44 protein-coding genes (2 of these 44 running past the window's edge) are annotated in these 57,671 nt (G+C 45.6%); 13 read left to right on the top strand and 31 right to left on the bottom strand.

The window, feature by feature from the left end; genetic code table 11:
- The 3 genes from flhF to sixA all read right to left on the bottom strand — a co-directional run.
- Positions 1-948, bottom strand: partial view of a flagellar biosynthesis GTPase FlhF gene (gene flhF / locus AC6R16_RS11040; RefSeq protein ID WP_500674385.1) — the 5' portion only. Its footprint begins 531 nt before the window's first position; only the first 948 of its 1,479 coding nucleotides appear in the window; the start codon lies at positions 946-948; its stop codon lies off the left edge, out of view.
- Between the two features lie 29 nt (positions 949-977).
- The gene (flhA, locus tag AC6R16_RS11035) at positions 978-3,071 is read right to left on the bottom strand and encodes a flagellar biosynthesis protein FlhA (protein WP_500640887.1); all 2,094 of its coding nucleotides are present in this window, start codon (positions 3,069-3,071) and stop codon (positions 978-980) included.
- A gap of 156 nt (positions 3,072-3,227) precedes the next feature.
- Complete coding sequence (gene sixA, locus AC6R16_RS11030; protein ID WP_500640888.1) at positions 3,228-3,692, bottom strand: phosphohistidine phosphatase SixA; 465 nt, start codon at positions 3,690-3,692, stop codon at positions 3,228-3,230.
- A gap of 305 nt (positions 3,693-3,997) precedes the next feature.
- Between sixA and AC6R16_RS11025 the strand changes: the two genes are divergently transcribed.
- The gene (locus tag AC6R16_RS11025) at positions 3,998-6,772 is read left to right on the top strand and encodes an insulinase family protein (RefSeq protein WP_500674384.1); all 2,775 of its coding nucleotides are present in this window, start codon (positions 3,998-4,000) and stop codon (positions 6,770-6,772) included.
- A 21-nt stretch (positions 6,773-6,793) separates the two neighbouring features.
- On the opposite strand, the gene AC6R16_RS11020 is transcribed toward AC6R16_RS11025, so the two are convergent.
- Positions 6,794-7,393: a VOC family protein gene (locus AC6R16_RS11020; RefSeq protein ID WP_500674383.1), complete on the bottom strand. Its 600-nt coding sequence runs from the start codon at positions 7,391-7,393 to the stop codon at positions 6,794-6,796.
- Between the two features lie 227 nt (positions 7,394-7,620).
- Here AC6R16_RS11020 and AC6R16_RS11015 point away from each other — a divergent pair, with 227 nt between their 5' ends.
- From AC6R16_RS11015 to AC6R16_RS11005, 3 genes are all read left to right on the top strand, one after another.
- Entirely contained in the window at positions 7,621-8,259 is a 639-nt protein-coding gene (locus AC6R16_RS11015; protein WP_500674382.1) for a TIGR04219 family outer membrane beta-barrel protein, read from the top strand.
- A 445-nt stretch (positions 8,260-8,704) separates the two neighbouring features.
- Positions 8,705-10,438 carry an arginine--tRNA ligase gene (argS, locus tag AC6R16_RS11010; RefSeq protein WP_500674381.1) on the top strand — a complete coding sequence of 578 codons (1,734 nt, stop codon included), beginning with the start codon at positions 8,705-8,707 and terminating at the stop codon, positions 10,436-10,438.
- A gap of 121 nt (positions 10,439-10,559) precedes the next feature.
- Positions 10,560-10,988, top strand: a complete 429-nt coding sequence (locus tag AC6R16_RS11005) for an HIT family protein (protein WP_500674380.1) — start codon at positions 10,560-10,562, stop codon at positions 10,986-10,988.
- A 67-nt stretch (positions 10,989-11,055) separates the two neighbouring features.
- On the opposite strand, the gene AC6R16_RS11000 is transcribed toward AC6R16_RS11005, so the two are convergent.
- From AC6R16_RS11000 to znuA, 5 genes are all read right to left on the bottom strand, one after another.
- Positions 11,056-11,286: a FeoC-like transcriptional regulator gene (locus AC6R16_RS11000; RefSeq protein WP_500640894.1), complete on the bottom strand. Its 231-nt coding sequence runs from the start codon at positions 11,284-11,286 to the stop codon at positions 11,056-11,058.
- The gene (gene feoB, locus AC6R16_RS10995; protein ID WP_500674379.1) at positions 11,283-13,559 is read right to left on the bottom strand and encodes a Fe(2+) transporter permease subunit FeoB; all 2,277 of its coding nucleotides are present in this window, start codon (positions 13,557-13,559) and stop codon (positions 11,283-11,285) included. Before feoB ends, AC6R16_RS11000 begins: the two co-directional genes overlap by 4 nt.
- The gene (locus AC6R16_RS10990; RefSeq protein ID WP_500640896.1) at positions 13,559-13,786 is read right to left on the bottom strand and encodes a FeoA family protein; all 228 of its coding nucleotides are present in this window, start codon (positions 13,784-13,786) and stop codon (positions 13,559-13,561) included. The genes feoB and AC6R16_RS10990 overlap by 1 nt, the downstream gene beginning before the upstream one ends.
- Positions 13,787-14,778: 992 nt before the next feature.
- Positions 14,779-18,036, bottom strand: coding sequence for a helix-turn-helix domain-containing protein (locus AC6R16_RS10985; protein WP_500674655.1), 3,258 nt, complete (start codon positions 18,034-18,036; stop codon positions 14,779-14,781).
- A gap of 254 nt (positions 18,037-18,290) precedes the next feature.
- Positions 18,291-19,178 carry a zinc ABC transporter substrate-binding protein ZnuA gene (znuA, locus tag AC6R16_RS10980; protein WP_500674378.1) on the bottom strand — a complete coding sequence of 296 codons (888 nt, stop codon included), beginning with the start codon at positions 19,176-19,178 and terminating at the stop codon, positions 18,291-18,293.
- Positions 19,179-19,258: 80 nt separating this feature from the next.
- On the opposite strand from znuA, the gene znuC reads away from it, so the two are divergent.
- The gene (znuC, locus tag AC6R16_RS10975) at positions 19,259-20,044 is read left to right on the top strand and encodes a zinc ABC transporter ATP-binding protein ZnuC (RefSeq protein WP_500640898.1); all 786 of its coding nucleotides are present in this window, start codon (positions 19,259-19,261) and stop codon (positions 20,042-20,044) included.
- Positions 20,037-20,822, top strand: coding sequence for a zinc ABC transporter permease subunit ZnuB (gene znuB, locus AC6R16_RS10970; RefSeq protein WP_171322485.1), 786 nt, complete (start codon positions 20,037-20,039; stop codon positions 20,820-20,822). The genes znuC and znuB overlap by 8 nt, the downstream gene beginning before the upstream one ends.
- A 492-nt stretch (positions 20,823-21,314) precedes the next feature.
- Here znuB and purF read toward each other — a convergent pair whose 3' ends face one another.
- From purF to fabB, 10 genes are all read right to left on the bottom strand, one after another.
- Positions 21,315-22,829, bottom strand: coding sequence for an amidophosphoribosyltransferase (gene purF / locus AC6R16_RS10965; protein ID WP_500640899.1), 1,515 nt, complete (start codon positions 22,827-22,829; stop codon positions 21,315-21,317).
- A 34-nt stretch (positions 22,830-22,863) separates the two neighbouring features.
- Positions 22,864-23,355 carry a CvpA family protein gene (locus tag AC6R16_RS10960; protein ID WP_004747653.1) on the bottom strand — a complete coding sequence of 164 codons (492 nt, stop codon included), beginning with the start codon at positions 23,353-23,355 and terminating at the stop codon, positions 22,864-22,866.
- Positions 23,356-23,418: 63 nt separating this feature from the next.
- Entirely contained in the window at positions 23,419-23,955 is a 537-nt protein-coding gene (locus AC6R16_RS10955) for an SPOR domain-containing protein (RefSeq protein WP_500674377.1), read from the bottom strand.
- The gene (folC, locus tag AC6R16_RS10950; RefSeq protein WP_500674376.1) at positions 23,956-25,221 is read right to left on the bottom strand and encodes a bifunctional tetrahydrofolate synthase/dihydrofolate synthase; all 1,266 of its coding nucleotides are present in this window, start codon (positions 25,219-25,221) and stop codon (positions 23,956-23,958) included.
- A gap of 44 nt (positions 25,222-25,265) precedes the next feature.
- Positions 25,266-26,192 carry an acetyl-CoA carboxylase, carboxyltransferase subunit beta gene (gene accD / locus AC6R16_RS10945; protein ID WP_004747649.1) on the bottom strand — a complete coding sequence of 309 codons (927 nt, stop codon included), beginning with the start codon at positions 26,190-26,192 and terminating at the stop codon, positions 25,266-25,268.
- 175 nt (positions 26,193-26,367) lie between these two features.
- Positions 26,368-27,162, bottom strand: a complete 795-nt coding sequence (gene truA / locus AC6R16_RS10940) for a tRNA pseudouridine(38-40) synthase TruA (RefSeq protein ID WP_171801279.1) — start codon at positions 27,160-27,162, stop codon at positions 26,368-26,370.
- A 123-nt stretch (positions 27,163-27,285) separates the two neighbouring features.
- Positions 27,286-32,940, bottom strand: a complete 5,655-nt coding sequence (locus AC6R16_RS10935; RefSeq protein ID WP_500674375.1) for a FimV/HubP family polar landmark protein — start codon at positions 32,938-32,940, stop codon at positions 27,286-27,288.
- A 218-nt stretch (positions 32,941-33,158) separates the two neighbouring features.
- The gene (locus tag AC6R16_RS10930) at positions 33,159-34,172 is read right to left on the bottom strand and encodes an aspartate-semialdehyde dehydrogenase (RefSeq protein ID WP_049846685.1); all 1,014 of its coding nucleotides are present in this window, start codon (positions 34,170-34,172) and stop codon (positions 33,159-33,161) included.
- A complete protein-coding gene (locus AC6R16_RS10925; RefSeq protein ID WP_500674374.1) occupies positions 34,169-35,302 on the bottom strand; it encodes a 4-phosphoerythronate dehydrogenase in 1,134 nt (377 codons plus the stop codon). The genes AC6R16_RS10930 and AC6R16_RS10925 overlap by 4 nt, the downstream gene beginning before the upstream one ends.
- Positions 35,303-35,557: 255 nt before the next feature.
- Positions 35,558-36,769 carry a beta-ketoacyl-ACP synthase I gene (gene fabB / locus AC6R16_RS10920; RefSeq protein ID WP_004744485.1) on the bottom strand — a complete coding sequence of 404 codons (1,212 nt, stop codon included), beginning with the start codon at positions 36,767-36,769 and terminating at the stop codon, positions 35,558-35,560.
- Between the two features lie 128 nt (positions 36,770-36,897).
- Here fabB and mnmC point away from each other — a divergent pair, with 128 nt between their 5' ends.
- Positions 36,898-38,919: a bifunctional tRNA (5-methylaminomethyl-2-thiouridine)(34)-methyltransferase MnmC2/FAD-dependent 5-carboxymethylaminomethyl-2-thiouridine(34) oxidoreductase MnmC1 gene (gene mnmC, locus AC6R16_RS10915; RefSeq protein ID WP_500674373.1), complete on the top strand. Its 2,022-nt coding sequence runs from the start codon at positions 36,898-36,900 to the stop codon at positions 38,917-38,919.
- A 68-nt stretch (positions 38,920-38,987) separates the two neighbouring features.
- On the opposite strand, the gene AC6R16_RS10910 is transcribed toward mnmC, so the two are convergent.
- Positions 38,988-39,512 (bottom strand): NADPH-dependent FMN reductase, encoded by a 525-nt coding sequence (locus AC6R16_RS10910; RefSeq protein ID WP_500674372.1) that lies wholly within the window; start codon positions 39,510-39,512, stop codon positions 38,988-38,990.
- A 139-nt stretch (positions 39,513-39,651) separates the two neighbouring features.
- Positions 39,652-39,915 carry a YfcL family protein gene (locus AC6R16_RS10905; RefSeq protein WP_049846680.1) on the bottom strand — a complete coding sequence of 88 codons (264 nt, stop codon included), beginning with the start codon at positions 39,913-39,915 and terminating at the stop codon, positions 39,652-39,654.
- A gap of 157 nt (positions 39,916-40,072) precedes the next feature.
- On the opposite strand from AC6R16_RS10905, the gene AC6R16_RS10900 reads away from it, so the two are divergent.
- Together AC6R16_RS10900 and AC6R16_RS10895 are read left to right on the top strand one after the other, a co-directional pair.
- The gene (locus AC6R16_RS10900; RefSeq protein ID WP_500639569.1) at positions 40,073-42,208 is read left to right on the top strand and encodes an LruC domain-containing protein; all 2,136 of its coding nucleotides are present in this window, start codon (positions 40,073-40,075) and stop codon (positions 42,206-42,208) included.
- A 13-nt stretch (positions 42,209-42,221) separates the two neighbouring features.
- Positions 42,222-42,689: a hypothetical protein gene (locus AC6R16_RS10895; RefSeq protein WP_500674371.1), complete on the top strand. Its 468-nt coding sequence runs from the start codon at positions 42,222-42,224 to the stop codon at positions 42,687-42,689.
- A gap of 63 nt (positions 42,690-42,752) precedes the next feature.
- Here the strand turns inward: AC6R16_RS10895 and AC6R16_RS10890 are convergent, their stop codons facing one another.
- Positions 42,753-43,793, bottom strand: a complete 1,041-nt coding sequence (locus AC6R16_RS10890; RefSeq protein WP_500674370.1) for an AraC family transcriptional regulator — start codon at positions 43,791-43,793, stop codon at positions 42,753-42,755.
- A gap of 151 nt (positions 43,794-43,944) precedes the next feature.
- Between AC6R16_RS10890 and AC6R16_RS10885 the strand changes: the two genes are divergently transcribed.
- Positions 43,945-45,522 carry an aminotransferase class III-fold pyridoxal phosphate-dependent enzyme gene (locus AC6R16_RS10885; RefSeq protein ID WP_500674369.1) on the top strand — a complete coding sequence of 526 codons (1,578 nt, stop codon included), beginning with the start codon at positions 43,945-43,947 and terminating at the stop codon, positions 45,520-45,522.
- A gap of 53 nt (positions 45,523-45,575) precedes the next feature.
- Here AC6R16_RS10885 and AC6R16_RS10880 read toward each other — a convergent pair whose 3' ends face one another.
- Positions 45,576-46,106 carry an elongation factor P hydroxylase gene (locus tag AC6R16_RS10880; protein WP_500674368.1) on the bottom strand — a complete coding sequence of 177 codons (531 nt, stop codon included), beginning with the start codon at positions 46,104-46,106 and terminating at the stop codon, positions 45,576-45,578.
- A 218-nt stretch (positions 46,107-46,324) separates the two neighbouring features.
- Between AC6R16_RS10880 and AC6R16_RS10875 the strand changes: the two genes are divergently transcribed.
- Both AC6R16_RS10875 and AC6R16_RS10870 read left to right on the top strand, forming a co-directional pair.
- Positions 46,325-46,948, top strand: coding sequence for a trimeric intracellular cation channel family protein (locus AC6R16_RS10875; RefSeq protein WP_004744478.1), 624 nt, complete (start codon positions 46,325-46,327; stop codon positions 46,946-46,948).
- A gap of 253 nt (positions 46,949-47,201) precedes the next feature.
- Positions 47,202-49,202 carry a DUF885 domain-containing protein gene (locus AC6R16_RS10870; protein ID WP_500674367.1) on the top strand — a complete coding sequence of 667 codons (2,001 nt, stop codon included), beginning with the start codon at positions 47,202-47,204 and terminating at the stop codon, positions 49,200-49,202.
- A 39-nt stretch (positions 49,203-49,241) separates the two neighbouring features.
- On the opposite strand, the gene AC6R16_RS10865 is transcribed toward AC6R16_RS10870, so the two are convergent.
- The 3 genes from AC6R16_RS10865 to prmB form a co-directional block, all read right to left on the bottom strand.
- The gene (locus tag AC6R16_RS10865; protein WP_500674366.1) at positions 49,242-51,146 is read right to left on the bottom strand and encodes a bifunctional metallophosphatase/5'-nucleotidase; all 1,905 of its coding nucleotides are present in this window, start codon (positions 51,144-51,146) and stop codon (positions 49,242-49,244) included.
- A 234-nt stretch (positions 51,147-51,380) separates the two neighbouring features.
- On the bottom strand, positions 51,381-52,466 hold the full coding sequence (gene aroC, locus AC6R16_RS10860) for a chorismate synthase (protein WP_500639563.1): 1,086 nt from the start codon (positions 52,464-52,466) through the stop codon (positions 51,381-51,383).
- Between the two features lie 183 nt (positions 52,467-52,649).
- On the bottom strand, positions 52,650-53,582 hold the full coding sequence (prmB, locus tag AC6R16_RS10855) for a 50S ribosomal protein L3 N(5)-glutamine methyltransferase (protein ID WP_054961311.1): 933 nt from the start codon (positions 53,580-53,582) through the stop codon (positions 52,650-52,652).
- Between the two features lie 62 nt (positions 53,583-53,644).
- On the opposite strand from prmB, the gene smrB reads away from it, so the two are divergent.
- Positions 53,645-54,175 carry an endonuclease SmrB gene (gene smrB, locus AC6R16_RS10850; protein ID WP_038197586.1) on the top strand — a complete coding sequence of 177 codons (531 nt, stop codon included), beginning with the start codon at positions 53,645-53,647 and terminating at the stop codon, positions 54,173-54,175.
- 180 nt (positions 54,176-54,355) lie between these two features.
- Here the strand turns inward: smrB and flhB are convergent, their stop codons facing one another.
- The 5 genes in view from flhB to fliO are tightly spaced (at most 13 nt apart) and all read right to left on the bottom strand, a layout consistent with a single transcriptional unit that may run on beyond the window.
- Positions 54,356-55,486: a flagellar biosynthesis protein FlhB gene (flhB, locus tag AC6R16_RS10845; RefSeq protein ID WP_500639562.1), complete on the bottom strand. Its 1,131-nt coding sequence runs from the start codon at positions 55,484-55,486 to the stop codon at positions 54,356-54,358.
- 8 nt (positions 55,487-55,494) lie between these two features.
- Positions 55,495-56,277 carry a flagellar biosynthetic protein FliR gene (gene fliR / locus AC6R16_RS10840; protein ID WP_500639561.1) on the bottom strand — a complete coding sequence of 261 codons (783 nt, stop codon included), beginning with the start codon at positions 56,275-56,277 and terminating at the stop codon, positions 55,495-55,497.
- A gap of 8 nt (positions 56,278-56,285) precedes the next feature.
- Complete coding sequence (gene fliQ / locus AC6R16_RS10835; RefSeq protein WP_004744470.1) at positions 56,286-56,555, bottom strand: flagellar biosynthesis protein FliQ; 270 nt, start codon at positions 56,553-56,555, stop codon at positions 56,286-56,288.
- 13 nt (positions 56,556-56,568) lie between these two features.
- Positions 56,569-57,438, bottom strand: a complete 870-nt coding sequence (gene fliP, locus AC6R16_RS10830; RefSeq protein WP_500639560.1) for a flagellar type III secretion system pore protein FliP — start codon at positions 57,436-57,438, stop codon at positions 56,569-56,571.
- Positions 57,431-57,671, bottom strand: the 3' portion of a protein-coding gene (gene fliO, locus AC6R16_RS10825; RefSeq protein WP_500674365.1) for a flagellar biosynthetic protein FliO. The gene runs 161 nt beyond the window's last position; 241 of the gene's 402 nt are visible here — the last part of the coding sequence; its start codon lies off the right edge, out of view; it ends in the stop codon at positions 57,431-57,433. Before fliO ends, fliP begins: the two co-directional genes overlap by 8 nt.

Below are 57,671 nucleotides of genomic sequence, written 5' to 3'. Positions count from 1 at the left end.
CGAAACCAGTGCCACATTGTCTGATCCGTACTCCATTGCAGCGCGCGCCGCCAGCTTTGCAACTGTTGTAGTTTTACCCACGCCAGTTGGACCTAACAGTGCAACCACACCACCACGTTTTAAGATGTCTTGACGGGAAATAGGAATCTGGTCAGAAACTAAACCAAGCAGCGCTTTCCACGCTTTAGTTGGTGGCGTATCCTCAGGAATATAGCACGCGAGCTGATCAGCAAGGTCTGAAGAGACACCCATACGTTCAAGGCGTTTAATCAACATGGCACGTAAAGGCTCACGGCGCTCTACCTCTTGCCACATTAAGCCCGACACTTGATGTTCTAGAAGCTGACGAATAGACGTCATCTCTTCTTTCATCTCTTCTAGGTCTTCATTCGATACTGAAGGGTCTTCGCGGCGTTGACGCTCATAACGAGTCGGATCAAGTTTGGCTGCTGGCCTTTCTACTCGTCGATCTTCTGCGATCAAACGCGCTAACGGTGAATCTTCTTTAATCTGGACGTTTTCACGAGATTGGTCTCGCGTTGCCGATTGCCTTTTGAGTAAGGCTGATAATGAATCAGGATTGTCATCGCGTTCCTGCTGTGAGCCGTCTGCGCCATTGCTATACTGCTTAAGCATGTTGGCAAAACGCTTGGTCATAGAACGACCAGAATCCGCTTGGGACTGCAAGCTTACACGGTCATCATCCAATGCACGTTGGTTTGGTGTAGGAATACTTGCAGGTGCCTGTCGAGTGTTATTATGGCGAGGGCTGGAGTTATAACCGTTGCTTTGACGCTGCGCTCCTTCAGCCCCATCAACAGCAGCGACAATTTCTACACCACCTGCGACTTTTTTATTTGACATGATCACCGCGTCATCGCCCAACTCCCCTTTCACTTGGAGTAAGGCGGTACGCATATCCTTGGCAAAAAATCGTTTAATCTTCAAATTAAGTACCGTATATCAACGCATTAGACCTAGTTTCCGACAGCCTGAACAATGCGAATTTGTTTCTCGTCAGGGACTTCTTGATAAGAGAGAACTCTTAGTGAAGGAATCGTGTTCTTAACAAATTTAGCGAGTGTAGAACGCAGCACGCCAGATGTCAGAAGCACCGCAGGTTCACCTTTTAGCTCTTGCTCTTGAGTTGCTTGGCTCAATGATGATTGTAGTCGCTCAGCTAAGCCTGGCTCAATTCCCGCAGATTCCCCGCCAGAAGCCTGCATTGTCTGATGCAATATTTGTTCCAGCTCAGGAATGAGAGTTATCACTGGCAATTCAGGCTCTATCCCATTGATTTCTTGAACAATTAATCGTTTAAGCGAAATGCGAACCGCAGCGGTGAGAATGTCGGGTTCTTGACTCTTACTTGAGTACTCTGACAAGGTTTGTACAATAGTTCGGATATCTCGGATCGGAACGGCTTCATTAAGCAGGTTTTGCAGCACTTTCACCACTACACCTAATTGAAGCTGATCTGGCACAAAGCTTTCCACTAACTTAGGCGTGCTTCGACCCAGCATTTCAAGCAGATTTTGAACTTCTTCATGGCCGATAAGCTGAGAAGCATTGTTGGTCAACAATTGGCTTAAATGAGTAGCCAGTACCGTCGATGAATCCACTACGGTATAGCCAAGCGCCTGTGCATGCTCTCGTTGCTCTTCGCGAATCCAAACCGCTTCTAGGCCGAACGCAGGGTCGATTGTCGGTTCGCCTTCAATCATCCCATAGACCTGTCCCGGGTTAATGGCTAGTTCCATATCAGGTCGAATTTCTGCTTCACCAACCGCAACGCCCATTAAGGTAATACGATAGCTATTAGGGGTAAGCTCTAGATTATCGCGAATATGGACTGCTGGAATTAAGAATCCGAAATCTTGCGATAGTTTTTTACGTACCCCTTTGACACGCTCCAACAACTCGCCACCTTGGTCTTTATCAACCAGAGGAATAAGTCGATAGCCCACTTCTAAACCAATGATATCGACCGGCTGAACGTCGTCCCAAGAAAGCTCTTTGGGTGTCGCCGTTTCTTGTTCGGTTGTTGCAGGAGTACTCGGTTGCTCTGCTGCTTTCTTCTGTTTGCGGTAGATCCAGTAAGCCCCGCCACCAGCGATAATCGCAAGCAGCAAGAACGCAAAATGTGGCATTCCAGGTACTAACCCCATTACACCGAGGATGCCAGCAGTGATCATCAAGGCTTTAGGATTGTCGAACATTTGGAAGACAACCTGCTGCCCCATATCTTCATCAGTATTTTGGCGAGTCACCATGATCGCCGCACCGATTGAAAGTAGTAACGACGGAATTTGAGCAACTAAGCCATCACCAATCGTCAACAAGGTGTAGATTTGAAGCGCTTCTTGAAAACCTAGGTCATACTGCGCCATACCGATGGATAGGCCGCCGATAATGTTGATAAATAGGATCAAGATACCGGCGATCGCATCACCTTTTACGAATTTTGACGCACCATCCATTGAACCGTAGAAGTCAGCTTCTTTGGTGACTTCTTGGCGGCGAGTTCTTGCTTGGTCTTGGTCAATCAACCCAGCATTTAAATCGGCATCAATCGCCATCTGTTTGCCCGGTAAGGCGTCTAAGGTAAAACGCGCGCTTACTTCAGAAATACGACCTGCACCTTTGGTCACAACCATGAAGTTAATGATCATCAAGATCATAAAGACCACGAGACCAACCGCGTAGTTTCCACCAATCACGACGCTACCAAACGCTTCGATTACTTTACCAGCCGCGCCTGAACCTTCATGACCATAAAGTAGTACAACACGCGTTGACGCTACGTTTAACGCCAATCGCAAAAGTGTCGAAATCAGGAGTACAGTAGGAAACGCTGCAAAATCGAGTGGTCTGCGGGTATATACCGTCACCAATAGGACAACCATCGCCAAAGCGATATTGAAGGTAAAGAATAAGTCGAGCAAAAATGCTGGAATTGGCAAGATGACCATTGCCAATGTAGCCAGTACCATGACTGGCGCACCAATAGCTGGCATCGCTCTTTGAGGAATTGATGGTAACTTGTCCGCAAACGGCAAAGAAAACTTCATAGTTGAGTAGCTACAATAGTCGGAAAAAAGAAGAACTTGGACTAGTTATGCAATATCTAGTCCAGCTACTCTGTCAAATTAATGGCTGAGCGACGATTAAGCGTAGGAACATAGGATTAGCAGGAATGTCGTCTTGATCCCTGCCAAACGCTGCAGTTACGGTTGAATATTGAAGGCGATCTCACCAGACCTTTTTTCCGGCGAATATTCAATGCATGTTAAACCAGAAGTTGGAAACATAGGTGGGTGGATGTCAGTGACAAACTCAGCAGTCAGATAGCCGACTAATGGAAGATGCGACACTAATAAGATAGTTTCGTATTGATGAACATCGATAAGCGCGGATACATAATCCGCAACCTGCTCGGATTCACCGTAGGGTGTAATGTCTTCACATGTTTCGACTTGCTCAGATTGAAAACAGCTCGATATTTCTCGCCAAGTTTGCTGAGCACGAACATAAGGGCTAACTAACACTTTATCGAACTGTGAAAAACCTCTATCTGCACAAGCGCGGGCTACGGCAACAGAGGCACTTCTACCATTTTGAGTGAGCTCTCTTTCAGCATCTGATTGGGCAAAATGCTCGGCTTCTCCATGACGCATGATGAAAATTTTCATGGCATATTCCTAATACTATCCACTGTGGTTTTATGCGGATTATTGTTGTCTCACTGTTTATTCACAGCGTAATTATTATTGAGCGGAAAATTCTGAAACCGCTAAATTTCGTTGAACTGTAAATAATTATATCAATTCTTTGAACAAAGACGCTGACTTTCTTAACACTATTTAAAGTCAAAATGTTAACTATCATTAATCCATTTTGCTCATATTTCTCAAACAGATAGTTTGCAGTCGCTCATATCCGAGTCATAATTACTCTATTGTCTATAAGGCCACTTCATAAGTTCGGAGAGTGTATTGTGCACATTAGTCCAAATGATACGAACCAGTACCGTTACCTCACCTTAGCTAACGGTGTACAGGTTTTACTAATTCACGATCACAGTGCGCAAAAGTCCGCAGCTGCATTGGCAGTGAATGTTGGTCACTTCGACGACCCCTCCGATAGAGAAGGTCTCGCCCACTACTTAGAGCACATGTTATTTTTGGGCACAGAAAAGTACCCTAAAGTTGGCGAGTTTCAAAACTATATTAACCAACACGGCGGTAGCAATAACGCATGGACTGGCACAGAACACACATGTTTCTTTTTTGATGTCTCTCCTAGCGCCTTTGAACAAAGCCTCGATCGTTTTAGTCAGTTTTTTACCGCGCCTCTTTTTAACCCAGAGGCGCTAGATAAAGAACGTCAAGCGGTTGAATCTGAATACAAGCTAAAACTTAATGATGACTCTAGAAGGCTGTACCAAGTCCATAAAGAGTTGGTTAACCCTGCCCATCCTTTTAGCAAGTTTTCGGTCGGTAATTTAGAGACTTTGGCTGATAGAAATGGGCAATCGATTCGAGATGAGATCGTCAACTTCCATTATGAACAGTACTCCGCCGACTTAATGACGCTCACAATGATTGGTCCTCAAGAGCTAGATGAGTTAGAAGCGTGGTGCCACGAAAAATTCTCGGCGATTCCTAATCATGAGCTATCAGGAAAATGTATCACTGCGCCGTACACCGACAATCAATCGACTTCTATCTTGGTCAATGTCGAACCTGTAAAAGAGATACGTAAACTCATACTAACCTTCCCAATGCCAAGTATGGATGAACACTATCAGTCTAAACCTTTGTCCTACTTTGCCCATCTACTCGGTTACGAAGGTGCAGGAAGTTTGATGCTGGTACTAAAAGATAAAGGCTGGATTACCTCTTTATCTGCTGGAGGCGGGACAAGTGGCAGTAATTATCGCGAGTTTACAATCAGTTGTGCGCTCACCCCTCTAGGCCTTGACTACATAGACGATATTACTCAAGCGGTGTTTAGTTATATCTCTTTAATCGCACACAGCGGATTAGATGAGTGGCGTTACCTAGAAAAGCAAGCCGTTCTAGAATCTGCATTTCGCTTCCAAGAACCCACTCGCCCTCTCGATCTGGTAAGCCACTTGGTTGTCAACATGCAGCACTATCAAGAGCAAGACATCGTTTACGGTGATTTCATGATGGAGCGCTACGATGAGGTGCTGCTTAAATCACTACTTGAATATTTTTCACCGACGAATTTGCGTACGACGCTGGTCGCGCATGGCTATGAATACGATAAAACGGCCAATTGGTACTTCACACCCTACTCAGTGACAGAGTTTACTCAGCAACAAATTGAACACTATCTTCAGCCAAGTCCACTAGTGTTTAAACTACCAGAGAAAAATCCTTTCATTTGCTACGACCTTGACCCTAAAGAGCTAGAGATTTCGCACGCGACCCCTCAAGTGTTGGAAGAGTTACCAGGTTTTAAACTGTGGCATTTACAAGATGATGAGTTTCGCGTACCAAAAGGCGTCGTTTACATCGCGATAGATAGCCCACATGCCGTCGAAAACCCTCGAAACATCGTCAAGACGCGCCTTTGCGTAGAGATGTTTTTGGATAGCTTAGCTGCTGATACCTATCAAGCAGAAATCGCAGGGATGGGCTACAACATGTACGCCCATCAAGGTGGAGTGACGCTCACTATTTCAGGGTTTAGCCAAAAACAACCCGAGTTAATGAAACAGATCCTTGAGAGGTTTGCCAAGCGTGAATTCAGTAGCCAGCGATTTAGCACTATCAAACAGCAGCTGCTAAGGAACTGGCGTAACTCCGCCCAAGATCGTCCAATTTCACAGCTTTTCAATGCACTTACGGGCATTTTACAGCCAAACAACCCTCCTTACTCAGTCTTAGTTGAAGCCTTAGAGTCAATAGAAGTGGACGAGTTAGCCAGTTTTGTCGACGCAATTCTGGCCGAGTTACACGTCGAAATGTTTGTCTATGGTGATTGGACGAGAGCTGATGCACTGTCACTTGGCAACACGCTCAAAGATGCATTGAGAGTCCAAAACCAGCAATATGAAGAAGCTTTGCGTCCCCTTATCATGCTTGGCAAAAATGGTTCATTCCAGAGAGAGGTCTTCTGCGATCAAGAAGATTCGGCCACCGTGCTGTACTACCAATGTGATGACACCAGCCCAAAGAGCATCGCTTTGTACTCTTTAGCTAACCACTTGATGTCTGCAACTTTCTTCCATGAGATCCGGACCAAGCAGCAACTTGGTTATATGGTCGGTACGGGGAACCTACCGTTGAATAGACACCCAGGGATTGCGCTTTATGTTCAATCGCCTAATGCGGCACCAATCGACCTTATCAGTTCCATTGACGAGTTCCTCAACGCCTTCTATATGGTGCTACTCGAGCTGAATGAGTACCAGTGGCATAGTAGTAAACGAGGGCTGTGGAACCAAATCTCTACCCCAGATACTACCTTACGCGGACGCGCTCAACGCTTATGGGTGGCTATTGGCAATAAGGATACAGAATTCAACCAGAGAGAAGTGGTGCTAGAAGAGCTTAAGGCGTTAACCCGCACAGACATGATTCGTTTTGTGGTTAACGAACTTAAACCGCGAACAGCAAATCGCCTCATTATGCATACTCAAGGTAATGCGCATCATGAGTCGGAGAAGCTAAATCTTGGTTTGGAGATAGGCTCAATTGAAGAGTTTCAATTGAGACCTAAAGATATCGAACTCGGTTAACTGCTGTCTAACCTTGTAGTCTTAAGCGGCCTGCTCAGACTCAACAATCTTTTTCAATGAATGGGGGTGAAGCTTAATGCACACCCCTTGCCATTTGAATGCCACCGTTGGGTTGTTCAAACGCTCACCTTCTCCTTTCGGGCTTGAGAGCTTGGTTTTGATACCAAGTTCTGGCAGCCTCTCCCACTGAGCCGCAAATTCAGGGAATTGGTTCTGTAGATCAGCTAGGTAATCATCTGCGGTTTGCGCCATTGAAGGCACCACAAACTCTACGTGCTCCCAGCCCTGTTTCGGGTAAATTTTCCCTTCTGCTGGATAAGGTAATTCTAAACACTCAAAACTCCAGCCATGGCTCTCAAGAGGCTTATCGAACGCGATAACCACGATAGGTCGGCCATTAATCTGCGCTTGTGAGATAACTTGCCCATACTCTTGCCACTCCTGATGAGCTTGTTTAGCTAGATCCTGCTCATTAATGCGCATTGCAATATGATCGGCTTGATAGTTAGACAAGTCTAATCCGAGCTTGTCAGCGAGAGTTTTGATTTGAGAAATGAACTCAGGCAGGGTTTGCTGCATTTGCGATGGCAAAAGAGTAGCTTGCTGTAATTGGCTAGTCATCGAACTTTCCTTTATGTACTAATGCGCGAATGTTACCGTCGAATTTTGCCTAGTACCAGCGAAGACATCATTCAAACGCCCAGCCACTTATATTCCTTACATGATGGTTGATAGCAAAACCATTAGTTCGACGTAAAACAATGACATTATCCGGACTTTAAAAGCCGCGAATACTGCTATATTGCGCGCCGTTTATTTTAATCATCTATCAGTAAGGGATCATTATCATGTCTTTTAAGAAAACTCTTCTGGGCGCTAGCCTAGTCCTTTCTGCTTTAACTCCATTTGCGGCCTTATCTGCACCTGGTGATACGTTTGAAATTAAAGGCGGCTACGATTACTGGTCAGGTAAATCCAAAGTAAATGACGTTAACGCAGATAAGCGCCGTACTCAGAACTCTTACTACGTCGGCTTTGAACACTTCGTTCCGTTAATTCCTAATGCAAAAATCCGCTCAACAAACGTAAAGTCTGACAACTCTGACCTATCTTATCGACAAGTAGACTACATCGCTTACTATCGTTTAATTGATACCAATATGCTCGGTCTCGATTTCGGCCTAAACATGCAGCATTTTTCTGGCGTGAAAGACAACGATTGGCAACCTGCCCTTTACGGTGACGTAGAGTTTACTATCCCGGCAACACCGATCACCCTGTACTCTACTGCTTCCGCGGGTAAATATGATGGTACACGAACGTTTGACGGTGAGGCTGGTGCGAAATGGACCATAGGAATGGGCCCACTTGATTTAGGCCTAAAAGCAGGTTACCGAATTATGGACAACGAGTTTAAACATAAAGCGACGAAGGACACTAGCTTCCGTATGGACGGCTACTACCTTGGTGCAGAGCTAAAGTTTTAGTCACTGAACTAAACTAAAAAACCGCTAAAGACGGCACTTTTGTAGCCGTCTTTTTCGTTCATGTGCTCCAACGAATCAAAACATGGGCAATTAATATGCAGAAACTCGCTTAAACCATGAATTTTATGCATAAAATCAAACCGTTCGCGTTTGGTTCGTAACCCAGTTCTTTACGATTTGAACAGTCATTCCTCTTGAATGATTTAGTCAAAACGTTATTTTTTTCCTAATAGTAACAAGATCATCAGGAAAAGTAGTAAATTTCCCAGTTCACTCCCTATAAGAGAAGCAATAAAGTTGCTATTATGTGCGCCAAATTTATGAACTAGATCGAGATATGCATTCACTCCACTTGGTGGATATTATTCATGGTTCTTCTCGATGAATCACCCGAATGGTAAAGAATGCATAGCTAACCAATTCCCAAGAATTGAAGGAAGCGCGTGTGAATATCCAAGCACTTATTAATGACAAAGTTTCTCAGGCTTTAGAAGCCGCTGGCGCACCTGCAGGCAGCCCTGCAGCTGTTCGCCAATCTGCAAAACCTCAGTTTGGTGACTACCAAGCCAATGGTGTGATGGGCGTTGCAAAAAAACTAGGGACTAACCCACGCGAGTTCGCGCAAAAAGTATTGGATGTTCTAGACCTAGATGGTATCGCGAGCAAAACAGAAATCGCAGGCCCTGGCTTCATCAACATTTTCTTAAGCGAAGAGTTCCTTGCTAAGCAAGCTGACGTAGCTCTAGCAGATGCTCGTTTAGGCGTTGCAGCAGAAGAACAGAAAACGATTGTTGCTGACTACTCTGCACCAAACGTTGCTAAAGAAATGCACGTAGGCCACCTACGTTCAACTATCATCGGTGATGCTGTTGTTCGTACGCTAGAGTTCCTTGGCCACAAAGTTGTTCGTGCTAACCACATCGGTGACTGGGGTACTCAGTTCGGTATGCTTATCGCTAACCTAGAACGCGTACAAAAAGAGTCTGGTGAAGTTTCAATGGAGCTTTCAGACCTTGAAGCTTTCTACCGCGAGTCTAAGAAGCTATACGACGAAGACGAAGAGTTCGCCGTAAGAGCGCGTAACTACGTTGTAAAACTTCAGAGCGGTGACGAATACTGCGCTGAAATGTGGAAAAAGCTTGTCGACGTTACTATGGTTCAAAACCAACGTAACTACGATCGTCTAAACGTCTCTCTAACTCGCGATGACGTGATGGGCGAAAGCATGTACAACGACATGTTACCTGGCATTGTTGCTGACCTTAAACAGCAAGGTCTAGCGCAAGAAGATGACGGCGCTCAAGTTGTGTTCCTAGATGAATACAAAAACAAAGACGGCGAAGCGATGGGTGTTATCATCCAGAAGCGTGATGGCGGTTTCCTATACACAACCACAGATATCGCTTGTGCTAAGTACCGTTATGAAACACTAGGCGCAGATCGCGTACTTTACTTTATTGACTCTCGTCAGCACCAACACCTAATGCAAGCTTGGACTATCGTTCGTAAAGCGGGCTATGTGCCAGAAGAAGTTTCTTTAGAGCACCACGCTTTCGGTATGATGCTAGGCAAAGATGGTCGTCCATTTAAGACTCGTGCAGGTGGTACAGTTCGTCTTGCTGATCTTCTTGATGAAGCAGAAGAGCGCGCAATTAAGCTGATCGAATCGAAGAACGCTGACCTTGAGTCTGAAGAGAAAGCAAACATCGCGAAAACGGTCGCTATGGCAGCGGTTAAGTATGCTGACCTATCTAAGCACCGTACCACAGACTACGTGTTTGACTGGGACAACATGCTAGCATTCGAAGGTAACACTGCACCGTACATGCAATACGCCTTTACTCGTGTTTCTTCTATCTTCGCTAAAGCAGGTATCTCTATGGATGAGTTGTCTGGTGAGATCAAAGTTACTGAAGAGAAAGAGAAAGCGCTGATTGCTAAACTTCTTCAATTCGAAGAGGCGGTTCAATCTGTTGCTCGTGAAGGTCAACCACACATTATGTGTAGCTACCTATTCGAGCTAGCGGGTCAGTTCTCTAGCTTCTATGAAGCTTGCCCGATCCTAAGCAGTGAAGATGAGTCTGTGAAGCAAAGCCGCTTGAAGCTAGCCGCTTTAACAGCGAAAACTATCAAGCAAGGTCTATCTCTACTTGGTATCGATACGCTAGAGCGTATGTAAGAGAATCGAGAATCGAGAATCGAGAATCGAGAGAAATTGGAAGGTTGGCGTGAGAGCGTCAACCTTTTGTTTTATTTGGCGTATACTAAGCCAATCAGTTAATTACCTACCGGATTATGACATGAGTTTTGAACTGCACCCTCAACTCGCTAAAGATACCACTGTGATTGGTCAATTCCCTTTATGCCTTGCTCTACTGCATAAAGACAACGCTGTACCTTGGGTTATCCTGGTACCTAAGCGAAGCAACTTAAAAGAGTTACATCACTTGCCGATGAAAGAGCAGCAACAGTTCTTGTTAGAATCACAAGCGGTAAGCCAAGCGTTAGAAGCCACACTCCAGCCTGACAAGTTGAATCTTGGTGCACTTGGCAACATGGTACCTCAACTGCACATTCACCACATTGCTCGCTTTAAAGATGACATCGCTTGGCCGGGCCCAGTTTGGGGTAATACAGATGGTCAATTCCGCAGTGATGAGGAGCAAGAGCAGCTTTTGAGTCGAATTAAAAATGTTCTCTCATTGAGCTCTATTTTCACTCCCGCGTAGCTGATTTTCCCTAAGCGCGTATTAAAAAGCCGTTCTATCAAGAACGGCTTTTGCTATCACAAATCACCTACATGGTGACATTCAGAGCTAAGGCATCAGCCTTGACTTTCACGTACCTGATACGAGTGACATTGTGTGACGCATTAGTGTCGACAAATCGTGAGATCTTTCCCTTTTTTATCCACACTGAGAGCATCGCATCAACACCGTCTTCACTCATAGCAAACTTCTTCGCTAACTCGCGACGAGAGATGCTCCCGCTTTGTTCAATACATTGCTTTAGCTCAGAAAGAATCATGCGGTTTGTACCTCTAAAGTTTGGCTTTGCTTGCTACCTACTGACTTAAGAACACGATAGGTCGCAAAGCTCACTAACAAGATACCTGCGATCCACGCTGAACTGGTAACAGGGTGATCAACGAAGTGAGTAACTTGGTAATAAAGCGCCGCACTACCGTAAGCTAAGCCCATCGTCCATACCGCAATAAAGCGGGCATATTTCTGACCAAACTCACGCACGTAAGCACCCATTGCCGCAACACATGGTGTGTAAAGCAAGATAAAGATCAGATATGCAAATGCCGCATTGCTTGAAGCAAAATAGCCTTTCAAGTTACCAAAGATAGACGTGTCTACTTCTTGCTCCTCTGCAACCGCTTGGCTGTCAGTCAAGTCACCGACTTCGATACCTAGTGGATCTGAGTAGCTAAGCCCTGCTAGATTATCTGGAATTGACATCACCGCTTCTTCAAGGCTCACCATCAAGTCGTATTCACCACCTTCTTCTTCGCTTGGTGCATAAAGACTATTTAATGTACCGACTACCGCTTCTTTGGCAAAGATACCCGTGATGATACCAACCGTCGCAGGCCAATTATCCTCTTGAATGCCAATAGGAGCGAACACTGGCGTAACAATTTGCGATGCTTTAGAAAGCACGGAGTTTTCGCTGTCTTGGTTGCCAAATGAACCATCTGTACCTACCGAGTTTAGGAAGCTCAGAATCGTTACAACCACAACGATGGTTTTACCCGCGCCCAAAACAAAGCGCTTCAACTTTTGCCACGTCTTAATCACGACATTGCGCATCGTCGGCAGTTCGTAGTCTGGCATCTCCATTACTAGGCTATCACTTGAGCCTGGGTAAAGTGTCTTCTTCAGAACCAGCCCCGTAAACACAGCTGCAACGATACCCAATAGATACAGTGCGAAAACAATGTTTTGACCACTTTGCGGAAAGAATGCCGCGGCGAATAATGCATAAACAGGCAGTCGCGCACCACATGACATAAAGGGTGCCATAGAAGCCGCGAGTTTTCTTTCACGCTCTTGATCGAGCGTACGCGTTGCCATAATGGAAGGCACGTTACATCCAAAGCCTAAAACCAGTGGAACAAAGGCTTTGCCCGGTAGGCCAATTTTCTGCATCACTTTATCAAGCACAAATGCCGCGCGAGACATATAGCCAGAACTTTCGAGCACCGCCAGGAAAAGATACAGACAAGCAATCACTGGAATAAATGTAGCCACTGTTTGGATACCACCACCAACGCCGTCGGCTAATAAGGTCACTAGCCATACAGGCAGGTGGTCATCGAGTAAGTAGTGTCCACCATCAACAAGTAAAGCGCCAACACCGATGTCAAAGAAGTCGATAAAGGCACTACCGATGTTGATCGAGAACATAAACATCAGGTACATGACAATGAAGAAGAATGGCACACCTACCCATTTGTTGAGAATGACGGCATCGACTTTCTCGGTAAAACTATGGCTTAACTTGCCCTCGCTACGACGGACTTTCTGGCACTGCTGATGAAGGAAAGTGTATTTCACATCTGCAACCAATAGATCGATATCGAGAGCGACTTTTTGCTGCTCCGCTTTAACAATTACTCGGTCAGATTCCGCCAAAGAGTTAATCACCAGAAGATCGTTTTCTAGTGCACGAATCGCCAATGCTCGCTCTGAAACTTCAGATTGCGATTTAAAGATTGGTGCAATAGTTTCAATTGCTTGCTCAAATTCTGCCCCGTAGTCTAGGCGTATTTCATTTAATGCAACCCCTTGTACCAAAGCCTTATGTAGGCGGTCCTTAAAGGCATGAACTTGAGATTTGTTGTTAGCGGAGATTGCCATCACAGGACAACCAAGGACTTTTTCGAGTGCTTTAATGTCGATAGTCTGACGTTCACGCTTTAGTGCATCCATCTTGTTAAGCACAACAACCATAGGGCGGCCAAGCTCACGCAACTGCAAAGTCATATATAAGCTGCGTTCGAGACAGGTGGCGTCTACGACATTGATAATTAAGTCAGCCGGGTGAGTTAACACCGCTCTTGACGCAATGGACTCATCAATACTGTTACCATCATTCCCACTGTCTAATGCATAGATGCCTGGAAGGTCGGTAAGCAAGAAGTCGTCGCTAGAATGTGAGTACTTACCGGTTTTCTTCTCAACAGTCACCCCTGCCCAGTTACCAACTTGTTGTTTAGCACCTGTTAGGCCATTGAAAAGTGTCGTTTTACCACTGTTAGGGTTACCAACAGTTAGAATCTTGTATTCCATTAGTTAGTCTCCACTGTGATTGCATCGGCAATGTTAACGCGAACAGCAAGCGAAACTCCGCGAACTTCGACCTGTAGCGGGTCACCCATTGGTGCTTTTCGAATCAGAGTGACAGGTGTTTGTGGCAAAAGCCCCATCACCATCAGTTTTTTACGAACGTCGTTAGAGAGCTCCGAGAAACCAGTAATAGTGGCCACTTGCCCTTGTTGTAGCTGTGAGAGTTTCATTGCGAGACCAGTTATTTATAATGAGAAGGATTGTTATTTATGCTTACAATTTTATCTTCATCTCTTTTAGCAGATCTTGCCTGAAATCAATGTTTCCAAGTTTCGATAGATGCGTTGAGAATATCTGGCTCAATTTATCGATTAAGAAGTTATAGATAGGGATTACGCTCGCCGTTATCTATGAGGGCCTGGAACGAGTATTAGGTAAATTACATGCTCTCTTATAAGACTCTCTTTAATTAGTAATTGAATGTCGTTAACTTGGCTCATTCCAGATAAAAACGTTAAAACCACACTCGTCAATTACGTCAAAAGATAGATTTTCCTTACGATTCAGTCAGAACAATTACTGATACAAATAAGCAGAATTTTCCATTTACTCTTAAATTACAACAAGTTAGACACCTGTCGCTTTTCTTATGTCATCTTGGCGTTAATTTTATAAGTAAAAAAAGTCCCACTCGTTATAGTTAATCACGTCAAGAGGGAATCCCTTAAGACAACATTGAATTCCAGAGGTGGCGCACCAGCGTCACTCCGGCAGCAAGCGAAGGTGTCGTTGGCACCCGTGGTATAGTCCCCCCGGCTATACCACGATATTTTTTTCTTCCTATCCCTCCACATTCACGCAATCCACGCAATCCACGCAATCCACGCAATCCACGCAATCCACGCAATCCACGCAATCCACGCAATCCACGCAATCCACGCAAAGCGATTATATCCTTTAGCCGTATCTGCAATAGCTTTTTGAGGATTTAAATCGTAGTTTCAAAACAGAGCTATACTACTAGAGGTAAATAGGTGGTCAGTTAATCGCGCAAGAATAGTAACCCGATATTTAGCTTGCTTGGTATCAGAGTGGCATTCCTAAAAACTATCAGCTTTTACCTGTTCGGATTGGATTATTCGAGCTAAAGAAGCGAATGCCTGACAGCGTATTATTAACTCGCTATCAGTACACTGTGGCACGCGCTGATTGCTTATTGCGGTTAATAGCGGCTTTGTTGCTCGACAAACTGAGTAGGTGACATGCCGAAACGGTGTTTGAACCTATGACTAAAGTAAGAAGGATCGTTAAAGCCACACTCGAAGGCAACATCCGACACCTTTTCTCCGGCGAGCAATCGGCGGCATGCGTTGTCTAAACGCACTTCGGTCAAATACTCAGTGAAGGTTTTTTCTATTGATGATTTAAGCCTACGCTGGAGGCTTCGTTCCGATACGTACAACATCTTTGCCGCCGATGAAGTACTAAACTCTGGATCGGTAAAGTGCTCGTCAACTAATTGAATCACTTTTGATAACCATGGATCATCTTGAACAAGTTCAGCGCACTCTTCATCTGCTGGCATCACAATAGGGCTGCTTTCGAACGAGACGCTCTCTTGCCAACTGATTTCCAATAGGTTTCGATCCTGTGAGCTAAACAAGTTCATCTCACCACCGCTTTGGGTGACAAGCTTATGCAAGTTATCTGATGATGTAACGCTACCAGAGTTGGAGTCAAAGGCATCCCCTTGATCCAGCATAGAGAAAACAACCATCTCCCCTTTTTGCACTAACTGAATCACTACCGTTTGATTGCGATAGCAGCGTCTTAAAATACCATCAAACAATAGGTTAAATAACTCATCGAGATTAAAATCATTGAGGCCAATAAATAGCTCTTGCTCAGACTCAAACTCAACAGTCACTCCCACCTTTGCTAATTCGTCTTTCCAACTACTGATCACCGAGTTCACTATCATTGTCAGATTAAACACAGGTAGAGCTTGTCCGTTAGTTGAACGAACATTGATTAACGTTTCCAGTTCTGCCTGCAAATAGCCAATAAGCTGTTCATGGGTCAACGATTGGGAAGCCGTTGTTTTGAGCCTCTCTTTTAACTCATTGACAGATTGACTATAAATCAGCCAACGAACTTCGAGCTGTTTGCGCAGCTGATTGTTGTTTCCAAGTAAAACACGGCTTTGATGACGTAGCTGATTCGTTTTGAGCGCTACTTGAGCTTTAAGTAATCGGTTTGACTTCGCCATTAAGCGTGAACGCCAGTAAACAATGCCCGCGATAACGATCAGTACCGCTAACACATAGCTGACTATCGCTATGTGACTAAAGAACCAAGGCTCAGTGACCGTAAACTGATAGCTGTTACTTTCCCCTTTTACTCGCCCATTTCTGACGGCACGAACTTCTAAGCTATATTCACCAGGCATGAGATGTTCTATGGTCAAGGTACTGCCATCCAGAGCTTGCCAGTCACTGCTTTGATTCAATCGATATTCGAGATTGATATTGCTTGCACTTGGCACGAAGCCAAATTGGAAAAAGATAGACTCTCCATAACCTATTTGTGGTGTCTCTTGCACAGTGTTGGCTAATGAGAAAAGTTTTTGATTGCGTTTGATTTGGCTAAATACCACGCGGGTATCAGGTAAACGACTCACCATTAATTGCTGGGTATTCACTTTCACTAGGCTACTATCCGCGCCTAAGAAAATGGTTCTTTCGCTGTCACTACCAAAAGTACACACTCCTGGCAAAAACTCATTACTGATGACACCGAATGGCTCACCATAATGCTGAGTAAGTGAGCCTTGAGGTGTGTAACGCGATAATCCTGTCGATGAGGTCAGCCAGATACCGTCTTGGTTGTGGATCAAGCATTTTGGTGTCACGTGCCCATCAACCATATCAATGGGCTCGACGTTATTTGTGAACAAATCTAAACGATATAACCCATAACGACTAGCCACCCACAGCTCACTTTCGGATGGCTGAACTGCATCAATCACCTCTCCAAACGGGATACTTTCACCCACGAAACGAATCTGGCCATCACGGACTAGATATATTCCGTGCTCTGTACCTAATGTGACGTAATCTTGTGAAGTCACGTACATTTGGGTTAACTGAGCAGGTAGATACTTGTCGATCATCCATTCAGAACCATACTGTGTTAGCTTACGACTGACCAAATCGAAGCTCCACAGCTGCGTATCACTTGCTCCCCAGAGCATTTGATCATGATTAAACTCTAGAAACTTCACTGTGGTGTTTTTTAGGAAGTTGGGCAAGTCGTCTTCAATAACGTCGCCGGTATCTGCGTCAACGCAGACGATTCCTTTATCCGTTGCCAACCACAGGACGCCATTATGCTCTTCTATGTCATGCACTTTGCCGCGAAATATCGGCTTGCGAGAAGCAGATTTAACTAGATTTAACCTAAACACGCCCTTATTGGTCAGTAGCCAATAACCGTCTTGTCCTTTACTACGATAAAGTTCGACGAGCTTTTCTCCTCGGCTAACGACGGACATATCTTCATTTGAATAGCGGGTAAACTTATGTGAGTAGAGAGAAAAATAGCGGACACCGCGATCGGTGGCGACCCAGATCCCACCGGTATTGTCGTTGAGAAGAGAGTAGATCTTTTCGCCTGCTAAGCTGTTGCCTACTCCAATCCCCTGCTCAAACTTCTGAGTTTCACCTGTTAAGAAGGTATAAACAAACAGACCCTTTTCGGTGCCAATCCAGTACTCCTGATCTGTTTCGGTAATGCTCAATACATGACTACCCGCGATGGTGCGAATTGGCTCGTTCGGCTTATTAATGTTGAAAATAAGCGCGCCATTAAGTGAACCAATGATCAGTTCACGTCGCTTTTCAGAGAAGTAGAGCTTTTCGACATAGTTTTTACCAGAGCTTGAAACATGCTCAAAATGGCTCCCCTCAGAGAGGTAAACACCAGCATTGGTCGCAACGACCCACTTAGAGAAAATAAACTTAGCGTCATTAATCGCGATTTGAGACGACTGGTTGTACTGATACAACTCCATCAGCGAGAAAGTCTGAAACTCACCGCTATCAATTTGATAAGTATAAAAATTACGTTCATCAGAAACCCAGATAAAGCGTTTGGATGAGCCAATTTTTAGAATCTCTGTACCTGGCGTTAAACTAAACACCAACTCCTTCTCTTGATTAGGAACAGTACGGTAGATTTCGTTTTGGAAGAACGACCAAAATGCGTTATCTAGAAAAGCGATTTGTGACGCTTCATGATCAAGCGCCGAGCCCTTCTCAGGGAGGATATGTTGCCCATCAAAAAACAACACTTGATCGCGTACGTCCTGCAACCATATCCCTCCCTCATCAGCAAGGAATAACTGCTTGGCAGCGAATACCTTCCCCTGCGCTAAAGTTGGCAAAGGATAAAACAGCTTAGGTGACGTGTTTGCCGCGATCGTTACTCCCGAATAGAGAATAAAAAGCAGCAAAGTAACAATCTTACTCAAGATAATCCATTTCCTAGCAGCAGAGAATAAAGATCCATTCGTTGGTGCGCTGAGCCTAAAAGCTCTATTGTTATTTTGTGATAATAATTATCTAGGAAATCGGAGGATTAACAAGTAAGGAAAGGAAATAGTTGGTAAGTTTTTCGAGGAGTTCACAGATAATAAGTCAGCCAAAGGCACAAACCTTTGGCTGAATGTCATATTTAACGCATTAAGCAATTACTAAAACTATCAGCAAGATTCTGCTTGAACTTAAAGTAGCCACCTTCAACCGCTTCGACGTCAATTCCTAACGGATCAAGTACACCTGTTTTAGCGTTGCTACCACGAGTGACAGATTCAACCACTGCTGGAGTGAATTGAGGCTCTGAAAATACACATCGAGCTTTTTCTGCCGCTAGCGTTTTACGGATAGAGATCAGGGTTTTCGCGCCAGGTTTGCGTTCAGGGCTCACCGTAAAGTAACCAAGGTGATTTAGAGGAAAGTCTTGCTCAAAGTAACCGTAAGCATCATGGAAAACATAGTAGCCAGCGTCCGCAACAGGCGCTAGCTGTTTAGTAATTGCCGCTTTCTGTTCAGTTAACTGCTGCTTAAACGCTTCTAGGTTTTTTGCGTACTCAGCCTTGTTGCTCGCATCTAGTTCAACAAGTTTTTGCGTGATCGCTTCAGCAACTTGCATTGTCGGTTTATAGCCTAACCAAAAGTGAGGATCGTGAGAACCATGATCATGCCCGTCGTGACCATGGTGGTCGTGATGGCCACCAGCAAACTCACGCAACTCTAATCCATTGATATCACTCAATGTAAGTACATTACCTTGCTCTTTAAGGACTTTCGTTAAGAACGGTTCTAAGTCATTACCGTACCAAACTACAAGATCCGCATTTCGCAGACGCTTTACATCTGAAGGACGCAATGCATAGTCATGAGGTGAGGTATTAGAACCCAGGAGTACATCAGGTTGCGAGATGTTTTTTGTCAATTCAATTGTGATCAGCTGAATTGGTTTGATACTGGTTAGAACGGTTGATGCTTGGGCAATAGACGTACTTGCAAGTACAATCGCGCAAGCCGTTAGAAAACGTTTCATATTATGATGATTACCGACTAGTTATAAGAGTGAATAAATGTTACATTATAACATTAGTCAATTGCAAATGAGTTCCATTCATGTCGACTCTAGTCGAACTCAATAATATTTGCGTTCAATTTGGTGAACGAAAAGTACTTGATAACATTTCTCTTCGTCTTAACAGAGGCGAGATAACCACACTAATAGGCCCGAACGGAGCAGGAAAGTCTACTCTGGTCAAAGTGCTTCTTGGTCTACAAAAAACCTTCAGCGGAACAGTCACCAAGCCGAAAGGGCTAAAGATCGGTTATGTACCGCAAAAGCTTAGGCTCAATGACTCGTTGCCACTTAATGTTGAGCGTTTTCTGCGTTTAGCAGGTAAATACAGCAAACAAGAGTTGAACGATGCGCTGAAGTTAGTCGGTGCTGAGCACCTATTCAAGAGCAACATGCATTCTCTATCAGGCGGTGAGAACCAACGTGTTCTCCTTGCACGAGCATTGCTTCAACGTCCTGACATTTTAGTGCTGGATGAACCTGCGCAAGGTGTCGACGTTCAAGGTCAGATTGATTTGTATGAGCTGATAGATACAATTCGTCATCGCTTTAACTGTGCCGTGTTTATGGTTTCTCACGATTTACACTTGGTGATGGCAAAAACAGATGACGTCGTATGTATTAACCACCATGTCTGCTGCTCTGGCGCGCCTGCTGATATTGCACAGCACCCAAGTTATATCGCGCTGTTTGGTCATACTCATCAGCAACCCTTTGCCTTCTATCACCATCAGCACAACCATCACCATCATGATCTCGCTGGCGATCCCGTCGATGGTGATGCTGACAATTGTTCAAATCATTCTCACGGTCATCATCATGATTGAGTTTTTACTTCCTTCCATTTTGGCGGGCTTAGGTATCGCATTAATCGCCGGACCTTTAGGCTCTTTTGTCGTTTGGCGTCGTATGGCCTACTTTGGCGATACATTAGCTCACGCGTCTCTAATGGGGTTAGCACTCGGCTTCTTGTTAGATATTAACCTTTACCTAGCACTCACGGTTTGTTGTTTGGCGCTAGCGGTTATCTTAGTCACCTTGCAAAAACAGCAACTTGTTGCCACAGATACCCTACTCGGTATTCTTGCTCACAGTGCCCTATCACTCGGTTTAGTCGCAGTCAGCTTCCTTGATAACGTGCGTATTGATTTAATGAGTTATCTTTTCGGTGACTTATTAGCAGTAACACCTGAAGACCTTGTTTACATTTACATCGGCGTAGCTATTGTCTCTTCGGTACTCGCCCTATTTTGGCGCTCACTACTCTCTACTACAGTCAATGAAGATTTAGCAGCAGTAGAAGGCCACAACGTCGACTTAATGCGCCTAATCTTGATGCTCATGGTTGGTCTTGTGATCGCCATTGGTATGAAGTTCGTTGGAGCACTCATCATGACATCTCTATTGATCATCCCTGCCGCAACCGCGCGCCGCTTTGCCAAAGCACCAGAGCAAATGGCACTGCTCGCCTCTATCATAGGTGCAATTGCAGTTCTGCTTGGTTTGAGTATGTCTTGGCACTACGACACCCCTGCTGGCCCGTCTGTGGTTATCAGTGCAACAGCGATGTTTATGTTGAGTCAGCTTTATCGGGTTAAGGGCTAAGAGCGAGATGCGGGAACGGACTTCGTCCTAAGGAAAACTGGAAAACTGGAAAACTGGAAAACTGGAAAACTGGAAAACTGGAAAACTGGAAAACTGGAAAACTGGAAAACTGGAAAACTGGAAAACTGGAAATAGTTTGCAGAGCTGATGGTCACGTCAACCCTTATGATGCTGTCATCCTCAAGAGTGAGGCACGAGCGAGTTGGGGATCTCTTTCAGCGAGCAGATAACCTTCAGAGATTTCCTACTCGTTCCTTCGTCTCTCTATAAAATGACCTTGGCGTTGTTTCAGCGAAACGAAGCAACACGAAGTGAGAAGCCCGATCTCGATTCTAGACTCTCGAAGCGAAGCGTTCTCGAAGGACGAAGTCCGTTCTCAAAACAAAAAAACCGATGCACAGCATCGGTTTTTGTCTATCTCTTGCTAATTAGCTTTCCAGCAGCGAAGCGCTCCGTAGAGCGAAGCCCGTTCCCGAGCGCAGCGTTCCCGCTCTACGCGCCTTCGTTATGCAGCTCTAGGTTTGCTAGGTCTTGCTGGATCTCGCGTTGTACTTTCGCGTCATCGCTGCGTAGAGACTCTAGGAAGTCTAGGTAAGCTTGGTCGATATCGCCTGTAACGTATTCGCCACTGAAGACTGACGTTTCAAACTTCTCAACATCACGGTTACCCATGCCAACTGCGTCGACTAGGTCATCGATGGTTTGGAAGATAAGCTCATCTGCGCCGATTTGCTGACAGATTGCGTCATTGTCACGGCCGTGAGCGATAAGCTCAGTTGCGCTTGGCATGTCAATGCCGTACACATTCGGGAAGCGAATTTCTGGTGCAGCCGATACCATGAAGACTTTCTTCGCACCTGAGTCGCGAGCCATCTCGATGATTTGCTCAGAGGTGGTGCCACGTACAATAGAGTCATCAACCAGAAGTACGTTCTTATCTTTAAACTCAGAACGGATTGCGTTTAGCTTACGACGTACAGATTTCTTACGTTGTTGCTGACCCGGCATGATGAAGGTACGGCCAACGTAACGGTTTTTCACGAAACCTTGGCGGTATGGCTTATCAATCGCTTGAGCAATCTGTAGTGCGATATCACATGATGTTTCTGGAATTGGAATTACCACATCGATATCTAGGTGGTCGTACTCGTCACGGATGCGGTCACCGAGCTTTTTACCCATTTCAACGCGTGCGCTGTATACCGAGATTTTGTCGATAAATGAGTCTGGACGAGCGAAGTAAACAAACTCGAAGATACATGGGTTGAGTACTGGATTGTCAGCACACTGCTTAGTGTGCAGTTGGCCATCAAACGTCGCGTAAATCGCTTCACCTGGTGCAACGTCGCGTAGGAAGTCAAAACCAACTGCATCTAGCGCCACAGACTCTGAAGCAACCATGTATTCGGTTGTACCTGCAACTTCGCGTTTACCTAGGCATAGAGGGCGAATGCCGTTAGGGTCGCGAAAGGCTACCATACCGTGGCCAATAATCATCGCTGTTACTGCGTATGCGCCACGGATAGTACGGTGAACGTTGGTGACTGCGCGGAACACGTCGTCAGCCGTGACGTTACCTTTTACGGTATCAATTTCATGAGCAAGTACGTTAAGTAACACTTCAGAGTCTGAAGTTGTGTTTACGTGACGACGGTCTTTCTCAAACAGTTTTTCACGGACTTCAGACGCATTGGTAAGGTTACCGTTGTGCGCTAGCGTGATACCAAATGGAGAGTTTACATAGAAAGGTTGAGCTTCTGACGCGCTTGAACTGCCTGCCGTTGGGTAACGAACATGGCCGATACCTACGTTGCCTTGGAGTCTTTGCATGTGTTTAGCTTCAAACACATCTTTGACCAAACCATTCGCTTTTCTCAGACGAAAACGATTGCTTTCTATGGTACAAATACCCGCGGCATCTTGGCCACGATGCTGCAATACCGTCAATGCATCATAGATAGACTGGTTTACAGGCGAAGTGCCCACGATTCCAACAATACCACACATGTCCTAACCCTCGATTTTGACAATGACTGGCGCGTTATAGCGCGCCAGATAAGAAACTAGATGTTGCTTGTAAGTGTTCGAAGAAAGGGGCAATGACGCGGCTAAACTCCGGCACCAGTTGCGAACCTTTCCACCACTGTGAGTCTGGAAACGATGTAAACGCATCCATAAAAAATAGCCCGGCAGACACAATAAGAACACCACGCAAACCGCCAAAGACGACGCCTAATACTCTATCTGTCCCCGACAAACCTGTTTTTTGCACCAGTTGGGCGATCACGTAGTTGACGAGAGCACCAACGATTAAAGTGGCAATAAACAAGGCTGCAATCGCGGCACCGTTGCGGAACATGTCATCTTGGATATTGGTAAAGTAGACCGCTAGTTTCGCGTAGTACTGACTCGCGATAAAAAACGCTCCAAACCAAATCACTAATGACAACGCTTCTTTAGCGAAACCACGAACTAAACTGATCAAAGCCGACAGGCCGATCACACCTAAAATGACAATATCTAACGGATTCATTCTGTACTTACATCTTAAGTTGGCGCGCATTTTAACAGAAAAAACGCTGACGCAAACGTTTTCTTATGGATTTAGTGGTTTAAATTTGAGCAATTGACCTTTTGAACCGGTAATTTTTTCCAGTTCGATGATCTGGCGCTCAAGCTTACTCTTTGAAACATCAGGACCAATAATGACTCGGGTAAAACCATTTTCGGGTTTGGTGTGTGCCTGATAACCGCGCTTTTGTAGATCCTTAACCAGATTTTTGGCGTTGTCAGCATTCTTCAATGCCATGAGCTGGACGATCCAGGCGCTATCTTGGTATTCGTTACGCTCTGGGACTTCTTTTATTACCACTGGCAACGGCTTATCTTCAGCTATAGGTTCCTGAGTCACCGCAACTTCAATCGGCGTGTCAGGTAAACTTTGACTATCATCAACCGGATCAAGTATTTCAAAACTTTCAAGCTCGCTGTCGAGCTCTGGTTTAAGGGGGATGCTTGCGATTTCTTCTTTGTAATGGGTTTTCTTGCCATCTAATACATCTGGTAAAACAATAATCCCTATTGCGACAAGGATAATGGTACCAACGAGACGGCTCTGAAATTTGCTTGCCATTTATTCACCTTTGTTTTGCCAATGCTCTAGCACTTCACCCACAGTGTGGAAAGAACCAACAACGAGGATGACATCTTGTGGCGTTGCGTTTGTCAATGCCGCTTCAAATGCTTCAACTGGATTCGAATACTCGGCAGTCCCTGACGGCAGGTACTGACATAGTTCATCTGAACTCGCCGCACGTGGACCAGAAAGAGAAGCTGGATACCAATTGGCAGCGATTGGGCTTAGCGCATTGAGCGTCGCTTCAACGTCTTTATCGTGCAGCATTGCCACCACAGTATGAATGTTCTTACCTTGGTATTTTTGCCCAACACGTTCAACTAAGTACTCTGCAGAGTGCGGGTTGTGCGCAACATCTAACAAGATTGTTGGCTCTGTGCTGATCACTTGCATACGACCGGGTAATTGCGCGTTTTTAAGTCCATTCACGATGTTCACATCGCTTAGGTCTAAGTTCGCTGTCGCCAGTGCCATAAGCGCGGTCGCTGCATTTTGTAGGGGTAAACCTGGGACAGGGAGTTCGTCGAGGGTGTAACTTCCATGTGTCCACTGCCAAATCGACTCGTTTTGCAGCTTGTAGCTGTACTGAATATCAACAGGGTAGAACTCTGCACCAATATCATCAGCGTGAGCTGCAACAGTCGCAGGCGCTTTTGGTTGACCACAGATTGCAGGTTTACCGCTGCGGAAAATACCCGCCTTCTCGAAACCGATCACATTGATATCATCACCAAGCCAATCAACATGATCGATGGCTAGGCTAGTAATCACAGAAACATCATGATCCACCACATTGGTCGCATCTAAGCGACCACCTAATCCAACTTCAAGCAGAACAACATCTACTTTCTCTGTTTGGAAAAGACGCAAGGCAGCTAGGGTGCCATATTCGAATAAGCTTAAGCTGATTTCGCCGCGCTGTTTCTCGATAAAATCAAACGCTTGCGCATGCTTATCATCACTAAGATCTTCGCCATTGATACGAACACGTTCGTTGTAACGAATGAGATGAGGAGAACTGTAGACACCAACAGAGTAGCCAGCATCAAGTAAGATCGCTTCCATTAAGGCACAAGTAGAACCTTTGCCATTAGTACCAGCAACAGTAATAACAGTAGGAGCAGGTTTAGTAAGGTTTGCTGATTGAGCAACAGCTTGAACGCGGTCTAGACCTAGGTCTATCGCAGAGGTATGGATGTTGGTTAAATAATCAAGCCACATCGACAGTGGAGATGTGGCTTGAGGAATTTGGCTTTGACTCATCTAACTATAACCAATTGATTGTGGTTGCTTGTTAGTGAGTTACTTTACCCTTTTTCGTCTGCTTCTGGTACAGAATAAGCAGCTTCATTTGGCGAATCGTTAACAGAAACCACCAAAGGTGATGGATTGTTGTTCATCTTCGCCATTAGGCTACCAATACGCTGACGCATTTCACGGCGGTCAACGATCATATCGATTGCACCATGCTCCAGAAGGAATTCACTACGCTGGAAACCTTCCGGTAGATCTTCACGTACAGTTTGTTCAATTACACGACGACCTGCAAAACCGATCAGTGCTTTTGGCTCACCGATGTTGATATCACCCAGCATCGCTAAACTCGCAGATACACCACCCATAGTAGGGTCAGTCATCACTGAAATGAAAGGTAGACCTTTTGCAGACATGCGCTCTAGCGCTGCACTGGTTTTTGCCATCTGCATTAGAGACATTAGCGCCTCTTGCATACGTGCACCACCACTTGCTGAGAAACACACTAGACCACAGTTTGCTTCCATCGCTGCTTCTGCTGCACGAACAAAACGCGCACCAACAACAGAACCCATTGAACCACCCATGAAAGAGAAGTCAAATGCACACGCAACGATAGGTTGGCCAAGAAGCTCACCTTTCATTACAACTAGTGCATCTTTCTCGCCACTGCTTTTCTGAGCCGCAGAAATACGATCTTTGTATTTCTTCGAGTCTCTGAACTTCAGTTTATCTTGCGGCTCAAGCTCGTCGGCAATCTCTACACGATTATCTTCGTCTAGGAATGTTTCAAGGCGACGACGCGCTCTCATACGCATGTGATGGTCACATTTCGGACACACTTCTAGGTTACGCTCTAGTTCAGCGTGGTAAAGCACCTGTTCACATGAAGTACATTTAGTCCAAACCCCTTCAGGGATAGACGCTTTACGTGAACTAACGATGTTGCTTTTTTCTAAAATCTTTTCAAGCCAACTCATGGAAGACCTTTTCTCTCTACTCCCACGCCTAAAGCGAGGGATACAAATTCTGAATTTACGCGTGAGGATTAAAGCATATTAAATGCCAAGTGTAGACAAAAAACTGGTTGTACCTATTTCTTGAATCAATTCCTCACACACTAAAGACCTGATTAGTTCGACAATTTACCACGGTTTAGTTCAAATTGTCTGGCAAAAATAGTGGCCCAATCGGCACTCTTGGCAATTGGAATTCTTCTGGGTAATCAACATCCACCAAGTACAAGCCTTCCGCTTTCGCCGTCGCCCCTGCTTGCTTACGATCTTTGATCTCGAGTAGCTCTTTTATCCACTCTGGTTTCTGTTCGCCTCGACCAACACAAATCAAGCTACCTGTAATGTTACGAACCATATGGTGAACAAATGCATTGGCTTTAATATCGATCACGACATACTGGTTATGGCGCGTCACATTAATGTGCATCATATTGCGCCAAGGACTGCGTGATTGACAATGTGTCGCTCTAAAAGATGTGAAGTCGTTTTCACCAAGCAGGTACTGCGCGGCTTGATGCATCTTGTTTTCATCCAACTCACCGTGATAGTGACTGACACCCGATGAAAGAATACCCGGCCTGAGCGCGCTATTAAAAATGATGTAGCGATAACGACGAGCGGTCGCAGAGAAACGCGCGTGAAACTCGTCAGGCACTTCTTTTGCCCAGCGTACAGCGATATCGTCTGGCAGATTCGCGTTGGCTCCCATCGTCCAAGCGACCATTTTGCGTGTTGCTGTGGTATCGAAATGAACCACCTGCCCTGTACCGTGTACGCCTGCGTCAGTACGACCCGCACATTGGACTTCAATAGGATGGTTTGCAACGATGCTCAATGCGCGTTCTAGCTTCTCTTGTACGCTTTTTACTTCTCGCTGGCGTTGCCAACCAAAATATTGAGTGCCGTTGTATTCGATGCCTAAAGCAATTCTCATCAGGATGTTCTCGTTGAATTGTTGCTACTAAGGTCTGGTGACCAAATCTTGGGGGCGGCAGTATATACCAAAAAACAAGGGGGCTAAACAGCAGCCCCCTTTTCACTTGTTATCTAGATTCACCTAGCCCTTATTGATGGTATCAATCAGGTTCTTCGCTTCTCGGCGAATCTCATCACTACCATCAACGATGGCCTCTTCTAGCAGCTTAATCGCTCCTTGAGCATCATTCATCTCAACGTAGATTTTCGCTAGATCTAGCTTACCGGCCGCTTCTGCATTGGCATCAACATCTGCCGCATCACCAATATCACCAATCACATCAGGGAAGTCATTCAAACCGACATCGAGCTTAAGCTCATCATCAATCGCTTGCTCTTCTTCCGACTCGACTTCCGCCATTAACTCATCAATGGTTCGGTAGCTGTTGTCATTCGGGTTGAACTCTTCAAGCTCTGGCTGGTCTTCCCAGTTTTCATCCAGTATCTGAGCTTGTTCAGGCTGATTATCTTGCGCCCAAACATCCGCCTCATCTTCAGGGATCTCATCAGGAATACTTGCCTGCTGCTCAGGTGACAGATTGAATCCATTCCAATCCTCTCCCATTTCAAGCATGGCATCGATATCCATGCCCGCACTGTCAGAAGTGGTGGCATCTATCGGGGTATCAAACGAGAAGTTTGCTGTTTCAGGCTGTTCTTCCGATAACAGTTCATCAAACGCTTTCTCATCGTAGTCTTGATGAGCGAGGTCAATCTCTTGCGCAGATGGAGCAACATTTTCTGAAGGGATCTCACTCAGCTCTGGAAGCTCAACAGGCTCTAACTCAAAATCATCTTCTGTCAGTTCGTCACTGGTTGGTTCAAGATCATCCAGCGCGTCTTCTTCGTTATATTGAGGAAGATCGGCTTCAGCAATTTCAATCGACTCATTGCTCGGTTCCGCTACAGGAGCCTCACTGTCTAGTAAAGGTTCATCAGCAACATCAGCTAAAGCTTCTTCTTCACCAAACTCCGGTAGCTCTAGATCATCAAGCTCGAATGCTTCATCCGCTAGCTCAGCTGTTGGTACTTCAACCTCTGGCTGAGGCTCCTCGGCTACATCAGCCAACACCTCTTCTTCACCAAACTCTGGTAGCTCTAGGTCATCAAGTTCAAACGCTTCGTCTTCTAGTTCCGCATTTGGTGCTTCAACTTCTGGCTCAGGCTCCTCGGCAACATCCGCTAAAGCTTCTTCTTCACCAAACTCTGGTAGCTCTAGAGCATCAAGCTCAAACGCTTCGTCCGCTAGCTCAGCTGTTGGTGCTTCAACTTCTGGCTGGAGCTCTTCAACGACTTCAACTAATGCTTCTTCTTCACCAAACTCTGGCAGTTCTAGGTCATCAAGCTCAAACGACTCGTCTTCGAGTTCTGCCGCTGGTGCTTCAGTTTCTGACTGAGGCTCCTGTGCAACATCAGCTAATGCTTCTTCTTCACCAAATTCTGGCAGCTCTAGATCATCTAGCTCGAACGACTCGTCTTCGAGTTCTGCCGCTGGTGCTTCAGTTTCTGGTTGAGGTTCCTCGGCAACATCAACTAAAGCTTCTTCCTCTCCAAACTCTGGCAGCTCTAGGTCATCAAGCTCGAAAGACTCATCTTCGAGTTCAGCAGTTGGTGCTTCAACTTCTGGTTGCGGCTCCTGCGCAACATCTGCTAATGCTTCTTCCTCGCCAAACTCTGGCAGTTCTAGGTCATCAAGCTCGAAAGACTCATCTTCGAGTTCAGCAGTTGGTGCTTCAACTTCTGGTTGCGGCTCCTGCGCAACATCTGCTAATGCTTCTTCCTCGCCAAACTCTGGCAGTTCTAGGTCATCAAGCTCAAACGACTCGTCTGCTAGTTCAGCGCTTGGTGCTTCAACCTCTGGCTGAGGCTCCTCGGCAACATCAGCTAAAGCTTCTTCTTCACCAAATTCTGGTAGCTCTAGGTCATCAAGCTCAAACGACTCGTCTGCTAGTTCAGCGCTTGGTGCTTCAACCTCTGGTTGAGGCTCCGGCGCAACATCAGCTAATGCTTCTTCTTCACCAAATTCTGGCAGTTCTAGATCATCAAGCTCAAACGACTCGTCTGCTAGTTCTGCCATTGGTGCTTCAACTTGTGGTTGAGGCTCCTGCGCAACACCCGCCAGTGCTTCTTCACCAAATTCTGGTAGCTCTAAGTCATCTAGATTGAACGACTCGTCTTCGAGTTCAGCCGTTGGTGCTTCAACTTCTGGCTGAGGCTGCTCGGCAGCTTCGGCTAAAGCTTCTTCTTCACCAAATTCTGGTAGCTCAAGGTCGTCTAGCTCGAACGACTCGTCTTCGAGCTCTGCCGTTGGTGCTTCAGCTTCTGGTTGAGGCTCTTCAGCGACTTCAGCCAATGCTTCTTCTTCACCAAACTCTGGTAGTTCAAGGTCATCAAGCTCGAACGACTCGTCTGCAAGTTCCGCAGCGGGTGCTTCAACTTCTGGCTGAGGCTCCTGCGCAACATCAGCGAGTGCTTCTTCTTCACCAAACTCTGGTAGCTCTAGATCATCAAGTTCGAATGCTTCGTCCGCTAGATCGCCCGAAGGTGCTTCAATTTCTGACTGAGGCTCCTCAGCAACATCTGCCAGTGCCTCTTCTTCACCAAGCTCCGGTTGCTCTATTTCGTCTAACTCAAACGACTCGTCTGCAAGTTCAGCGCTTGGATCTTCAATTTCTGCTTGGGGTTCTTCGGTGACTTCAGAGAACGCTTCATCCGCGATATCAGGCAAATCCAATTCAACTGGGCCTTCTACTTCAGACTCAGCTTGCGACGCTAAGCTATCTTCTGCTTGAGGCTGCTCGGTTTGCGGCTCGTCATCAATTAGCCAATCATCATCTTGAGGGACACCAAATTCATTTGGAATCGCCTCTGGCATCGGAGCAGTAGATTGAGCTTCAACTGGTGCCTGTGTCGATTCAGGAACTTCTTGAATATCCTCGACTGCTTCAGCGATTTCTGGAGTCTCTTCTTTCAGTGTGTCGCTTTGCTCTTGTTGTGCAAGCACATCATCTTCAACAATTTCTTGTTGCTCAGCACCTGAAGCCGACGTTGCCTCATCCAATCCAACCGATGGGCTTTCTACAACTTGTGCTGACTCGGGAGTACTTTCAGGTCTCTCAACTTCATCAATTGCTGAGGTTAGCCAATCATCGTCTTGTGTCTCAGCACTCGAAAAGTCTTCAGATTCTGCTTCGTTAGATGGCTGACTTTCATCGGCCACTTGCTCCGCTTCATCACCCAGTTGTTCCGCTTCTTCGCTGTCAAACTGAGGGTTTTCAACTTCTTCAATCGCAGATGTTAGCCAATCGTCTTCATCATCTTCTTCTGGCTCTGGCTCTGGCTCTGGCTCTGGCTCTGGCTCTGGCTCTGGCTCTGGCTCTGGCTCTGGCTCTGGCTCTGGCTCTGGCTCTGGCTCTGCAAGCTGAGCTTGGTCAATCTCTGTGTCTAACGCAACTTCATCGGTTACGTTGGCAGCAGGAACATCGTCTAGATCGAGTTCATCAAGAAGTGGGTCCCCCTCCGGAGCTACACTTAACAAGTCATCGATAAAATCTTCACTAGCGAAGTCTTTGTTGTCAGTTGCTGGCGTCTCTAGTTCAATAGACGGCTCATCAGTAGAATCAGCTTCCAGTTCAGGTTCTGATGCCGGCTCTGGCAGCTCTTCTTGTTGATCGATTTCAAGCAGTTCTTCAAATAAGTCGGTCGCATCGTCACCCAGATCTTCGTTGCTGTCTGCTTGAGGATCAGAGTCAACCACATCTCCGAGTAATTCTGTACTATCCGCTAAATCGATCTCTTGAGCTGACGTATCTTCACCAATAAGCTCGTCAAGTTCAGTGTCTAAATCAAATTCGTCTGCACCTTCTGACTCAGCGATAAATTCATCTAAAAGGTCGGTGCTTTCTTCAGCAGGTTCATCAACCGAGATTAGCTCATCAAAGGCATCGACTTCATCGCTAGCCTCTTGCGGTGCAGCCGACTCTTCAAGAAGCTCATCTAAAAGGTCTGTGCTATCTGCACTGACTTCGACACCTTCTTCATCGACAACTTCATCAAGCAGCGCTGTTTCATCAAGCGCATTCGCTTCTAGCGTTTCTAGATCCGCCTGCGCTTCCATTTGGGCAAAGATATCATCGATTTCGCTATCAGAAGCTAAGCTCGGTTCCGTTGAGTCATCGCTTAAATCGAAGCTGTCTTCGCCTTCATCAAGCAAGCTATCAAAATCGAGGTCATCACTGCTGTCATCTTGAGCTTCGTTAAATAGATCATCCAATAATGACTGATCCAACTCATCGGAGCCTAGCTCCTCGCTATCACCATCTTCGGCTAGAAGTGAGTCCAACTCATCTTGCGAGAACTCACCATCATCGGACAGATCGAAACCTTCGTCATCGGAATCATCAATGACCACCTCATCGAGAGCGCGCTCCATCTCTTCAAGACCAAGTGCCTTTTCATCACCGTTGACACTAATGCCGTTCGAGCTCATATCAACATCGACATCAGCCAGTGATTCATCTAGATCACCGTCATCGCCTATCCCTGCAAATGGGTCATCGCTGTCTTCACCTTCAAGGTTGAAATCAAGATCGCTATCATCTAGGTCGGCAAATACATCCACTTCATCTGAATCAGCGTCAGGGTCGACTGAGTCGTCGCCAAATAGTTCTTCTTCATCCTTATCCGATTCGCCAAACAAGTCGTCATCGAGCAGTAAATCATCGTCGATATCTTCATTAAGCGTTTCAGGCACGACTGGCGCAACAGGTTGAACAGGTTGCTGCTCTGTTGGTGCGGCTTGTGGCTCTTCTTTAGAGCGACGGCCCAACAGCATCATGATGATGAGACCAATCAATAATCCCGGGATGATGGCTAATGCTGCAACTAACCAAGTATTTGAGAACAGTTGGTCCATTGCCGAAGGCGCCATTTTTTGCTCTTCTGCTAGGCGCATACGTTCAGCTTCTAGAAGTTTTTCGACTTCTGTGCGTATCCGGTCTTCATCTCCGAGCTCGTCTTTTAGCACATCAACTTCGGATTGAACCTCGGCCAACATTAAGCGCAGCTTATGGTTCTTCTCTTCTAGTGCCATCAACTCTGTTTCAGAGGTTTCAAGCTGGTTCTCGAGTGACTTAACCTGTTTCTGCTTTTCTTGCGATGCGATAGCTTTTAAATCACTGTCTTTCTCAGGCATCATCTCCGGGGCAGTTTCAACTGCTTTTTCCATCGGCTTAGCCATTTCATCAGGCTTATCCACTGGAACAACATTGACTGCTGGAGCCTGTGGTTGAGGCGTTGCAATACTAGGTGCTTTACCCAAGCGAGCTTGGTGCGCTGCCATCACGTTGACAGCTTCTTGAGTGGAGACACTACGAACTTGGCTCAGAGAAGGAATACGAATGGTACTCTGAGGGATCAGCTCGTGGATATTTTGGTTTTCAAACGCTTGAGGGTTGAGTTGAAAAATGGCGTAGAGCGTTTGTTGAACAGTAACTGCGTTAGAAGGGCGTAACTGAGAGGCAATACTCCACAACGTCTCTTGCTCCGTTGTAGGGCCATAAAATCTTGACGGTTCTGCCGTACGCGCATCACGAGCAAGAGGCTCTGAAAATTGGGGAGATGACTGGATCTCACCATTTGGCCCTTTAAGGCGAATGCTCTCCGCGTTTACGATAGTAGTTTGAGTCACGGCAACCATTGCTAGAGGCAATAGTAGACGCTGTAAAAGTCGACGCATATAAGGCTCAGCTATGTGCTCAATTAAATTAATGACGATGATCTGTTAAATATATCGGATAAACCACTCAAAACTATAGGTGGATAGGCAAAAAATGTGTGTCCGGCGCCATATTCGCATTAATCTCACACAATTTTTCAAAATTCGATTAAAAAAGCCTCACACTATGGCGAGGCTTTGATTAGACAATTATCAGCAACAGCAGAGTTTTAGTTTGTCTAGTAGTAGTCGCGAATCAGTACTTCGGCGATTTGAACAGCATTAGTTGCCGCACCCTTGCGAACGTTGTCTGCCACTACCCACAAGTTGACACCACTATGGTGGCTGATGTCGTTACGGATACGACCTACCATCACGTGATCTTTACCGCCTGCATCGCGAACTTGTGTTGGGAAGTCATCACCATGGAAAACTTCAACACCTTCAGTTTGCTCTAGCAGATTAATCACTTCTTGCGCATCGATTGGTGCACATGTTTCTAGATGGACTGCTTCCGCATGACCATAGAAAACAGGTACACGAACACAGGTAGGGTTTACAGTAATACCTGGATCGTTGAAGATTTTCTGTGTTTCCCAAACCATCTTCATTTCTTCACGGGTATAACCGTTTTCCATGAACTGATCGATTTGCGGAATACAGTTAAACGCGATTTGTTGAGAGAACTCTTCGTTCTCTGCTGGCATGCCGTTAAGTAGCTTAGCCGTTTGGCCTGCTAATTCATCAATACCCGCTTTACCTGCGCCCGACACTGACTGATAAGTAGATACGTTGATACGCTCAATACCAACTGCATCATGAATTGGTTTTAAAGCAACCAACATCTGAATTGTTGAACAGTTTGGATTAGCGATGATATTGCGGTTACGGAACTCGGCAATCGCTTCAGGGTTCACTTCAGGCACGACTAGTGGAATATCGTACTCGTAGCGGAACTGTGAGGTGTTATCAATCACGATAACACCTTCATCTGCCGCGATTGGCGCCCATTTAGCAGACAAATCTCCACCCGCTGAGAATAGCGCGATATGCGCTTGAGACCAGTCAAACTCTTCTACATTTTGAACGCGAACTGTTTTACCGTTAAAGCGATAAGTCTTACCTTCACTGCGCTCACTGGCTAGCAGGTAAATTTCACCCACTGGGAATTTGCGCTCTTGCAGCACTTCGATAATTGTTTCGCCGACTGCACCAGTCGCGCCTAAAACTGCAACATTATATTGTTGGCTCATTGACTTACCTCAACCTGAAAACCTAGTTTTGCTAGTGGGGATAGATTGCATGACTCTCCACCGACTAACGTGACTGCACTGTACTCTCGACGATCCCAATAGTTTTTACGCATCAGGTCAAACGAACCAGGCTTGCTGATTTCACGTCGGAATAAGGCGTCATCTTTACGCACATCATAGACTAGCTGCGTGATGTTGTGCAGCGTTGCTTCATCCCACTCACGATCTAAATTGAGCTGTGGGACTGGCGCAATGGGCAGCAAGTCACTGGCATGCGCACGTAATTCATTGTTTAGAAACTCACAGTAGCTATTGAAGATCATTGTCGTACCGCGAGCTTTCCCCTCTAAGCCATAACCTGCCACATGAGGGGTTGCGAATGCTAGCAGAGGCAGAAGCTCCATATCAACCTCTGGCTCAAATTCAAATACGTCTAATGCCGCTACGAACCCATCATTCTTCTGTAAGCGCGCTTTTAGTGCAGCGTTATCGACAATTGGGCCACGAGCCGCATTGATTAAAATTTGGTCACCGCGTAACGTTTCCAACACTGCTTGATTAATTAGGTGATGGGTTGGGTGCTCACCATCACGCGTGATAGGGGTATGCAGAGTGATAATGTCAGCTTGCTCTAACAGCTCAGGCAAAGGGGTAAATTGACGAGTGTCCCCTTCAGCTTGTTTAGGTGGGTCGTTGATCAATACATTAATGCCGATGCCTTCTAAGCATTTCTGTAGATAGCTTCCCACTTGGCCCGCACCAATAATGCCCACGGTTTTATCAAACACAGAGAAGCCATGCTGCTGAGCAAGCACCATCATTACACTGAAAGCATATTCTGCGACGCCTACTTTGTTACAACCTGGCGCGGCAGTAAAGTAAATGCCTTTTTCTTTGAGTAGCGCTTGATCGACGTGATCCATCCCCGCAGTGGCTGTGCCGACAAATTTTAGCTTGTTCGCTTTAGCGATTAGCTCTGCGTTAACCTTAGTCACTGAGCGAATCATTAACGCATCAACATCGATTAAGTCATCGGCGGTCAAGGTGCGACCGGATTTTAAAACAACCTCACCTAGCTGACTAAAAAGCTGTTCAGCATAAGGCATATTTTCATCTACAAGAATTTTCATGGGTTTATCGATTTGGCTTTGAATGGCATTGATTGTGCAAAAAAGGTGAGTCAGTGTCGAGCAATTATCTGATCATCTCTATATCACGAGGGTATTAGATAGAAAAATGCCCGGCACTTGGCCGGGCAATGGTCCAGAACAAAAGGATCTTAACCCGCTCTCCATGGGTTAAAGTCTGCGTCTGTTAGACTAACCTTTATTACTAAAGGTTAGTCAGCTCTGGAAACTGGATTGCTCGCTAATGAGCAAATTCAGTTAGCCTTGGTATTTCTTGATAACTAGCGTAGCGTTTGTGCCACCAAAACCAAAACTGTTTGACATTACTGTCGTCAACTCTGCGTCACGCTTCTCAGTCACGATATCTAGACCTTGTGCTGCGTCATCTAGAGTCTCAACGTTTACGCTTGGTGCGATAAAGCTGTTTTCTAGCATTAGCGTTGAGTAAATTGCTTCGTGAACGCCTGCTGCACCTAGCGCATGACCTGTCATCGCTTTAGTTGCTGAAATTGCTGGGCTGTTGTCACCAAATAGCTCTTGGATAGCACCTAGCTCTTTCACGTCACCGACAGGTGTAGAAGTACCGTGCGTGTTTACGTAGTCGATGCTGTCTACATCTTGCATCGCCATCTTCATACAACGAATCGCGCCTTCACCTGATGGTGCTACCATGTCGTAGCCGTCAGAAGTTGCGCCGTAGCCAACGATCTCACCGTAGATTTTCGCGCCACGTGCTAGAGCGTGCTCAAGCTCTTCGATAACCATCATGCCGCCACCGCCAGAGATAACGAAACCGTCACGGTTTGCATCGTAAGTACGAGACGCTTTGTCTGGTGTTTCGTTGTACTTAGTTGATAGTGCGCCCATTGCGTCAAACATCATAGTTTGAGACCAATCTAGCTCTTCACCACCACCAGCGAATACGATGTCTTGTTTGCCTAACTGGATAAGCTCCATTGCGTGGCCAATACAGTGTGCAGAAGTTGCACATGCAGAACTCATTGAGTAGTTCACGCCGCGAATCTTAAATGGCGTTGCAAGACATGCAGAAACCGTTGAAGACATAGTGCGTGGAACCATGTAAGGACCAACACGTTTTACGCCTTTCGCACGCATTGTGTCTGTCGCAACAGTTTGGTTTAGTGCAGATGCACCACCCGAACCAGCAACAATACCCGTGCGATCGTTAGAAACTTGCTCGTCAGTTAGACCCGCATCTTCAATTGCTTGCTGCATTGATAGGTATGCATACGCAGCCGCATCACCCATAAAGCGCATCTGTTTACGGTCAATGTGCTCTGCTGGGTTGATTTTTAGATCACCCCATACCTGTGAACGAAGACCTTGTTCTTTAAACTGCTCAGAGGCAGTAATACCAGATTTACCTGCTTTTAGAGACGCTAAAACTTCTTCGACGTTGTTACCGATACTTGAAACAATACCCATACCGGTGATTACGACTCGTTTCATTATGACATTCCTATAATTCAAAAATCCGCTAGATGATAACTAAGATAGCGGGGAAAAGTGGTCAGCTTTCCCTTAAAACCGTACAATTGCAATCATATTATCGTTTTTATTCACATATTTCCGACACTATGACCTCGATTACTAATGCCCAACTAGGCTGGAACGATGCGGGTACGCCTGTTTCAGATCAGTTTGATGATGTCTACTTTTCTAACGTCAATGGCCTTGAAGAAACCCGCTATGTGTTTCTACACCAAAATCATCTCCCGCAAAGATGGCAAACGTATGACCAACGCCGTTTCGTCATCGCCGAAACTGGCTTTGGTACTGGGTTGAATTTCCTAGCTGCATGGCAATGGTTCGATCAATTTAAGCAGCAACACCCAGATGCGCCACTAAAAGAGCTCCATTTCGTGAGCTTCGAGAAGTATCCGCTCAGTCAGGAAGATCTGATTAAAGCGCATCAATCTTGGCCAGAGCTGGCTGAATATGCGGAGAAATTGCAAAAGCACTACCCTATTGCGGTTCCAGAATGTCACCGCATTGTGCTTGAAGATGGTGCGATAACGTTGGATCTGTGGTTTGGCGATATTAAAGACTGTATGCCTAAAGTACCGGTGGCCGAGCAAGGTCTTGTTGATGCTTGGTTCTTAGATGGTTTTGCTCCAAGCAAGAACCCTGAAATGTGGAATCAGGATCTCTTCAATGGTATGGCCAAGCTCGCCAAGCAAGATTGTACCTGTGCGACTTTCACTGCAGCAGGTTTTGTGCGTAGAGGACTAATTGAAGCTGGCTTTGAAATGAAGAAGGTCAAAGGCTTTGGTACCAAACGAGATATGATTGCCGGCAGCCTGACACAGCGCCAAGCGGAGACTAATTTTAAACCTTGGTTTGCTCGCACACCTTCTAGTCAATCAGAGTCTATTGCCATCATTGGTGGCGGTATTGCTAGTGCAACATTAGCTAAAACTCTACTGAGACGCGGAAAGAAAGTTGCATTGTATTGCCAAGATGCTCAACCAGCTCAAGGAGCTTCTGGTAATCGTCAGGGTGCCGTTTATCCGCTGCTTAATGGTGATCACTCTGGGGTATCTCGCGTTTTCGCTCCGGCTTTCCTTTTTGCCAGACAATTTGTCGAGCAAGCGGCCGAGAAGATCAAGTTTGATCATAGTTGGTGCGGCGTTACCCAATTAATGTGGGATGACAAATCAACGGACAAACTTGAGCGAATGCTGAGCGGCAACTTTGACAAACAGTTGATTCACCGTTTAGACCAAGCACAAACCGAAGCGACAATTGGTTTGCCAATTGACATGGCGAGTATTCACTACCCGCTTGGCGGTTGGTTATGTCCTGCCGAGCTGACTCAAGGTTTAATCGCCGAACTAGAGAAAAGCGAACAATTTGAGACGTTTTTTGCTACCAAGATAGAGGCGCTAACTTGGAATGATGAGTCGCAAACATGGACTCTCAAATCTGGCGATAACAGCTTCACTCACTCAAGTGTTGTGATTGCCAATGGTCATCAGTTTGACCAACTAGAACAGTCGGCAAACATCCCTCTCGGTCAGGTGAAAGGACAAGTCAGCCATATTCCAACCACCGATGATTTGCAGCAGCTTAAAACCGTGCTGTGTTATGACGGCTACATGACTCCGGTTAACCCGAATAATGGTCACCACTGTATTGGTGCAAGCTATGACCGAACTCATCTTGATTACGAGTTTGACTCTGCCGCGCAGCAAGATAATGGCGACAAACTGCGCAAGTGTGTTCCAAACCCAAGCTGGCCGAACCAGGTTGATACCTCTGGGAACCTTTCTCGTCAGGGGATTCGTTGCGTAAGCCGAGACCATCTACCTTTTGTTGGCAATGTCGGTCAGTTAGAGCAGATTAAACAAGTCTATGCCGAACTACATAAAAAGAAGCCAGCCAAAAACGCGGTAGACGTTCCAAGTTATCCAAATCTATTTTGCATGCTTGGGTTGGGCTCTAGAGGCTTAAGTTCGGCGCCATTATTGGCAGAGACCCTCGCCTCACAGATTTGTGGCGATCCGTTACCCTTGCCAATCGATGTGCTAGAACAGCTTCATCCAAGCCGTATGTGGGTTCGAAAATTACGCAAAGGTAAAGCGATTACCGAACTCTAGCTACCCAGAAAATAAAACGCCGCCACCCTCACGCAGAGAGTGGCGGCGTTTTGGTATCTGCTTGTGTCCTAAACTAGATTAGCGACCGCTTGCTTTACTTGCTCAGCAATTTCTTGATTGCGGAACTGACCTGTTTCTAAATCGAAGTTGTCATAAAAGCTTGGTACGGAAACAGAAGCCTTCACCTCTGCGCCGAAGTAAGGCGCTGAGCCAGTTGCAGCAGCAAGAACCGTTTGCGCGCCGCCAGGCCCCGGAGAGGTTGCTAAATACACGACTGGTTTTTCTTGGAACACATTACGCTCAATACGCGTCGACCAATCAAAGAGATTTTTGTATGCCGCAGGGTAAGATCCGTTATGCTCAGCAAAGGAAACGATTATCGCATCAGCGTTAGCTAAATCAGCTAAGAATGCTATCGCTCCCTCAGCCTGACCAATTTCTTTTTCTGTATCTTCACTAAACATAGGGACTTGGTAGTCATTTAAATCGAGAATCGTTACTTCTGCACCCTCAATAAGATTGGCTGCATATGTCGCTAAAGTCTTGTTGATGGATGTTGAACTGGTTGATGCTCCAAAGGCTACAATTTTCATAATCTGATTTCCTATTCGTTCCTCGATATGTGCTTAGAAGAATATCACTGAACAGAAAAGCAACAACCATAAATAATTTAAGGGGTTGTTCGAAAAATTCGAACAACCCCTTATTTAAGATAATTTAGTGCGCTTCTGATTACGCGTTGTTGACTAGCTCAACCCATAGGTCATTGACAATTGTACGGTCAGCAGGCGTCAGTTCCGAGCGCGCGTCATCTAAGCTGGCTTGAATTCGCTCTTTTAACGTTTCTACATCGTTAATGCCTTCTTCTTCACATGCTGCTGCTGACAAAGAAATATGACCACGTAGATAGCCACCAGCAAATAACTCATCATCCGATGCCGATGAAATACGTGCATCAATTAGCTCTAGCAGCTGTTCTTCAAATTCAATAATCATTTTGCGTTAACGCCTAATCAGTTTGCTTCTCAAAAAGAATGCCAAGCTTCTCACATTGAGAATTCCAACGCAAACCCTAGTCATAGCAAGGCTTAGACGCATGGCACGCCCTGTGCACTTCCTCAAATATTCACCTAAGTTCAGCGAGGAAGAACCAATGAAAATAAAACCTACCGCTCTTCAAATAGCTATGGTCACTGTCGCTTTAACTGGCTCATCAATGGTTATGGCAGAAACGCCTTTTTCTGAGTGTCCAACACAAGCTTTCTTAATTCAAAACCCAACCGGTACGCCAGTCGCTTACGGCGTGAACATCGATGTCGGTAGCTACATCACTTTAGATTCGAACTTAGGTTTAGATAAACTCAACGGCGTTGGATACAGCAAGCACGATGACTTTATCTATGGTTGGGACTACGGTGTCGCCTCACTTTCTCGCATTGACTCAACGTTTACCAAAACCCTACTCAATATTTCAAAGCCTGCAGGGGCTCCAACGTCCATTTATGTCGGTGACGTATCACTGGATGAAAACGCTTGGTATGGCTACCGACCAAACTACGGCTTATATCGAATAAATTTAGATAGCTTGGTTATGGAGCTCTCTTCTCCACCAAGTCAATTTGGTAACCCTTCCATCTATGATTTGGCTTTCCACCCTGATAACAGCCTCGCTTACTCTATCGATGCCAATGGTTATCTGTGGCAGATAGATGTCAGCGCAGGTACCTCAACCCGACTAAACCAATTACTCGACAAAAATGTACTTGGCTATCGCCTAACCTTTGGCGCCGTCTACTTTGACGTCGATGGTAACTTCTATGCCAGTAACAACAGTAATGGCTATGTGTTTAAAGTCTCGATCAATGGAACCAGCTCAACTGCCGAGTTCTTTGCTTATGGTCCATCAAGTAATTCGAATGACGGTGCTCGATGTGCTTTAGCACCTGTCGAGCCTAGTGAATACACCGACTTTGGTGATGCGCCAGATTCTTACAAAACAACCTTCGCTTCATCAGGTGCTAGGCACGGTATGTCTGATCTTAAGCTCGGTACTTTAGTTGACGGTGAAACCGATGCTAGCCCTTACCCTATGAGTGATGATACTTCTGACGGCAGCAATGACGATGACGGAATTCAGTTCCCTGTCCCCATTCAAGTTGGACAAACCAGTAAAATAATTGCAACCGTCTCTGGTGCAACGGAGAACTCAGTGCTCAACGCTTGGATAGACTTTGATCGTGATGGCGAATTTGAATCTGGTGAGATTATCATCACAGACCAGTCAGTGGATGCCAACACAGGTGACATCTTCTTCTCAGTACCAACGTGGGCGGTTGCAGGAGAAACTTGGGCACGCTTCCGTGTTTCGAATACCTCTGGTATAGGTCCTAGCGGCGGCGTGCCTGCAGGCGAAGTAGAAGATTACCTCGTAGATATTACGGAAAGTGGTGTGGTTACAGAAGTGTATCCAAGTGGTGGGGGCTTCACTACCTTTGCCTACGAAGATCAATACCCACTTGTCGGTGACTACGACATGAATGACGTTTTAATGAACGTTAAATTCACCGAATACCAGCTCAACAATCAGGTCATACGTATGAAAATCGAGGGCAAAGTGGCTGCATTAGGCGGTGACTACCACTCGGGTTTCGCCATTCGTTTGCCAGGCATCGCTCGTGAGGATATAAAGTCTGATTCTGTTCAGCTCTATGTGAACAATACACTTCAATCTGGCAGCTTAGAAAGTGATACCACAGATGCCGTGTTTATTATTCATCAAGATCTTTGGGATATCACCGAACCGGGCGAAGCGGAAGGCTGTACCATGTTCCGGACCCAAGAAAATTGTGGTACCAGTTACCGCCCGACATGGAGCTTAACCTTCTCATTAGAAAATGCGGTTAATACCGACACAATGCCAAACTTCCCTTACGACCCATTTATCTTCGCCTCTCCTGGTCATTATTACGGTGACGTCGGATATCAGCTAAGTGGGGGCTATCCTGGGCGAGCACTTGAAATCCATCTTAAAAATCAAGCTCCTACCAGTAAATTTGACTCGCGATATAAGGCGAATGGCGTAGACGCTTCTAATGGCGACACTCATTACCACAATGCCAATGGTCTGCCTTGGGCAATTGAGATTCCGAACACATGGCAGCATCCGCTTGAACAACAAAACATCTTACAAGCCTATTCAAAGTTTGCTGACTTTGCTCAAGATGCGACCGGATTGACCGAACCGACTTGGTACACCATTCCAAACAACAGTAAAATTTATGTCGACTAAGGGAGAGAATATTATGTGGAATTCAAATACAACAATGTTACTTGGACTCGCTTTAATCCTCCCTATCTACGGTTGTGGAGGAGGAGGTGGTGGTGATGGAAGCGCTTCAGGGTCAACGGGCTCTTCATCTCCTGCGGGCAGCAGTACGCTAGTCTCTCTCAGCACACTGCAAATTGATCCTTCCAATAACCTGACTTCTGTTTACAAAGTAGATGTCGATGTGAGCCTGCCTCACTTAGCCTCGTCACAAGTTTACATCTCCATTTGTGACAACGCAGGCGGTAATCTAGAGTCAGTGGATTACAACAAGTGCTTGGTTAAGGCAGCGCTACAATCTGGCACGGGTAGCTACCAGCTTCAGGTCCCAAATCACTGTGAATCGCTAATTGCTGTTGTGTCTGTAATGGAACCCAATACAGCGCCGCTTGTGTACACTCTTAACCACAACAACCAGCCTCAAACTAACTGGTTAATTCAATAAATATGTTGAGCTCCTCGTCATCAAAGCGAGGGGTTCATTTGTTAGCATCAGCGATTGAACACGTTAACTCGTACTTCGATGAGTACGTCTAAACCGGTTAGGAGTTTGCTGAGTTAGCCGCTTAAACGCTCGTACAAATGGGCTTATCTCTGAGTACCCTAAATTAAGGGCAATATCCGTCACACTAGCATCCGATTCAATCAAGGCGGACTTGGCTAGCTCTACTAGCACTCCTTCCTTTATCTGGCGAAAAGTATACCCTTCTTCAAGTAAGTACCGATTTAGTGTTCGTCTCGACATATTAAGTTGGGTCGCGATACTTTCAGCATCGACCCTTTTGTTGTGCCAAGATTCAAGTAATACGGAGCGCACGTACGAGCTAAGTTCGAGTCTTTCAGACGCTCTATTAAGTAGATCCATACACTGTTTTTCGAGAATACTTAATAATGTCGGGTCAGCATTTGGAATTGCAGTCGTCAATAGTTGCGCAGGCAGTTCGATGCGATTTACATTCTGGTTGTAATGCACACCTTCGCCAAAAACAGTCTTATGTTGACTAGTATCACTAGGAGGTGGAGAAGTAAGCAATACACGAGTTGGTAGCCAATCTTGACCACAATATTGGCGAATGAACAGAATACATGTCGCTAGGGTAAAAACGACATCTTGATGATTCGCGACGACCTCAGGGAGCGTCACTTGATAAGAGATATGAAATTCGTTATTCGCTTCTAAACATGTCAGAGCTGAGTCTTCTTGGATAATTGGAAAGTAGCGCTGTGCATGTTGAAAGGCTTGAGCGAGGGTTTGACTATTGCTTAGCAAATAGCCATACACACCTAAGCTGTTTAGTCCTCTACTCTTAGCCAGATCTAGCGCTATGTTTTCATTGTTGAGCGCTTTTGCTGTCCACTCAAATAGCTCACTGTAGCTTCGATAGGATACAAACTCCGTATCTGAGGCAAAATTGGTTAGTTGCAACCCCAAGTCTCGACTCGCCTGCTGTATCTGCAAACCCGAATCTTGCACAAAATCGAACAACCAATGTGTAAGAGATAATGCCGCCCTGCCCCTCAAAAACACTCTTTTATTGACATACATCATAGCGCTCATCCTTAAAAAGCTGTCTCAAAATGTATGAAAAGACTCTCAATTGGTCAATTTTTTCCTAACAAGACACTGTAGTTTGGTGATCGAGCACAGTTTTTATCCACTCTGCCTAAACAGTTTTTTTGTCATTTACAGGGAAGTAACCATGAACAGAAATGCTTTCAATACCCCCGCACATCAAGACGGGTATCAAGTCAGTCGCGCTGACCGAGTGTTTTGCAAACCTTCAAATATGGCAAGTAGCCAACCTCACGATTATTCCCAAGCTCATCGCTGGGCACCTGAGGCAAACTTTTTCGATTTTACCAGCCTTTATCCATCCCAGATTGAAGAATATGGCGTGTTACCCCAAACACAACTCCTTGAGTTGCATGAAAAATACCTAGCGCTTTGGCAAGCTAAAATGCCAACCTCAGCTTCTTTGCAACAGAAAGCGAGAAAAAATATGCTTTGGGGGGTCTTCGGCTCTTACCAGAAAGATTGGCACACCCCTATACTGCCTTATGCTAAACATTGCTGGGGAGGACGACTGACTGATGTAGATGATAATGAATATATAGATTTTCAGTTTGGCGACACACCTTCAATGTTTGGTCACGGGGCTGAAAATCCCGCGATTCGCGCGGCAGCTGAGTCCCTGTTACAAACAGGCATTGATCCTATGATGGGTACAGAACAGCAAGCCACAGCGGCTCAGGAACTAGAAAAACACTTCAACTTACCCGTATGGATGCACGCTCTTACTGCTTCTGATGCTAACCGCTACTCACTTGCTATCGCTCGGACGGTCACAGGACGCCCCAATATCGCTATCGCTAATTTTTCCTATCATGGGACAATAGATGAGACGCAGAAAATCATGGTTAGCCCTGGGGTAATATCTCGTGCTCATGAAATTCCACTCTATCATGGCGAAGTTGATCATGGGACGAAGGTATTCACTTGGAATGATCTCGCCTCCCTCGAAGAGTGCTTGCAAGATCAAACTGTCGCGGCGGTACTCATTGAACCGATCATGTCCAATTTAGGCTGGGTATGGCCCGATGATGGCTGGCACCAAGGTGTCAGAGAGCTGACTAAGAAATATGGCACCGTTTTAATCTACGATGAAACTCACACCCTCGGCCATGACTGGAATGGGTCTGTGAATGTTCAGAATCTAGAATATGATATGTGGACGTGCGGTAAGGCGATTTCATCAGGCATCCCGGGCGCTGTTTTTGGTATGACTCGAGAAATCGCTGACTTAGTTGAAGACTGGCAAAACGAGGCAGGATCCATGTCTGGTGCTGGCCTCGGATTCTTAGGTAATGCGCTAACAGGTAACACTATGTCTACTCAAGCGCTAGAGGTCACCCTCAAGGAAATCTTAAACCCAGAGTTTTTTGCTCCGATTCATGACAAAGCTGAACGAGTGTTGATCGGCATAAACAGCAGCTTCGAAAAGTACTCTGCGCCATTTCGGGCCGAACGTATGGGCAACAGGCTTTGCTTTCACTTTATTCCCGAGCAAGCATTTGATCCACTCAGCGGCTTAGTGCAAGTTGGCTTTGGCGGACTGTTTGAGTTTGTTCACTCTTACTTGTGGTACCACGGCATACTCATCATGCCATTTTTCAATATGCTGCTTGTCTGTCCTCAGCATACCGAAGAGGAATTAGATCAATTGATTTCCGTATTTGATGACATGGTTGCCATTATTATGGGTAAGAAACAAGGTTAGCAATGTGCAGGCATCACTGATTTCAAATTAGTGATGCCTGCATGCTTAGATGTTCAAGCAACTTCAAAGTGCTGAGGGATGAGTTCTGGCGTAGAGTAAAAATCTCGCAATGCATCCGACAACATTTTAACTCTTGGCGGCAAACCGGTTGCCAAAATTGACATCACTTCTGCATGCACTTTCGCCATAAAGGCTAAGCGGTCAGGTTCAAAATCACCATTGAGGTTGTCGCAACTGACTGTAAATGGAAACCCAGCACTTTGAGAAAGAATCCACTCGTAAGCCTGTGGGCGAATCTCTACCTTTTCAAACTCAGCCTGTACTTGTTCAGTGCGACCATCTGGCTCGTACCAGTAGCCAAAATCTTCCAATAAACGACGCTTAGGCCCTGCAACACACCAATGAGCAATTTCGTGCATTCCTGACGCATAGAAACCACGAGCAAAAATAATCCGATGATGCGGTATTTTTTCATCTGCAGGCAGATAGATTGGCTCGTCACCACCTAGCTCAAGTTTGGTGTTATAGTCAGCCAAAAATGTGTTATTAAAAATACGGATTAAGTCTTGGTAGTCGTGGTTCATAGCTCAGTGGTTAGCGTTTTCATACAGCGGCAAGCATTCTCGCATTTTTATTGGTAATTGCAAATCCACAACTTCTATAGTGATATTAGAAATAGTTATCTGAAAAGTAATTTCACACCAACAAAATCTCATTCGTCACAGATCACATTTCCTACTACACTCACGCCTTAAATTTATGTGATAAGCCTAACTTTTTGGCCATTTATTGAGAATTCACCATGCTGCTAAGTGTTTTATATATTATCGGTATTACTGCGGAAGCGATGACGGGTGCTTTGAGTGCAGGCAGACGCAAAATGGATTGGTTTGGTGTCATGCTTGTTGCCAGTGCAACGGCAATTGGTGGCGGTACAGTTCGCGACATTCTACTGGGTCACTACCCACTTGGTTGGGTTAAAAATCCAGAGTTTCTTGCCATTACCTGTGTGGCAGGCGTACTGACTACAGGTTTAGCAAAGTGGGTCCTTAAACTAAAAGGCTTATTCATTCGATTAGATGCCTTAGGTCTTATTGTATTTAGTATTATCGGTACCAAAGTTGCGATGGGAATGGGTCACCATGCGCTGATTTGTATGGTCTCAGCATTGGTTACCGGTGTCTTCGGTGGCTTATTGCGAGATTTAATCTGTCGTCAAACACCGTTGGTACTGCATGAAGAACTGTATGCCTCGGTAGCACTTATCGCATCGGGAATGTACCTACTTCAGCTAGAGTTTGGTGTTAATGACGTGACAGCAACGATTTCGACTCTGATAGTCGGTTACTTGCTGCGTATGGCCGCGGTTCGCTTTAAGTGGCGACTGCCGTCATTCCATCTCGAAACCGAAGGTTCACTGCACTAATCTCGCATTCGCCCTGTTTTACAGGGCGTTTTTATATCGACTCATCTCTTTACCCACCGCTTACATAGCCACGAACTTTCAAATTGCCGTACACAAGTGGTTAGTTATCAGTAAGTTAATCCTGTGACCTTTTGCACAATCCTAGCGAGCCATTTATCTTACCCTTATCGCCAACAAGGAAAGTTCAGGCATTAGTCCAACCAAGACCTTTCCTTTTTACTCCTACTACAATTAATAAGCAAAAGGTCTAACAATGAAAAATAGACTAGGTCTTACTCTCTCTGTACTTACACTCTCCCTATCCGGATGTAGCTCTTTGTCCACACCGGACGCGTCTCAACAGTTGTCTGCTTTGCTAGATGAATATGGCTCCGAATATAAGTCACTGGACAGCTCGCAATTTGGCATTGTTAACGATCAAATGGCGAACGCGAAACAAACGCTTGATAGGCTCTACCTGAGTAAACTACTCGAAATTGACCGTAGTGCTTTATCGAATGAAGAGAAGGTTTACTACGACACATTTCGCTTCGATCGAACCACTGCAATCCGTGGCGCTAGCTTTACCAATGCTCGCTTTGGCAACCTAGATGTACCCGTTACCCACTTCTATAACTACATTCAATGGAACGCCGAAGAAGCAGGCGCTGCGATCGATACCGATGACGATGAATCGAAAACATATCACGATCAACTCGAAACTCTTCAAGAGTACACGTCTTGGGTAAACAACCTACGCAGCCAATACAAGCAAGGCCAGCTAGAAGGCATACAGTTGTCTGCAATTCTTGCTGAAAGGCTTTACCAAAGCAGCGTCGATGCAATTAGCTATGATGATTTCTCTATCCTCAAAGTCGGTTTGAAAGATCTCAAGACTCAATCTCAATACAGCCCTAAATTTGTCCACCAGTACGAAAAAGAAGTGGGTAAAGCGCAGCTCGCGACGCAAAAGCTACTCGCTTACCTTCACGGTCAGTACACCAAAGCCGCGCGGGGCGATGGACAGCTTACTGATACAAACATCGGTTGGGGAGACTTACCCAACGGACAAAGCTGGTATCAGTGGCATTTAGATAGAAACAGTACCACTGGAAAATCCGCTGCAGAATTACATCGATTAGGAGAACAACTGGTAGAAGATGCCAAAGCTGAAATGATTCGGGTTGCGGAGCTTGTCGTTAAGAAACGGGGCACAATCGTCGAAGCTGACTATCGGAACCCAATCACAGGTAAAGTTGAAAAACACACCTTTGAGCTTGCCAATGATTCAGGAAAAATTAATCTTGATGAGTTTTTTAAATACCTCAATAGCGAACAATTTTTCTATGGGCGAGATGGACATTCGATTGGTAACAAGCAGTACAGTGAAGTATGCAGCCAAGCTTCAACTCCCACGGCGTGTGAAAGCGCATTAACGGATTACTACCTGTTCAAAGTCAACGCCAATGATGTCGTACAAGGTTATTTCAAACCGATCAAAACCGACTACTCGATTGAGCCAACCGCGGCAGAAGACGAGCTATACGCTGGTGTCGCCTCCTATGATGACAATGTCTTCACCCTTAACACGAACCCGGATTACAGTTTGCAGAAATGGAATGTTTCCACGCTATTGCTTCATGAAGCCGCGCCAGGGCACCATTTCCAAAATGCTTATGCGCTTGAATACCCACCAGCAAACAAACCCGCCTATATGGAGGATGTTTGGTACACCGCTTACGGCGAAGGTTGGGCACTTTATACCGAATGGCTAGGATTAGAAATGGGCATCTACGGTGAGTTGGATAACCATGGCAAACCGAGCTTTAGCAACGGGACAGGAATGTGTACCACTAACGCCGATTACAGCCAACTACAAGGTGGTATCTATAAGGATGAACAAGAGTGTAACGCCCTTCAATACTTTGGCAGCTTAAATGAAGCACAGTTGCGTAATATGCGCTTAGCTATTGATACAGGCATTCACAGCCAAGGATGGAGCATTCAACAAGCGCGTGACTATATGAAAGTTAACTCGGCGCTTGGGGACGGAGATATCGAATCGGAAAGCTTCCGCTATGCTGCCTATGTAGGCCAAGCTGTTTCTTACAAATCAGGTTACTTGGTGATCAAAGAAATGCTGGCTAAAGCACAAAGTGAGCTAGGTGATCAATTCAGCTATGCCGAGTTTCATGATCAGCTACTGCGCTATGGGCAGCAACCTATGGAAGTGGTACGCGAAAACATCAACAATTGGATAACGTCAAAAAAATAGAGATAGAAAATGGGCTTGGTATTACCAAGCCCATGCTATTTAGTTAATCGCTTCTATTATTGCGATGTCTCTCTCAAGAGCCTGTTTTTCATAATCTGAAGCTGAGGCAAATTTGTTTTGACGCATTTTCACCGCTTCTTTCGCTGCTTGGTCATTGGCAAACTTAAGCCCTTTGACATTGATTGAAGCAATGTTGGTGTATCTACCATCTTCACTACTTGGTACAGAGATCTTACCTTTATTAATAAGAGTTTTAACCACTTCTCGTTCTTTGTTGTAACTATCATCCATACCCACTAGCTGCCAACGCTTTTGCGGCTTGCTTTGGTAGTGGCCTTTCTTCTGTTCGGTCAAATAGCGGATGGTTAAGTTGCGAATCGTACCTTGTTCTTCACCATACACCGCTTTCGAATCAGACAACACTTTAAAGTCACGACCTTCAAGTACTCCGCCTTGCTTGGTCAAGTGGCCCATACGATAGCTATTCATACCTAGTCGAATCGCCGTCTCATCTTTAACAGGGGTTCCATCTGCGAACTTAAGATCTGTGATTCGTTGACCTTTCGGTTGAGTTAAATCGATCTTATAGGTGACACCTGCAAAAAAGTCGTTCGTCGAGTATTTTGATGCGCGACGTTCTGGGTCAAAGCTGTAAGTCACATCACCGGGCTTCACCGAATTAAAGTACCCTGCTGACCACTCCATGTAAGTTTTAAGGTCTTTACCCGTCATCTCATAAACGGTAATTTCGCCACCTGCATACTGATAGTTGTAGGCGATGTCTTTAGCCTTAATTGTCCCAACATTAAGCTGCGCTTTATCGTTGTCAATTTGTAGAGCAATCACATTTGCTTTCGGTGAGTAATAGAAGCTCGCTTCTTGGTACAAGGCACTTATCCCCGTATCTTGCACGTGAACCTGCGGAATTCCGCGAATTTCATTTTCAGGGACTAGGTCAACACCTTTTAGCTCAGCGATTGGGCGGTTAGCCATCTCTCTTAAGCGCTTGTGGTATGGCTGATACAACTCTTCCATTTTTTCGTCCGAGACAATGCCATCGATCTTATAAGTAAAGCTGTCTTTGTTGACTAAGGTGTATTGTCCATCGCGTTCTTCAAATTGAAGATCGACACGCGAAAGTGCACGTCCATACTTATCTGGCTCTGTAACAATAACGCCATTGACGACAACCTTATCAATGCGTGTATGCATATGGCCTGCGACAATAGCATCTAGCTCTGGGTTGATATTGGCAATATCTGTCACACCCGTATCAGCAATGTCATTTTCATTATCAATCCCCATGTGCGCAACGAGCACTAGCGCATCAACTTGATCATCCAGCTTTTTAATGATCTTTTTCACTTCGAGGCTAGGGTTAGTAAATGTCATACCATCTAAACGGTTAGTACCTTTGGCAAACACTTCCGTCATAGGAGTATCCATGCCAATCACACCAATTTTTATGCCGCCACGCTCGATAATTGTGTAGCCTGGTAGGAATCGGTTACCGTCTGGGCGCTTAATGTTGCCAGCTAAACTTTGACCTTTAAACTGTTTAAGAGAACGATTGAGCACACTGACGCCAAAATCAAATTCATGGTTACCCAAGACCCAAACGTCATAATCCATCTCATTGAAGCCAAGCATCATAGGATCAATCGGTTCATCTTTGAATGTCTCGACAAAGTTACCTTGAATCGTATCGCCTGCATCAACCAAGATGACATTAGACTCTTGCTGACGAATGTCCTTAACTTTTGTCGCAATTTGGCTAAGGCTTCCACGCATGTTGAGTTTATCCGCGGCGTAGTCCCATGGCATAAAATGACCATGAATATCAGATGTACCTAAGATGGTAACCTGATGAATGTCTCCATCAGCGGCGAATGTAGGAAAAGAGAGGAAAAAAGGGATTGCACAAGATAACAGCTTCTTGTTCATTTTTTATTCACCTAGTTGTTAATAAACCAGGCGGATACTAGTATAAAGACGGACATATATGTGTGATCTCTGTCATTACAACAGATAACTTGACCTTACTATTACAAATAAAATTGTGACATATATCACCATCAAACTTTAGCATTTAGCCAGCCAATAGATAGCCCTCACATTTATTGACGCACATACTAAACGGCCTCCATAAATGGAGGCCGTTTTCAAATCTTTGGTTGATTAAATCTTTGGTGTTTCTGTCATCACACCTTGATTTTGACCGCGATGACGAAGCAAATGATCCAATACCACAATCGCTAACATGGCTTCAGCAATAGGTACTGCGCGAATACCCACACATGGGTCATGACGACCTTTAGTGATCAGTTGCGTTGGCTCACCCTGTTTAGTGATGGTTTCACCTGGCACAGTAATACTTGAAGTCGGCTTTAGCGCAATATTCGCCACGATATCTTGACCCGTAGAAATACCGCCTAAGATGCCACCAGCGTGGTTGCTGGCAAAACCGTCTGGAGTTAGCTCATCTCTGTGCTCGCTGCCCTTTTGGTTTACAACATCGAATCCGTCACCAATCTCGACACCTTTCACCGCATTGATGCTCATTAGTGCATGGGCAATGTCTGCATCTAAACGGTCAAATACTGGCTCACCAAGACCAACAGGAACATTGGTCGCAACCACTTGAAGCTTGGCACCAATAGAGTCACCTTGCTTTTTCAGATCACGAATAAGTTGATCAAATGCGTCTACCTTGTCAGCATCTGGGCAGAAGAATGCATTGTTTTCAATCTCGTCCCAATCCACTTTCTCAATTGAAACATCACCCATTTGAGAAAGATAAGCACGGATTTCAACGCCAAATTCTTGCTGAAGGTATTTCTTAGCAATTGACCCTGCTGCAACACGCATTGCCGTTTCACGTGCAGAAGAACGACCACCACCTCGGTAATCACGCACTCCATACTTTTGATGGTAAGTGTAATCCGCGTGGCCCGGACGGAATTTGTCTTTAATTTCTGAATAGTCTTTCGAGCGTTGATCGGTATTTTCAATCAACAGACCAATTGAAGTACCCGTTGTTTTACCTTCAAATACGCCAGATAGAATCTTTACTTCATCCGGTTCGCGGCGTTGAGTGGTATAACGAGAAGTGCCTGGGCGACGGCGATCCAAATCAACTTGAATATCCGCTTCAGTGATTTCTAAACCCGGAGGACATCCGTCGACGATACATCCTAGTGCGATACCGTGACTTTCCCCGAACGTGGTGACTCGGAAATGTTGTCCGATACTGTTTCCTGCCATTACTTCCTCAATCTTATAAGCCCGTAAAGTGGGCTTTACACTTCAATTCTTCGTAAATTCATAGTCGCTTTATTACGGTTTGATGTAAACCCCTAAAAAGGATCTATTTTGCTTTTTAACCCGCAATAAAAAACGCCAAGCATAATCTGCTTGGCGTTTTGTTAAAATCATCAAATAGAACAACTAGTCTTTGTAGATAGAAAACTCTGCTGCGTGTTCTAACATCTGTTCACGAGTAAGCATAAACACACCGTGACCGCCGTTTTCGAACTCTATCCATGTAAATGGAATATGTGGGTATTGCTCCATCATATGCACCATAGAGTTGCCTACCTCACAGATAAGAATGCCGTTGTCGGTGAGGTAATCTGGCGCGTTCGCTAAAATGCGACGTACAAGTTTCAGACCATCTGTACCTGCCGCCAAGCCTAGCTCTGGCTCGTGAGTGAACTCGTCTGGTAGGCTATTCATGTCTTCTTCATCCACATAAGGTGGGTTAGACACAATTAGGTTGTACTTCTCTTTAGGCAGATCACGGAATAGGTCAGAACGGATTGGGAAAACTTGTTGCTCCATACCATGATCTTGAACGTTCTGCTCAGCAACTTGTAAAGCATCGGTTGAGATATCAATCGCATCCACTTCCGCTTCAGGGAAAGCGTGCGCACAAGCAATAGCAATACAACCACTGCCGGTACAAAGATCCATAATGCGTGTTGGTTCTTCAACTAACCAAGGCTGGAACTCAGCTTGAATCATCTCACCAATCGGAGAGCGTGGCACTAATACACGCTCATCAACAAAGAATTCTAACCCGCAGAACCAAGCGCGGTTGGTTAGGTAAGCCGTTGGAGTGCGTTCGTTAATGCGCTTTACTACACGCTCAACAATACGCATACGCTCGCTGGTTGTCAGGCGAGAATTCAGTACATGCGGAGGCACATCAATTGGCAAGTACAGTGTTGGTAGAATCAGCTGTACCGCTTCATCCCAAGCGTTATCAGTGCCATGACCGTAAAAAAGGTTCGCAGCGTTGAAACGACTGACAGTCCAACGAATCATATCTTGAAGCGTGTGAAGTTCTGAAACCGCTTCTTCTACAAAAATCTTATCCAAAATTGCCTCCGAAAAGCGCTACAATACTGCTAATTGCATTTATATATTTACTAATTAGTCCCATGAGCAAAAAAGACACCGATATGGATGACGACTTCGCCCTTTTTAGGGATGCAGTACAAGGCGTAAAAAAGTTGTCACAGGATACCATAGTCCAGCAGCCAAAAAAAAATACTAAGCAAAAAGAAATTACTCGAACCGCCCGTGAAGCAAGCGATACAGAGTTTTACTTCTCAGATGAGTTTGTTCCGCTTCTCAATGAAGATGGTCCAACACGTTATGCGCGTGATGATGTTTCCCAGTACGAAGTAAAACGCCTGCGCCGTGGTGTGTATGTACCCGATGTGTTTTTGGATATGCACGGCATGACGCAGCAAGAAGCGAAGCGCGAACTTGGCGCGATGATCGCCTATTGCATCAAGAATGAAATCTCTTGTGCTTGTGTGCAGCATGGCATCGGTAAACATATCCTTAAGCAAAAAGCCCCACTATGGCTTGCTCAGCACCCTGACGTGATGGCTTTCCACCAAGCGCCGTTAGAATTTGGCGGCGATGGCGCACTGTTGGTGTTGCTTTCAATTCCAGAGAAGTAACGAGATACGAGATACGAGATACGAGATACGAGATACGAGATACGAGATACGAGATAATTGTATCTCTTTGAGAACAACTCACGTCAACGACTTCTGATAGAATACTAGCATACCCATCTCGCAGGGCGAAGCCCGCTCTCGATTCTCGTAGCGTAGCATTCTCGAAGGCGTAGTCCGTTCCTATTTCCTATACTCCGGTGGAATCGGCAGCTCTGACGCTTTGAGGTTTGGTCTTTGGCCACCGCGTTTGCGGTATTGTTTCAACTGGAATACGTAGGCAAGGATCTGCGCGACAGCGGTAAATAACCCGTCTGGGATCTCTTGCTCTAATTCTGTTGAATGATACAGCGCACGGGCTAATGGCGGAGCGGGAACAACATAGATATCGTGCTCGCGAGCAATCTCACGAATTTTAAGTGCCATATGGTCTGTCCCTTTCGCCACCACAATTGGAGCACGATCTGTGTCTTGCTTATAGCGCAGCGCAACGGAAAAGTGCTCTGGGTTGGTTACGATAACATCGGCTTGTGGCACTTCAGACATCATTCTGCGCTGCGCAGCCTCTCGTTGCAGTTGGCGAATACGGCCTTTGACTTCCGGTTTACCTTCGGTCTCTTTGTATTCGTCTTTGACTTCTTGCTTTGTCATTTTTAGTTGATTGGCGTGTTGCCAAATCTGAAATGGAATATCAATTGCCGCGACAATTAACAAGGTACAGCTAATCAGCAAGATGAAGTCGAGCAATATATCCAGCGAGTGAAAAATGTTCTGCGGATAAACGTCCAAGCTCAATTGAAATAGGTCTTCCTTGGCAGCACTGATCAAATAGAACGCCATGCCAGACACCAAAGCTACTTTGAGGATGGACTTAATCAGCTCAACCCAGCTTTGCAAACCGACCATACGCTTTAAGCCGCTTAACGGATTCATCTTCGACCATTTAGGCATTGCGGCTTCCGCTGAAAAGCTAACTCCGCCAACCCCGGCAGCCCCTATCAAAGCCGCTAGAAATAGAGTGACTAGAATAAGCAACAAAGGTAGGAGCAAACTACCTAATGAGCCCAAAGCAATATCAAACAGCTTAACTTGGTCAAAAATCTCTTCTCGTGAGAGAGTAAACATCCTGCCCATAGAACCAAATAGCGCGCGTGCAAGCCCCTCCCCAAACCACATGAGGGAGATGGCTCCTACGACCAATACAGATACCGACGCTAACTCTTTTGACCTTGCAACCTGCCCTTTTTCACGAGCCTGCTGCAAGCGTCTGGGCGTGGCGTCTTCTGTGCGTTCTTGACCGTCTGACTCTGCCATTCAGCCTCCTAGCAGTTCAACCTGATGAACGAGCAAACTTGCTGTTCACCCTGTAACCAGATTAGCTCATAGTGGTTAAAGAGCCCGGCAATAATGTACCAACACAGTAACAAACCGACCATAAGCGCAAAAGCAAAGCCTAATGAGAAAATGTTCAACTGCGGCGCAGCACGCGTCATAACACCAAACGACAAGTTGATCGTTAGTAGTGCGATAATGCCTGATAGCGACATACTCAACGCCGCTTTAAACATAATGCCTAACCACAAGGCTAACTCTCTAAAATCGACCGTGGTTAGTGAGCCAGTGCCAATTGGCAGTGACTTGAAGCTCATAACGACCAACATGATCATCTTTAAATGGCCATCGGTTGCTAAGAAGAACATGGTCGCTAGAAACATAAATAGCTGACCAAGTAAGGGGGTGTTCTGGCCGTTGGCAGGGTCAACCATTGACGCAAAACCTAAGCTCGACTGCATACCTAAGATCTGACCGAGGATAACGAAAATCTGGATCATAAATTGGGTCACGGTGCCCATCGCAACACCGATAATAATCTGCTCTAGCAAGGTCATGAAACCGGCAAAAGAGAGCAGTTCAATATTATCCGGCACCGCCGGGATCGCAGGCATAACCGCAAAGGTAATCGCTAACCCCAAATAAAGACGAACACGAGTAGAAACAAAACGAGCGCCCGTTACCGACATCACCATTAGCATGGCTGCAATTCGGGTATAAGGCCAAAAATAGTTGGCTATCCAGTCTAAAACAACGCTCGTTGGGTATTCCATAGCGCTACCTAGTAGAGAACCTGAGGCAGTCGCTCAATCATGCTAAAGAAAAACTCCATCAGCATTTGGGTCATCCAGTGAGCAAACAACATCAGCGCGAGTAGCGTAACAATCAAACGGGGTAAGAAACTTAAGGTTTGTTCGTTGATCGAGGTCGCCGCTTGGAAAATAGCAACCACTAAACCAATCAGCAGACTGGGAATAATGATCGCACACACCATGATGAGTACCATCCAAAGTGCTTCACGAAACAGCTCAACGAACATTTCAGGAGTCATAGTCTTTCTCCCGTCACAAGGCGAAACTGCCGGCCAAGGTCGACAAAATTAGGTTCCAGCCATCTACTAAGACAAACAACATCAATTTAAATGGAAGTGAAACGATCATAGGAGAAAGCATCATCATACCCATCGCCATCAATACCGATGCCACCACCAAGTCGATAATCAAAAAGGGCAAAAACAGCATAAAGCCTATCTGGAAAGCCGTTTTAAGCTCCGAAGTGATAAAGGCAGGGATTAACACCGCCATCGAAACATCTTCCGGATTTGTTGCCGTCGAACCTGAAATATTGACGAAGGTTTCTAAGTCTTTGACACGCGTTTGCTTGAGCATAAAGTCTTTCATTGGCACTTGAGCCACATCAAATGCCTCGCGAGCGGTTATCTGCTCATTGATGTATGGCTGAATCGCGTCATCGTTAATTTTGTTTAGCACTGGCGACATGATGAAAAAGGTGAGGAAGATAGCAATACCAATAATGACTTGGTTTGATGGCGTTTGTTGCAAACCCATCGCCTGGCGGAGGATAGACATAACAACGACAATTCGCGTGAATGATGTCATCAAAATAACCATGGCTGGCAAGAAACCAAGCATGGTCATCAACGCGAGAATTTGTAGGTTGATGGAGTAGTCTTCACCACCGTCAGCATTGGTGGTCATAGTAAAGGCTGGAATGCCCCCTCCTGTCGTCGTGCCTGCGGCTATCGTGCGTGACGCCCCTTGCTCCTTTTCCATCGCAGTGACTGTCACTGAATCAGATGGAGCAACATTAGCAGGCACAGGAGTTTCTAGCTCCTGCTGAGCAAGAGTGAGCGTAGAAAACAGTGTCAGAACAAACGCTAAGACAATCAGTGTTAGGTTATTAGCTTTAATCATTCTTCTTTAATAGCTGAGTCAGTTGATTGGAAAAAGGACTCGTAGCCATCTCCTCCTGAGACAAAGGTTTCTCCAGTTTCGAGATTAACTGTATCGACTGCGCGGTGACACCAACCAAAAACTGCTCCTCTCCAGCTTGAACAATCACGATACGCTCTTTATGACCAACCGCAATTTGTCGCACAACACTTAAGCCTTTTTGATTAACGAGTCCAGGAACTCGCATACGCTTG

This window comes from Vibrio sp. R10-SG3-ISO10 (assembly GCF_059834185.1).
Note: the sequence above shows the minus strand (reverse complement) of the source record. Positions and strands in the feature narration are given on the sequence as shown.

Bases quoted from the DNA above. Each gene is read 5' to 3' on its own strand.
- flhA (WP_500640887.1), bottom strand. From the start codon at position 3,071: ATGAAGTTTTCTTTGCCGTTTGCGGACAAGTTACCATCAATTCCTCAA.
- sixA (WP_500640888.1), bottom strand. From the start codon at position 3,692: ATGAAAATTTTCATCATGCGTCATGGAGAAGCCGAGCATTTTGCCCAA.
- AC6R16_RS11020 (WP_500674383.1), bottom strand. From the start codon at position 7,393: ATGACTAGCCAATTACAGCAAGCTACTCTTTTGCCATCGCAAATGCAG.
- AC6R16_RS11015 (WP_500674382.1), top strand. From the start codon at position 7,621: ATGTCTTTTAAGAAAACTCTTCTGGGCGCTAGCCTAGTCCTTTCTGCT.
- AC6R16_RS11005 (WP_500674380.1), top strand. From the start codon at position 10,560: ATGAGTTTTGAACTGCACCCTCAACTCGCTAAAGATACCACTGTGATT.
- AC6R16_RS11000 (WP_500640894.1), bottom strand. From the start codon at position 11,286: ATGATTCTTTCTGAGCTAAAGCAATGTATTGAACAAAGCGGGAGCATC.
- feoB (WP_500674379.1), bottom strand. From the start codon at position 13,559: ATGGAATACAAGATTCTAACTGTTGGTAACCCTAACAGTGGTAAAACG.
- AC6R16_RS10990 (WP_500640896.1), bottom strand. From the start codon at position 13,786: ATGAAACTCTCACAGCTACAACAAGGGCAAGTGGCCACTATTACTGGT.
- znuA (WP_500674378.1), bottom strand. From the start codon at position 19,178: ATGAAACGTTTTCTAACGGCTTGCGCGATTGTACTTGCAAGTACGTCT.
- znuC (WP_500640898.1), top strand. From the start codon at position 19,259: ATGTCGACTCTAGTCGAACTCAATAATATTTGCGTTCAATTTGGTGAA.
- znuB (WP_171322485.1), top strand. From the start codon at position 20,037: ATGATTGAGTTTTTACTTCCTTCCATTTTGGCGGGCTTAGGTATCGCA.
- purF (WP_500640899.1), bottom strand. From the start codon at position 22,829: ATGTGTGGTATTGTTGGAATCGTGGGCACTTCGCCTGTAAACCAGTCT.
- AC6R16_RS10960 (WP_004747653.1), bottom strand. From the start codon at position 23,355: ATGAATCCGTTAGATATTGTCATTTTAGGTGTGATCGGCCTGTCGGCT.
- AC6R16_RS10955 (WP_500674377.1), bottom strand. From the start codon at position 23,955: ATGGCAAGCAAATTTCAGAGCCGTCTCGTTGGTACCATTATCCTTGTC.
- folC (WP_500674376.1), bottom strand. From the start codon at position 25,221: ATGAGTCAAAGCCAAATTCCTCAAGCCACATCTCCACTGTCGATGTGG.
- accD (WP_004747649.1), bottom strand. From the start codon at position 26,192: ATGAGTTGGCTTGAAAAGATTTTAGAAAAAAGCAACATCGTTAGTTCA.
- truA (WP_171801279.1), bottom strand. From the start codon at position 27,162: ATGAGAATTGCTTTAGGCATCGAATACAACGGCACTCAATATTTTGGT.
- AC6R16_RS10935 (WP_500674375.1), bottom strand. From the start codon at position 32,940: ATGCGTCGACTTTTACAGCGTCTACTATTGCCTCTAGCAATGGTTGCC.
- AC6R16_RS10930 (WP_049846685.1), bottom strand. From the start codon at position 34,172: ATGAGCCAACAATATAATGTTGCAGTTTTAGGCGCGACTGGTGCAGTC.
- AC6R16_RS10925 (WP_500674374.1), bottom strand. From the start codon at position 35,302: ATGAAAATTCTTGTAGATGAAAATATGCCTTATGCTGAACAGCTTTTT.
- fabB (WP_004744485.1), bottom strand. From the start codon at position 36,769: ATGAAACGAGTCGTAATCACCGGTATGGGTATTGTTTCAAGTATCGGT.
- mnmC (WP_500674373.1), top strand. From the start codon at position 36,898: ATGACCTCGATTACTAATGCCCAACTAGGCTGGAACGATGCGGGTACG.
- AC6R16_RS10910 (WP_500674372.1), bottom strand. From the start codon at position 39,512: ATGAAAATTGTAGCCTTTGGAGCATCAACCAGTTCAACATCCATCAAC.
- AC6R16_RS10905 (WP_049846680.1), bottom strand. From the start codon at position 39,915: ATGATTATTGAATTTGAAGAACAGCTGCTAGAGCTAATTGATGCACGT.
- AC6R16_RS10900 (WP_500639569.1), top strand. From the start codon at position 40,073: ATGAAAATAAAACCTACCGCTCTTCAAATAGCTATGGTCACTGTCGCT.
- AC6R16_RS10895 (WP_500674371.1), top strand. From the start codon at position 42,222: ATGTGGAATTCAAATACAACAATGTTACTTGGACTCGCTTTAATCCTC.
- AC6R16_RS10890 (WP_500674370.1), bottom strand. From the start codon at position 43,793: ATGATGTATGTCAATAAAAGAGTGTTTTTGAGGGGCAGGGCGGCATTA.
- AC6R16_RS10885 (WP_500674369.1), top strand. From the start codon at position 43,945: ATGAACAGAAATGCTTTCAATACCCCCGCACATCAAGACGGGTATCAA.
- AC6R16_RS10880 (WP_500674368.1), bottom strand. From the start codon at position 46,106: ATGAACCACGACTACCAAGACTTAATCCGTATTTTTAATAACACATTT.
- AC6R16_RS10875 (WP_004744478.1), top strand. From the start codon at position 46,325: ATGCTGCTAAGTGTTTTATATATTATCGGTATTACTGCGGAAGCGATG.
- AC6R16_RS10870 (WP_500674367.1), top strand. From the start codon at position 47,202: ATGAAAAATAGACTAGGTCTTACTCTCTCTGTACTTACACTCTCCCTA.
- AC6R16_RS10865 (WP_500674366.1), bottom strand. From the start codon at position 51,146: ATGAACAAGAAGCTGTTATCTTGTGCAATCCCTTTTTTCCTCTCTTTT.
- aroC (WP_500639563.1), bottom strand. From the start codon at position 52,466: ATGGCAGGAAACAGTATCGGACAACATTTCCGAGTCACCACGTTCGGG.
- smrB (WP_038197586.1), top strand. From the start codon at position 53,645: ATGAGCAAAAAAGACACCGATATGGATGACGACTTCGCCCTTTTTAGG.
- flhB (WP_500639562.1), bottom strand. From the start codon at position 55,486: ATGGCAGAGTCAGACGGTCAAGAACGCACAGAAGACGCCACGCCCAGA.
- fliR (WP_500639561.1), bottom strand. From the start codon at position 56,277: ATGGAATACCCAACGAGCGTTGTTTTAGACTGGATAGCCAACTATTTT.
- fliQ (WP_004744470.1), bottom strand. From the start codon at position 56,555: ATGACTCCTGAAATGTTCGTTGAGCTGTTTCGTGAAGCACTTTGGATG.
- fliP (WP_500639560.1), bottom strand. From the start codon at position 57,438: ATGATTAAAGCTAATAACCTAACACTGATTGTCTTAGCGTTTGTTCTG.